The organism is Pantoea sp. WMus005 (assembly GCF_013415305.1).
Taxonomy (GTDB): Bacteria; Pseudomonadota; Gammaproteobacteria; order Enterobacterales; family Enterobacteriaceae; genus Pantoea; species Pantoea rara.
In genome coordinates this window covers 1-56,620 of the sequence record NZ_JACBXU010000001.1, presented here as the reverse complement: position 1 = coordinate 56,620, position 56,620 = coordinate 1, and the positions used below count along the sequence as shown (strand labels likewise).

Annotated in this window: 53 protein-coding genes, 1 rRNA gene, 1 other RNA gene and 1 pseudogene (1 of these 56 cut by a window edge); 38 read left to right on the top strand and 18 right to left on the bottom strand. The window is 53.9% G+C overall.

What is annotated here, in order from left to right; translation table 11 throughout:
• On the top strand, positions 1–693 hold the 3' portion of the coding sequence (gene srmB / locus HZZ01_RS00275) for an ATP-dependent RNA helicase SrmB (RefSeq protein WP_010257676.1). It extends 636 nt beyond the left edge of the window; only the last 693 of its 1,329 coding nucleotides appear in the window; the start codon falls outside the window, past its left edge; it ends in the stop codon at positions 691–693.
• 216 nt (positions 694–909) lie between these two features.
• On the opposite strand, the gene grcA is transcribed toward srmB, so the two are convergent.
• Positions 910–1,293 (bottom strand): autonomous glycyl radical cofactor GrcA, encoded by a 384-nt coding sequence (gene grcA / locus HZZ01_RS00270; protein ID WP_010672180.1) that lies wholly within the window; start codon positions 1,291–1,293, stop codon positions 910–912.
• 242 nt (positions 1,294–1,535) lie between these two features.
• Between grcA and ung the strand changes: the two genes are divergently transcribed.
• Complete coding sequence (gene ung / locus HZZ01_RS00265) at positions 1,536–2,216, top strand: uracil-DNA glycosylase (protein WP_179895011.1); 681 nt, start codon at positions 1,536–1,538, stop codon at positions 2,214–2,216.
• Between the two features lie 59 nt (positions 2,217–2,275).
• On the opposite strand, the gene grpE is transcribed toward ung, so the two are convergent.
• Positions 2,276–2,857 carry a nucleotide exchange factor GrpE gene (gene grpE, locus HZZ01_RS00260; protein WP_010257683.1) on the bottom strand — a complete coding sequence of 194 codons (582 nt, stop codon included), beginning with the start codon at positions 2,855–2,857 and terminating at the stop codon, positions 2,276–2,278.
• A gap of 122 nt (positions 2,858–2,979) precedes the next feature.
• Here grpE and nadK point away from each other — a divergent pair, with 122 nt between their 5' ends.
• From nadK to bamE, 3 genes are all read left to right on the top strand, one after another.
• On the top strand, positions 2,980–3,858 hold the full coding sequence (gene nadK / locus HZZ01_RS00255; RefSeq protein ID WP_179895010.1) for an NAD(+) kinase: 879 nt from the start codon (positions 2,980–2,982) through the stop codon (positions 3,856–3,858).
• Between the two features lie 84 nt (positions 3,859–3,942).
• Entirely contained in the window at positions 3,943–5,604 is a 1,662-nt protein-coding gene (gene recN, locus HZZ01_RS00250; RefSeq protein ID WP_179895009.1) for a DNA repair protein RecN, read from the top strand.
• A gap of 186 nt (positions 5,605–5,790) precedes the next feature.
• On the top strand, positions 5,791–6,138 hold the full coding sequence (gene bamE, locus HZZ01_RS00245) for an outer membrane protein assembly factor BamE (protein WP_179895008.1): 348 nt from the start codon (positions 5,791–5,793) through the stop codon (positions 6,136–6,138).
• 94 nt (positions 6,139–6,232) lie between these two features.
• Here the strand turns inward: bamE and HZZ01_RS00240 are convergent, their stop codons facing one another.
• Both HZZ01_RS00240 and HZZ01_RS00235 read right to left on the bottom strand, forming a co-directional pair.
• On the bottom strand, positions 6,233–6,526 hold the full coding sequence (locus tag HZZ01_RS00240) for an RnfH family protein (protein WP_179895007.1): 294 nt from the start codon (positions 6,524–6,526) through the stop codon (positions 6,233–6,235).
• On the bottom strand, positions 6,519–6,953 hold the full coding sequence (locus HZZ01_RS00235) for a type II toxin-antitoxin system RatA family toxin (protein ID WP_090958545.1): 435 nt from the start codon (positions 6,951–6,953) through the stop codon (positions 6,519–6,521). Before HZZ01_RS00235 ends, HZZ01_RS00240 begins: the two co-directional genes overlap by 8 nt.
• A 158-nt stretch (positions 6,954–7,111) precedes the next feature.
• On the opposite strand from HZZ01_RS00235, the gene smpB reads away from it, so the two are divergent.
• From smpB to HZZ01_RS00215, 4 genes are all read left to right on the top strand, one after another.
• Positions 7,112–7,594, top strand: a complete 483-nt coding sequence (smpB, locus tag HZZ01_RS00230) for an SsrA-binding protein SmpB (RefSeq protein ID WP_010257694.1) — start codon at positions 7,112–7,114, stop codon at positions 7,592–7,594.
• Positions 7,595–7,637: 43 nt separating this feature from the next.
• Positions 7,638–7,999: a transfer-messenger RNA gene (gene ssrA, locus HZZ01_RS00225) on the top strand.
• Between the two features lie 192 nt (positions 8,000–8,191).
• Positions 8,192–9,391, top strand: coding sequence for an integrase domain-containing protein (locus HZZ01_RS00220; protein ID WP_179895006.1), 1,200 nt, complete (start codon positions 8,192–8,194; stop codon positions 9,389–9,391).
• A gap of 31 nt (positions 9,392–9,422) precedes the next feature.
• Complete coding sequence (locus HZZ01_RS00215; RefSeq protein WP_179895005.1) at positions 9,423–10,766, top strand: hypothetical protein; 1,344 nt, start codon at positions 9,423–9,425, stop codon at positions 10,764–10,766.
• Positions 10,767–11,018: 252 nt separating this feature from the next.
• Here HZZ01_RS00215 and HZZ01_RS00210 read toward each other — a convergent pair whose 3' ends face one another.
• On the bottom strand, positions 11,019–11,270 hold the full coding sequence (locus HZZ01_RS00210) for an ogr/Delta-like zinc finger family protein (protein ID WP_179895004.1): 252 nt from the start codon (positions 11,268–11,270) through the stop codon (positions 11,019–11,021).
• Positions 11,267–11,983 (bottom strand): hypothetical protein, encoded by a 717-nt coding sequence (locus HZZ01_RS00205; RefSeq protein WP_179895003.1) that lies wholly within the window; start codon positions 11,981–11,983, stop codon positions 11,267–11,269. The genes HZZ01_RS00210 and HZZ01_RS00205 overlap by 4 nt, the downstream gene beginning before the upstream one ends.
• A 533-nt stretch (positions 11,984–12,516) precedes the next feature.
• Between HZZ01_RS00205 and HZZ01_RS00200 the strand changes: the two genes are divergently transcribed.
• The 6 genes and pseudogenes from HZZ01_RS00200 to HZZ01_RS00175 all read left to right on the top strand — a co-directional run bounded on the left by HZZ01_RS00200 (position 12,517) and on the right by HZZ01_RS00175 (position 16,492).
• Positions 12,517–12,774, top strand: coding sequence for an AlpA family transcriptional regulator (locus tag HZZ01_RS00200; protein WP_179895002.1), 258 nt, complete (start codon positions 12,517–12,519; stop codon positions 12,772–12,774).
• On the top strand, positions 12,771–13,019 hold the full coding sequence (locus HZZ01_RS00195; RefSeq protein WP_179895001.1) for a hypothetical protein: 249 nt from the start codon (positions 12,771–12,773) through the stop codon (positions 13,017–13,019). The genes HZZ01_RS00200 and HZZ01_RS00195 overlap by 4 nt, the downstream gene beginning before the upstream one ends.
• 13 nt (positions 13,020–13,032) lie before the next feature.
• Positions 13,033–13,560, top strand: coding sequence for a host cell division inhibitor Icd-like protein (locus tag HZZ01_RS00190; RefSeq protein WP_179895000.1), 528 nt, complete (start codon positions 13,033–13,035; stop codon positions 13,558–13,560).
• On the top strand, positions 13,557–13,823 hold the full coding sequence (locus tag HZZ01_RS00185) for a hypothetical protein (protein WP_019106103.1): 267 nt from the start codon (positions 13,557–13,559) through the stop codon (positions 13,821–13,823). Before HZZ01_RS00190 ends, HZZ01_RS00185 begins: the two co-directional genes overlap by 4 nt.
• Positions 13,810–14,151 carry a DUF5375 family protein gene (locus HZZ01_RS00180; RefSeq protein WP_179894999.1) on the top strand — a complete coding sequence of 114 codons (342 nt, stop codon included), beginning with the start codon at positions 13,810–13,812 and terminating at the stop codon, positions 14,149–14,151. Before HZZ01_RS00185 ends, HZZ01_RS00180 begins: the two co-directional genes overlap by 14 nt.
• A gap of 14 nt (positions 14,152–14,165) precedes the next feature.
• Positions 14,166–16,492: pseudogene (locus tag HZZ01_RS00175) on the top strand (primase-helicase zinc-binding domain-containing protein).
• Positions 16,493–16,649: 157 nt separating this feature from the next.
• Here the strand turns inward: HZZ01_RS00175 and HZZ01_RS00170 are convergent.
• Positions 16,650–17,609: a hypothetical protein gene (locus HZZ01_RS00170; protein WP_179894998.1), complete on the bottom strand. Its 960-nt coding sequence runs from the start codon at positions 17,607–17,609 to the stop codon at positions 16,650–16,652.
• A gap of 1,008 nt (positions 17,610–18,617) precedes the next feature.
• Here HZZ01_RS00170 and oxlT point away from each other — a divergent pair.
• Complete coding sequence (oxlT, locus tag HZZ01_RS00165) at positions 18,618–19,892, top strand: oxalate/formate MFS antiporter (protein ID WP_179894997.1); 1,275 nt, start codon at positions 18,618–18,620, stop codon at positions 19,890–19,892.
• Between the two features lie 63 nt (positions 19,893–19,955).
• Here the strand turns inward: oxlT and cirA are convergent, their stop codons facing one another.
• Positions 19,956–21,929: a catecholate siderophore receptor CirA gene (gene cirA, locus HZZ01_RS00160; protein ID WP_179894996.1), complete on the bottom strand. Its 1,974-nt coding sequence runs from the start codon at positions 21,927–21,929 to the stop codon at positions 19,956–19,958.
• Positions 21,930–21,979: 50 nt separating this feature from the next.
• On the bottom strand, positions 21,980–23,086 hold the full coding sequence (locus HZZ01_RS00155; RefSeq protein WP_255434168.1) for an ABC transporter substrate-binding protein: 1,107 nt from the start codon (positions 23,084–23,086) through the stop codon (positions 21,980–21,982).
• 539 nt (positions 23,087–23,625) lie between these two features.
• Here HZZ01_RS00155 and HZZ01_RS00150 point away from each other — a divergent pair.
• From HZZ01_RS00150 to HZZ01_RS00140, 3 genes are all read left to right on the top strand, one after another.
• A complete protein-coding gene (locus HZZ01_RS00150; RefSeq protein ID WP_179894994.1) occupies positions 23,626–23,871 on the top strand; it encodes a YmjA family protein in 246 nt (81 codons plus the stop codon).
• Positions 23,872–24,015: 144 nt separating this feature from the next.
• Positions 24,016–24,504: a cold-shock protein gene (locus tag HZZ01_RS00145; protein ID WP_179894993.1), complete on the top strand. Its 489-nt coding sequence runs from the start codon at positions 24,016–24,018 to the stop codon at positions 24,502–24,504.
• A 326-nt stretch (positions 24,505–24,830) separates the two neighbouring features.
• A complete protein-coding gene (locus HZZ01_RS00140) occupies positions 24,831–25,685 on the top strand; it encodes a PA4780 family RIO1-like protein kinase (RefSeq protein ID WP_179894992.1) in 855 nt (284 codons plus the stop codon).
• 57 nt (positions 25,686–25,742) lie between these two features.
• On the opposite strand, the gene mgtU is transcribed toward HZZ01_RS00140, so the two are convergent.
• The gene (gene mgtU, locus HZZ01_RS21135; RefSeq protein WP_370463438.1) at positions 25,743–25,829 is read right to left on the bottom strand and encodes a magnesium transporter protection protein MgtU; all 87 of its coding nucleotides are present in this window, start codon (positions 25,827–25,829) and stop codon (positions 25,743–25,745) included.
• Positions 25,830–25,839: 10 nt separating this feature from the next.
• Positions 25,840–28,542, bottom strand: coding sequence for a magnesium-translocating P-type ATPase (gene mgtA / locus HZZ01_RS00135; protein WP_179894991.1), 2,703 nt, complete (start codon positions 28,540–28,542; stop codon positions 25,840–25,842).
• Positions 28,543–29,200: 658 nt separating this feature from the next.
• On the opposite strand from mgtA, the gene HZZ01_RS00130 reads away from it, so the two are divergent.
• The 6 genes from HZZ01_RS00130 to speG all read left to right on the top strand — a co-directional run bounded on the left by HZZ01_RS00130 (position 29,201) and on the right by speG (position 34,921).
• Positions 29,201–30,769, top strand: coding sequence for an ABC transporter substrate-binding protein (locus tag HZZ01_RS00130; RefSeq protein ID WP_179894990.1), 1,569 nt, complete (start codon positions 29,201–29,203; stop codon positions 30,767–30,769).
• Entirely contained in the window at positions 30,769–31,821 is a 1,053-nt protein-coding gene (locus HZZ01_RS00125) for an ABC transporter permease (RefSeq protein ID WP_179894989.1), read from the top strand. The genes HZZ01_RS00130 and HZZ01_RS00125 overlap by 1 nt, the downstream gene beginning before the upstream one ends.
• A complete protein-coding gene (locus tag HZZ01_RS00120) occupies positions 31,818–32,675 on the top strand; it encodes an ABC transporter permease (protein ID WP_010257750.1) in 858 nt (285 codons plus the stop codon). The genes HZZ01_RS00125 and HZZ01_RS00120 overlap by 4 nt, the downstream gene beginning before the upstream one ends.
• Positions 32,665–33,495: an ABC transporter ATP-binding protein gene (locus HZZ01_RS00115; RefSeq protein ID WP_179894988.1), complete on the top strand. Its 831-nt coding sequence runs from the start codon at positions 32,665–32,667 to the stop codon at positions 33,493–33,495. The genes HZZ01_RS00120 and HZZ01_RS00115 overlap by 11 nt, the downstream gene beginning before the upstream one ends.
• The gene (locus tag HZZ01_RS00110; protein ID WP_179894987.1) at positions 33,488–34,165 is read left to right on the top strand and encodes an ABC transporter ATP-binding protein; all 678 of its coding nucleotides are present in this window, start codon (positions 33,488–33,490) and stop codon (positions 34,163–34,165) included. Before HZZ01_RS00115 ends, HZZ01_RS00110 begins: the two co-directional genes overlap by 8 nt.
• A 210-nt stretch (positions 34,166–34,375) precedes the next feature.
• A complete protein-coding gene (speG, locus tag HZZ01_RS00105) occupies positions 34,376–34,921 on the top strand; it encodes a spermidine N1-acetyltransferase (RefSeq protein WP_003850356.1) in 546 nt (181 codons plus the stop codon).
• On the opposite strand, the gene HZZ01_RS00100 is transcribed toward speG, so the two are convergent.
• From HZZ01_RS00100 to HZZ01_RS00085, 4 genes are all read right to left on the bottom strand, one after another.
• Positions 34,922–35,341 (bottom strand): hypothetical protein, encoded by a 420-nt coding sequence (locus tag HZZ01_RS00100; protein WP_003850357.1) that lies wholly within the window; start codon positions 35,339–35,341, stop codon positions 34,922–34,924.
• 85 nt (positions 35,342–35,426) lie between these two features.
• On the bottom strand, positions 35,427–36,362 hold the full coding sequence (mmuM, locus tag HZZ01_RS00095) for a homocysteine S-methyltransferase (protein WP_179896994.1): 936 nt from the start codon (positions 36,360–36,362) through the stop codon (positions 35,427–35,429).
• On the bottom strand, positions 36,352–37,761 hold the full coding sequence (gene mmuP, locus HZZ01_RS00090; protein ID WP_179894986.1) for an S-methylmethionine permease: 1,410 nt from the start codon (positions 37,759–37,761) through the stop codon (positions 36,352–36,354). Before mmuP ends, mmuM begins: the two co-directional genes overlap by 11 nt.
• Before the next feature lie 136 nt (positions 37,762–37,897).
• Positions 37,898–38,233: a DUF2002 family protein gene (locus HZZ01_RS00085; protein WP_003850360.1), complete on the bottom strand. Its 336-nt coding sequence runs from the start codon at positions 38,231–38,233 to the stop codon at positions 37,898–37,900.
• A gap of 153 nt (positions 38,234–38,386) precedes the next feature.
• Between HZZ01_RS00085 and HZZ01_RS00080 the strand changes: the two genes are divergently transcribed.
• The 9 genes from HZZ01_RS00080 to emrB all read left to right on the top strand — a co-directional run bounded on the left by HZZ01_RS00080 (position 38,387) and on the right by emrB (position 47,883).
• Positions 38,387–38,704: a DUF883 family protein gene (locus HZZ01_RS00080; protein ID WP_136197493.1), complete on the top strand. Its 318-nt coding sequence runs from the start codon at positions 38,387–38,389 to the stop codon at positions 38,702–38,704.
• Positions 38,705–39,003: 299 nt separating this feature from the next.
• Positions 39,004–39,246, top strand: coding sequence for a redoxin NrdH (locus HZZ01_RS00075; RefSeq protein ID WP_179894985.1), 243 nt, complete (start codon positions 39,004–39,006; stop codon positions 39,244–39,246).
• 4 nt (positions 39,247–39,250) lie between these two features.
• Positions 39,251–39,664: a class Ib ribonucleoside-diphosphate reductase assembly flavoprotein NrdI gene (gene nrdI / locus HZZ01_RS00070; protein ID WP_179894984.1), complete on the top strand. Its 414-nt coding sequence runs from the start codon at positions 39,251–39,253 to the stop codon at positions 39,662–39,664.
• Positions 39,634–41,772 carry a class 1b ribonucleoside-diphosphate reductase subunit alpha gene (nrdE, locus tag HZZ01_RS00065; RefSeq protein WP_179894983.1) on the top strand — a complete coding sequence of 713 codons (2,139 nt, stop codon included), beginning with the start codon at positions 39,634–39,636 and terminating at the stop codon, positions 41,770–41,772. The genes nrdI and nrdE overlap by 31 nt, the downstream gene beginning before the upstream one ends.
• A gap of 8 nt (positions 41,773–41,780) precedes the next feature.
• Complete coding sequence (nrdF, locus tag HZZ01_RS00060) at positions 41,781–42,740, top strand: class 1b ribonucleoside-diphosphate reductase subunit beta (RefSeq protein WP_179896992.1); 960 nt, start codon at positions 41,781–41,783, stop codon at positions 42,738–42,740.
• A gap of 248 nt (positions 42,741–42,988) precedes the next feature.
• Entirely contained in the window at positions 42,989–44,176 is a 1,188-nt protein-coding gene (locus HZZ01_RS00055) for an MFS transporter (protein WP_179894982.1), read from the top strand.
• Positions 44,177–44,478: 302 nt separating this feature from the next.
• Positions 44,479–45,009, top strand: a complete 531-nt coding sequence (gene mprA / locus HZZ01_RS00050; protein WP_061063194.1) for a transcriptional repressor MprA — start codon at positions 44,479–44,481, stop codon at positions 45,007–45,009.
• A 149-nt stretch (positions 45,010–45,158) separates the two neighbouring features.
• Entirely contained in the window at positions 45,159–46,331 is a 1,173-nt protein-coding gene (gene emrA, locus HZZ01_RS00045) for a multidrug efflux MFS transporter periplasmic adaptor subunit EmrA (RefSeq protein ID WP_179894981.1), read from the top strand.
• Positions 46,332–46,347: 16 nt separating this feature from the next.
• Positions 46,348–47,883, top strand: coding sequence for a multidrug efflux MFS transporter permease subunit EmrB (emrB, locus tag HZZ01_RS00040; protein WP_179894980.1), 1,536 nt, complete (start codon positions 46,348–46,350; stop codon positions 47,881–47,883).
• A gap of 90 nt (positions 47,884–47,973) precedes the next feature.
• On the opposite strand, the gene HZZ01_RS00035 is transcribed toward emrB, so the two are convergent.
• A complete protein-coding gene (locus HZZ01_RS00035; protein ID WP_179894979.1) occupies positions 47,974–49,158 on the bottom strand; it encodes a tRNA/rRNA methyltransferase in 1,185 nt (394 codons plus the stop codon).
• A 159-nt stretch (positions 49,159–49,317) separates the two neighbouring features.
• On the opposite strand from HZZ01_RS00035, the gene trxC reads away from it, so the two are divergent.
• The 4 genes from trxC to pssA all read left to right on the top strand — a co-directional run bounded on the left by trxC (position 49,318) and on the right by pssA (position 54,766).
• Positions 49,318–49,737, top strand: a complete 420-nt coding sequence (gene trxC / locus HZZ01_RS00030; protein WP_008926766.1) for a thioredoxin TrxC — start codon at positions 49,318–49,320, stop codon at positions 49,735–49,737.
• Positions 49,738–49,818: 81 nt separating this feature from the next.
• Positions 49,819–50,496, top strand: a complete 678-nt coding sequence (locus HZZ01_RS00025; RefSeq protein WP_179894978.1) for a tRNA-uridine aminocarboxypropyltransferase — start codon at positions 49,819–49,821, stop codon at positions 50,494–50,496.
• A 139-nt stretch (positions 50,497–50,635) separates the two neighbouring features.
• Entirely contained in the window at positions 50,636–53,293 is a 2,658-nt protein-coding gene (locus tag HZZ01_RS00020) for a bifunctional acetate--CoA ligase family protein/GNAT family N-acetyltransferase (RefSeq protein ID WP_179894977.1), read from the top strand.
• Positions 53,294–53,410: 117 nt separating this feature from the next.
• On the top strand, positions 53,411–54,766 hold the full coding sequence (gene pssA / locus HZZ01_RS00015) for a CDP-diacylglycerol--serine O-phosphatidyltransferase (RefSeq protein ID WP_179894976.1): 1,356 nt from the start codon (positions 53,411–53,413) through the stop codon (positions 54,764–54,766).
• Positions 54,767–54,933: 167 nt separating this feature from the next.
• Here the strand turns inward: pssA and HZZ01_RS00010 are convergent, their stop codons facing one another.
• Positions 54,934–56,220 (bottom strand): MFS family transporter, encoded by a 1,287-nt coding sequence (locus tag HZZ01_RS00010; RefSeq protein WP_179894975.1) that lies wholly within the window; start codon positions 56,218–56,220, stop codon positions 54,934–54,936.
• Between the two features lie 277 nt (positions 56,221–56,497).
• Positions 56,498–56,613 (bottom strand): 5S ribosomal RNA (gene rrf / locus HZZ01_RS00005).
• Positions 56,614–56,620 lie beyond the last annotated feature (7 nt).

Here is a 56,620-nt window from a genome sequence, read left to right as displayed (position 1 = left end):
GATCCTAGCCGTCGTGAGCGCAAAAAGATCCAGCAGTGGTACTACCGCGCTGATGATCTGCAGCATAAGACCAAATTACTGATTCATCTGTTGAAGCAGCCGGATGTGACACGCAGCATCGTTTTCGTGCGTAAGCGTGAACGTCTGCATGAGCTGGTGAGCTGGTTGCACGAAGCGGGGATTCGTAGCAGCTATCTTGAAGGCGAAATGGTGCAGGCGAAACGTAACGAAGCGATTAAACGTCTGAGTGAAGGTCGCGTTAACGTGCTGGTTGCGACGGATATCGCCGCGCGCGGCATCGATGTTGAGGATGTCAGTCACGTCTTTAATTATGATATGACGCGCACTGCTGATACCTATCTGCACCGCATCGGTCGTACCGGTCGTGCAGGTCGTAAAGGCATCGCCATCTCACTGGTTGAAGCGCACGATTTCGTCCTGTTGGGCAAAATCACCCGCTATGTGAACGAGCCGATCAAAGCCCGTGTGATTGATGAGCTGCGTCCTGAGACGCGAGCGCCAAGTGCCAAAACTACGGGGAAACCGTCGAAAAAAGTACTGGCGAAGCGTGCAGAGCAGAAAGCCAGTGAAACAGAAAAACCGCGTGTAAAAAAACGCCATCGTGACGCCAAAAATGTCGGCAAACGCCGTAAGGCAAGCGGCAGTACGCCAGCTAACGAGAATGCGGAATAAATCATCGCAGGGTTAAAAAAATCGCCTCACAGGAGGCGATTTTTTTTATCTGATAATCAGTAACAACCCTTTCACAATACTTTTACTACGAGAATGCTTTCTTTTTGAAAACAGACTATCGAAGCCGGGCTATTAACTTTTTATCTCTTTCATACCATTGATAAAATTGCTGTGTGCGCTTTGCACTTATTTTCATCACCTGTTAATTCAGGCTGATTAAAGACTTTCAGTAAAGGTACGGGTAATCACGTCACGCTGCTGTTCAGGCGTCAGTGAGTTAAAACGCACGGCATAGCCTGAAACGCGAATGGTCAGCTGCGGGTAGTTTTCTGGATGTTTAACCGCATCTTCCAGCGTTTCGCGACGCAGAACGTTGACGTTCAGATGCTGTCCGCCTTCAACACGCACCTGCGGTTTGATTTCAACCGGTACTTCACGGTAAGCGAACTCACCCAGTTCGCTGATAGCGACAACCTGATCTTCTTCGTAGCCCGCTTTTGCACACAGGCAACGCGCTTCGGCTTTCTCTTCGTCCAGCAGCCAGAAGGAGTTCAGTAGTTGTGAATTGTTTGATTGCGTGATCTGGATACCAGTGATCATGATTGCGTCTCCCGGATAATGCGTGAATAAATCAAATTTGAGGCCCCCGGTATAGCACTCTTCATTTTGGTCAGCCTTGACCTGTGTCAATATTAATCAGGCGTTATGGCGGCTTTTCCGCTAAGCCCTTGATCTCAAAAACCCTGCCAGTTCAACTTAATTTGTATTATTCAAATTATTTTGCCTTCAGGTCGGGGGCTGGAACCGCTAAGCTTACGGTACTAACGCTAAGGGAGTTAAACATGGCTGAAAAGCTGACCTGGCACGACGTGCTGGCTGAAGAGAAAGAGAAACCCTATTTTATTGAGACGCTGAAGCAGGTCGCCGATCGACGCACCGCCGGTGTTACGGTCTATCCGCCACAGAAAGATGTGTTCAACGCTTTTCGCCTGACGGAGCTGGGTGACGTCAACGTCGTCATCCTGGGTCAGGATCCTTATCACGGGCCGAATCAGGCGCATGGACTTGCCTTCTCGGTACTGCCCGGCGTTCAGGTGCCACCTTCATTGCAGAATATCTACAAAGAGCTGGTGCAGGATATTCCCGGCTTTCAGAAGCCTGACCACGGCTTTCTTGAGAGCTGGGCGAAACAGGGTGTAATGTTGCTGAACACGGTGTTGACGGTTGAAGCGGGCAAAGCCCATTCTCATGCGCGATTCGGCTGGGAGACTTTTACCGATAACGTGATTGCGGCGATTAACCAGCACTGTGAAGGGGTGATTTTTCTGCTGTGGGGCTCACACGCGCAGAAGAAAGGCAGCATTATTGATCGGAAGCGCCATCATGTGTTGCAGGCACCGCATCCTTCACCGCTCTCCGCGCACCGTGGCTTTTTCGGCAGCAAACACTTTTCGACGACCAATGAATTGCTGAACGCGGCCGGCAAAAAGCCGGTGGACTGGACCCCGGTGCTACCGGCATAACGCCAGAAAGCACACGGCCGCGTCAGTGCGCGGCCGTGTAACGGGATTCAGGCGTTGAATCAGCTTTTCGCTTTTGAAACCGCAACCATCGCCGGGCGCAGCAGGCGACCATTCAGTGTATAGCCACGCTGCATCACCAGCATGACATGGTTAGGTTCAAACTCTTCAGACTCCATCATCGACATCGCCTGATGCACTTCCGGGTTAAATGGCACGCCGGTTTCGCCGACCACTTCAACACCGAATTTACGCACGGCACCCAGCAGTCCTTTCAGGGTCAGTTCAATCCCTTCAATCATGGATGCCAGCTGTGGGTCTTCTTTGTTCGCCACTTCCAGCGCACGTTCCAGGCTATCGATCACCGGCAGCAATTCGTTGGCAAACTTCTCCAGCGCAAATTTATGCGCCTTCTCAACGTCCATCTCTGCACGACGACGAATGTTCTCAATTTCTGCCTGCGCACGCAGCTGGGCATCACGCACACCAGTCTGCGACTGCGCTAATTCAGCTTCGAGCTGAGCGATACGCTCATCACGCGGATCCACCTCTGCCGCTGTCTCCGCTTCCTGAGGTTGCTGCTGATCCTGCTGAATTTCGTCTGAGACTTGCTCGTTTGGGGTGTTCTGTTCTTTACTACTCATGAATTTCTCCGCGTTTTGCACATTCATTTCGCTGGTTGGCTTATTATGGGGATTGGTATGACGGATTCAAGGGAACCTATCACATTGCCTTACCGTTTTGGCTTATAAGGAACACCGACCAGATGAACAAACACTTTAACTGCATTGGCATTGTGGGTCATCCGCGCCATCCCACCGCGTTAACCACGCATGAGATGCTCTGGCGCTGGCTGACAGCCAAAGGTTATCAAGTGATCGTTGAGAAGCAAATTGCACAGGAGCTGTCGCTTCACGATGTGCAGACAGGTACGCTGGCGGAGATTGGCCAGCAGGCTGATTTAGCGGTCGTGGTGGGCGGTGACGGCAATATGCTGGGCGCAGCGCGAGTGCTGGCGCGTTACGACATCAAAGTGATTGGCATCAACCGTGGTAATCTCGGTTTTCTCACTGACCTGGACCCGGACAACGCGCAGCAACAACTGGATGAGGTGCTGCAGGGCAACTACTTCGTCGAAAGCCGCTTTCTGCTGGAAGCGCAGGTGTGCAAATCTGACTGTTCGCCGCGTATTGGCTCCGCCATCAACGAAGTAGTGCTGCATCCCGGCAAAGTCGCGCACATGATCGAATTTGAAGTCTACATCGATGAAGTGTTCGCCTTTTCCCAGCGATCAGACGGTCTGATTATCTCGACGCCCACCGGCTCTACCGCCTATTCACTCTCTGCGGGCGGACCGATTCTGACGCCGTCACTCGAAGCGATCGTGCTGGTGCCGATGTTCCCGCATACGCTATCGGCGCGGCCACTGGTGATCAACAGCAGCAGTACCATCCGTCTGCGCTTTTCTTCACGTCGCAGCGACCTGGAAATCAGCTGTGACAGCCAGATTGCGCTGCCCATCCAGGAAGGCGAGGATGTACTGATTAGACGCAGTTCCGGTCACCTCGATTTAATCCATCCTAAAAACTACAGCTATTTCAACACGCTGAGTTCAAAACTGGGCTGGTCAAAAAAATTGTTCTGAAAACCCGCCTCTCCCCTTTACTGGATAAAAAACCAGTTTATACTGTATGAAAAACCATATGTGTTTATTCATACAGGTGAACCTATGCTGGCCCAACTGACCATCAGTAATTTCGCTATCGTTCGTGAGCTCGACATTGATTTCCAACGCGGCATGACAGCAATCACTGGTGAGACCGGTGCCGGCAAGTCTATCGCAATTGATGCGCTGGGATTATGTCTGGGCGGTCGTGCTGATGCTGACATGGTGCGTCAGGGTGCCAGCCGGGCTGACCTCTGCGCCCGCTTCCAGCTGAAGTCCTCCCCTTCTGCCCAGCGCTGGCTGATGGATAATCATCTGGATGAGGGCAACGAATGTTTGCTGCGCCGGGTAATCAGCGCTGACGGACGTTCGCGCGGCTTTATCAATGGCACAGCGGTGCCGCTCTCTCAACTGCGCGATCTCGGCCAGTTGCTGATTCAGATCCACGGTCAGCATGCCCATCAGCTTCTGCTCAAACCCGACCACCAGAAACATCTGCTGGATGCCTATGCCGGTCATGACGATCTGTTGCAGCAAATGCGTACCAGCTATCAGACCTGGCATCAGAGCTGCCGCACCGTGGCGCTGCATCAGCAGCAGGCGCAGGAGCGTGAATCACGTCGCGAGCTGTTGCAGTATCAGCTGAAAGAGCTGAACGACTTCGCGCCACAACAGGGTGAATATGAGCAGATCGACGAAGAGTACAAGCGTCTGGCCAATAGCGGACAGCTGTTGTCGACCAGTCAGCAGGCGCTGCAACTGTTAGCCGACAGCGATGATACGAATCTCAACAGCCTGCTTTACAGCGCGCGTGAGATGATTTCAGAACTGACTTCTCTGGATGATAAGCTGAACGGCGTTCATAACCTGCTGGAAGAAGCGGCGATTCAGCTGACCGAAGCCAGCGACGAGCTGCGCCACTACTGCGACAGCCTGGATCTGGACCCTAACCGACTGTATGAGCTGGAACAGCGTATTTCACGCCAGATTGCTCTGGCGCGTAAGCATCACGTCACGCCAGAAGCACTGCCTGAACTGCATCAGCAACTGCTGGCGGAAGCAGAGCTGCTGTCACAGCATGAGAGCGATCAGGAAAGCCTGCAGTCACTGGTGGGTGAACACTATCAGGCCGCGCTGCACAGCGCAGAGCAGTTGCATGAGCAGCGCAGCCAGTACGCCGATGAGCTGCAGCAGCTGATTACCCAGAGTATGCATCTGCTTTCTATGCCGCATGGCCAGTTTAAAATCGCGCTGACCTTTAATCCGGATCATCTGACAGCAGACGGCGCGAGCCGCGTCGATTTCCAGGTCACCACTAACCCAGGCCAGCCACTGCAGCCACTCGGTAAAGTGGCTTCCGGTGGTGAACTGTCACGTATCGCGCTGGCGATTCAGGTGATTACCGCGAAGAAAATGGAAACACCGGCGATGATTTTCGATGAAGTGGATGTCGGAATCAGCGGCCCGACCGCCGCCGTCGTCGGTAAACTGCTGCGTCAGCTGGGTGAATCGACCCAGGTAATGTGCGTAACTCACCTGCCGCAGGTTGCCGGTTGCGGTCATCAGCATTTCTATGTCAGCAAAGAGACTGATGGCGCGATGACTGAAACCCATATGCAGCCGCTGGACAAGCGGGCGCGTCTGCAGGAACTGGCGCGACTGCTGGGCGGCAGCGAGGTCACCCGCAATACTCTGGCCAACGCAAAAGAACTTTTAGCCGCATAGCAGCGCACTTTTTTAACTCACCGTGGTCATAAGCTTGCTCTGTAGAGGTTTCCAACGGCGAAAAGGTTTATTATCATCGGCACTTATGTCGCCAGAGTAATAAAGCCTGCCGCAGGCAGAGTTCAGATTTTGATGGCAAGAAAGCCGCCTGTAAAAGGCGTTTGGCCCCGGAAAAGGAATGTATAGATGCGCTGTAAAACGCTGACTGCCGCGGCAGTGGTAATGTTGATGATGACCGCCGGATGTTCCACCTTAGAGCGCGTGGTCTATCGTCCTGATATCAACCAGGGTAACTATCTGGTTGCCAACGATGTGGCCAAGATCCATACCGGTATGACACAGCAGCAGGTGGCTTACACGCTCGGTACGCCGATGATGAAAGATCCGTTTGGCAGCAACGTCTGGTATTACGTTTTCCGTCAGGAGCCAGGTCATGAAAGCGTGAAACAGCAGACGCTGACGCTAAACTTCGATGGTAAAGGTGTGCTGACTAACATCGACAACAAACAGAATCTGTCACCGAACAACGACTGACTGAACGAGAGAACGTTTGAAAGTCAGACAGCAAAAAAGGCGCACTGAGCGCCTTTTTTATGCCTGTTATCCGCTGAGTATGGCGGGATACGGCTTATTTTTTGCTTTCTGCCGCTCGCTCTGCGCGCTGCCTGCGTAACTCTTTAGGATCGGCAATCAGCGGACGATAAACTTCGATACGATCGCCCTCATTCACCACATCATCCAGTTTCACAGGCCGACTATAGATACCGACCTTATTGCTGGCGAGATCAATCTCCCGACGCAATTCAAGCAAACCTGATTTCAGGATGGCATGCTCTACCGTGCTGCCCTGCTCCACTTTCACGTAAAGCTGATACTGCTTTTCAGGCAAGGCATAGACCACCTCGACGGAGATGTCAGGCACGGTAAACCTCTTTGGCGCGCTGGGTGAAAGCCTGCACCATGCTGTTGGCCAGCTCTTTGAAGATACGTCCAAAGGCCATCTCTACCAGCATATTGGTGAACTCGAACTCCAGGCTCAACTCAACCTTGCAGGCGTCATCACCCAGCGAGACAAACGTCCAGCCACCGGTCAGTTTACGGAATGGCCCATCAACCAGTTGCATATGGATGCTCTGGTTATCCGTGAGAGTATTGCGGGTGGTAAATGTCTTACTGATGCCCGCTTTCGACACATCCACGGACGCCGTCATCTGATTATCAGACGCATCCAGCACACGGCTTCCGGTGCAACCCGGCAGGAATTGCGGATAAGCATCTACATCATTTACAAGTTTGTACATCTGCCCGGCACTAAACGGGACCAGCGCCGAACGACTAATCTGAGCCATAATGGTTCCTGTTCATCACAAAACCGCTGAATAATAGCATTTTCAGCGATTAAACAAAAATGTCCCCTGGTGAGGGTGTGCTAGAATATCCCGTTTCCTGCCGCCCCGCTGGACTGGGGATGCGATAACCGACTAAGTGATGTAAAATACGCCGCACTATGACAAAGAAAAAAGCACACAAACCCGGTTCTGCCACTGTTGCCATGAACAAACGCGCCCGCCACGAGTACTTCATTGAAGAGGAGTATGAAGCGGGATTGTCGTTACAAGGATGGGAAGTTAAATCACTTCGTGCCGGTAAAGCCAACATCAGCGACAGCTATATTCTGCTGCGCGATGGCGAAGCCTTTCTGTTCGGTTCAACCTTTCAACCCTTAGCCGTTGCCTCCAGCCATGTGGTCTGTGATCCGACACGCAGTCGTAAGCTACTGTTGAAGCAACGTGAACTCGACTCCCTGTATGGCCGCGTGAACCGCGAAGGTTACACCATCGTGGCACTGTCGTTGTACTGGAAGAATGCCTGGTGCAAACTGAAGATTGGTGTTGCACGCGGTAAGAAAGAGCATGACAAGCGCGACGACATCAAAGACCGCGAATGGCAGTTAGACAAAGCACGTATCATGAAGAATTCAAAGCGTTAAGCACTGGATTTTAATTTGTTTTGTTGCTAGTATTTGAAGTTCTGGGGCTGATTCTGGACTCGACGGGATTGTGAAGCCTTAGGAGCATGCCGAGGGGCGGTTTGCCTCGTAAAAAGCCGCAAAAAAATAGTCGCAAACGACGAAAACTACGCACTAGCAGCTTAATAACCTGCTTAGAGCCTTCTCTCCCTAGCTTCCGCTCTTAAGACGGGGATCAAGAGAAGTCAAACCCAAAAGAGATCGCGTGGATGCCTTGCCTGGGGTTGAAGCGTTAAATCCAATCAGGCTAGTCTGTTAGTGGCGTGTCTGTTCGCAGCTAACCGGCGAATGTAAAAACTGACTAAGCATGTAGTGCCGACGGTGTAGTAATTTCGGACGCGGGTTCAACTCCCGCCAGCTCCACCAAAATTCTTCAAAGATGGTTCCAGTGCCATCCGCAGAAGTCCTGAAAGCCCGCACGGCACAAGCCCTGCGGGCTTTTTTGTGTCTGTAATCTTCCGAGACGATCCGCCTGAATCCAGAGATAATTGGTACACGAATTGGTACACGCTATAATGTGGGCTAAAAACGTGTACCAATTATGGACGGAAACCAGTCATGGCGCGGATGACACGCCCCCTCACCAATAACGAAATCCTCAAAGCTAAGCCTCAAGAGAAAGACTTCACGCTGCATGATGGCGATGGGCTTTTTCTGCTCATCAAAACGTCTGGTAAGAAGCTGTGGCGTTTTCGCTACCAGCGGCCAGAAAGCAGCAGTCGTACAAATCTCAGCCTGGGTTCTTACCCTGCCCTTACGCTCGCTGTCGCACGCCAAATGCGTGACCAGTATCTGACGCTGCTTGCACAAGGTGTCGACCCGCAAAAACAGCAAGAGGAAGTATCAGAGCAACGGCAAATTGAGCTGGATAGCATTTTTTCAGTTGTTGCCGGAAGGTGGTTCCTGATTAAAAGCAAAAGCGTCACTGAGGATTACGCGAAGGATATTTGGCGATCGCTGGAAAAGGATGTATTGCCCGCTATTGGTGAAATTCCTGTCCAACTACTTAAAGCCAGAACGATCGTTGAAGCGCTTGAGCCGATCAAAGCTCGTGGGGCGCTTGAGACAGTTCGCCGATTAGTGCAGCGCATTAACGAGATTATGATTTTTGCAGTCAACACAGGGTTGATTGATGCGAATCCTGCTTCGGGCGTTGGTATGGCTTTTGAAAAACCCAAAAAGCAAAACATGCCAACACTTCCACCGGAAGAATTGCCTATGCTGATGCGTTCTCTAGTCATGTCGAACCTATCTGTTCCGACCCGCTGTCTTATTGAGTGGCAGCTCCTGACCCTTGTGCGCCCTTCTGAGGCCTCTGGCGCTCGATGGGTAGAGATCGATCTCCATGCGAAACTCTGGACTATTCCAGCCGAACGGATGAAAGCTAAGCGGGAACACATTGTTCCTTTATCACCTCAAGCATTAGAGATTCTGGATGTAATGAAGCCAATTAGCGCTCATAGGGAACATGTTTTCCCTAGTAGGAATGATCCAAAAAAATCAATGAATAGCCAAACTGCAAACGCCGCTTTAAAACGCATCGGCTATGATGGTAAGTTAGTTGCTCATGGACTACGCTCAATCGCAAGTACTGCACTCAACGAGCAGGGATTCAATGCTGATATTATTGAGGCGGCTTTAGCTCATTCAGATAAAAATGAAGTACGCCGTGCTTACAATAGGTCTACATACTTAGCTGCGCGTTATGATTTAATGAACTGGTGGGGGTTATTCGTAAAGAAATCATTTTCGCATTAGTTCACCTTAGAAATTTAAAAGGATCGTAATTATGGATTTTATTTCAGAGCTGGATGAAATAATTATTCTCGGCACGCAAGGTAATATTGAATTTTCTATTCTAGACATGAATAATGAAGATTTCTATGAGTTTACTGAAACTATATATCTTGTTACTAGGCATTATTTTAATATAAACCCACATAAAAATGAAAACTTTTCATTTATAGCAAACGCATCATTGAGCGGCGGCCGTCATCCATGTTCCGCCGCAGAATGCCGAATCAATAAAATATTACAAGTAGCATCATTCTCTGCACTCTATAGCGATGAAGTTTATATTCAAAATCCATTTGAAAAAGTTACTATAGACGGAGTTGAGAACGTTAACAGCATGTCAAGACAAGATGTTATTGCTGGCATATATAACTATTTCTATCTAAAACCATTAATTAAAAGAGGCATAATAAAATACGCACTTAATAAAGTCGCCTTATGCCACGAACACGGACTATCATTAGCCGGCCCACTTTCTGAAGAATTAATTAAAAAAGAAAAAGATTTATACGAATTACTTTATGAAGAATTAATTCATAAATGCACGGTTAGTTTTGATATTACTGCCGACGGCACTCCTTTTTTGGAGATAAAAGGGCCAGATAGTTTTGTCGAGCACGGAGTTATGTATTTTCATCTCATGGAGCCTGTTGGTGATTATATTAAATCACTCTTCAACAAGTCTTTACCCTATAGATTTTCAATGAAAGAAGTAGTTCAAGAACAGATCCTTGCTTTAATCATATCACCAATAATTGAAGACTTATCAGAACAAGAGTGGCATACAAAATTTTATGGCACATCATATTTATGTGACAACCAGCAGCAAATTATGGTGGCAACAAATACTAACCCTACCATATATAAAGTGAACTCAAAAAGCTTCAACTCTTCCATTGAACACTACCTACCAACAATACAAAGTAAAAACTTAGAAAGCATACTGAAAATCAGGGAGAAAGAAGAAGAGTCATTCAAGGTTTACAGAGACAAAGTTAACAATCTAATTAGAAAGAGTAAATATTGGGAACAAAGAGAGATTGCTGAAATATTTAGAGACCAAATTCTCCCTGAGATCAACACCATTGAAAAAAAAGTAAGTGACTGGAAGAAAAAAACTAAGGCTGGGATAAGAGATAAAATTATTATTGGTTCTGGTGCTGTTTCATTCGGTTTATATGCAGGAATTTTACCAAATGATCTTAGCCACTTACTAGCAGCCATAGGAGGTGGAGCAGCAGTTATTAGCACTGCTGTTGACTATACTAAAACCATAAGAGGGAAAAGTGAGGCTAGATCAAATGATTTTTACTTCCTTTGGCAAATGAAAAATAAATGATGCACTTCGCGCGCAATGCTATCCCCGCCACGCCTGCCCGCTTTATGCATCGCTTTTCATGCAGATGCATGGTTCGTTCAGAGCCGCGCCATGCATGGCCTGAACGGTGAAGAGCGATGCATAATTTTTCATGCAGATCCATGCACGCTATGCATGCATCACTCTTTACAAAGCGGCTGGCCAGAAAAAGGGCTTCAGAAAGACAAACCACAGACACAAAAAAACCGCTGGTCGAGCAGCGGCTGTACGGGATTAATGAACCTGGCGTAATGCAGAACCATAACGGCCCAGCGTCTGCCGTTCTCTTGCTGGTTCAGGTGATGGTCCCGATATTTTTTCCGGCTGTGGCGGTGCGGTGATCACCTTTGTGATGCTCTCATTCGTCTTGAAAGTACAGGAGCAGTCGAGGTTAGTGCACTGGTGATAACGCTCTTTTACCTGCTCTGACATATAGCGACTCGATTTGGTATGTGCCGCGCTTTTGCAGTAAGGACAGTGCATCATTTCTGGCTTCCCTCCTGAAGTTTTGCACGCTGCGCCCGGATTGATTCAGTCAGCTTCTGGCGGCGCATAGGATGGCGGTAAAGCTCCATATCAATACCGGTAAGCGGCGGGCGATACAGACCAATATTCTCCAGCAGCGGAGCCTCATTTAGTTTGCTGTCAGGCAGAGCAGCCGCCGCCCGCGTCAGCGCTTCGCCGACCAGATAAGCCACGTCTTTAATACTATCCCTGTCGTCTCCGGCAAACGTCGGGGAAAGCTCTTCACGACGGAGACGCAGCTTAATGGCCCACAGCAGCGACGGACTTACGTTACGCAGGGCTGACTGCCAGTGCGCATCCGAAAATCCGGTAAAAGCCTCCCGGTGCGATTCAACATACTCTTTACCACTGCCGCAGCATTTCAGCATCGCCTCCTGCTTATCCAGCGCCAGCTCTTTCAGCAGCCCGCCAAACTCATCGGCCAGTTCCCGACTGGCGATGCGCTGGGAATGTTCGGCGCGCAGATCGTCAGTGAGATTGCCTCGCAGTTTGCGAAAGCTCGTGCGCCAGTTGCTCTCGGCTTCTCTCCCTGCTTCGATGGCTGCCTGCTGCTCTTTTTCACAGCGGACGATATCGGCGCAGATGCCGTTATAGGCTTTCATCCTTTCGGTATGTTCAGCGCGGGCTTTCTCGAAGCGTTCCAGTGATGCAGGTTTCTGTTCAGGCATAGTCATGGTTGTCTCTCATCGTCTCTAAAGGATGAGGCCATTCTGTCGTGTACCACAGGACAGCGCATTTCATTGCTTTCCGCCTGTCGATGAACAAACAAGGGCATAACCTGTATGGCATAGCCCTTTAACTAATTATATTTCATATATAACTGTTCACTGGTATTCACTGAGATAAAAAAGATAATAAATACAGTAGTTAAGGCAGTGAAGACTTTAAAAATAAGTATTCACGGAGTATTCACCAGTGTTCACATTCTCTCAGTAATAAGTTTTTTTTTGGCGAGCGTTATTCAACGTTATTTCCTTTTAATGATGCAATTTTGATAGTTGTGCACCTCTTTAACTTTTACTGACTGCACTTCACTGCATCACACTGCACCAAATTAAACAAACTGCTTATTTTTCAGGCTAACTTAAGTGGTCACAAGCCAAAATAGGGTTGTTTACACAGCAAAAAATATTCTCAAAATAGGGGGTTACCTGAAGACACTACCGGAACCGGACAGCGCCGGCCGGACTCATAATGAGGTAACACCATGCACGCAGCTTCATCCGTACCACCCCCTGCCATTCCCGTAATCCGCGATGCCGTTTACCCGCGCGACCGCTTTATGCGCCTGCCTGAAGTCATCAGTACCTGCGGTCTGTCACGTTCGACCATTTACGATTTAATCAGCCGGAGGCAGTTCCCCTCTCAGATTTCCCTCGGCGGTAAAAACGTCGCCTGGCTGGCGTCAGAGATTGACGGCTGGATGCAGGCCCGCATTGCACAGCGTGCCGGAGGTGCAGCGTGATTTCGCTGAATTTGGGCACGAAAACCTATCCGCTCACCCGCAAAGAAGCCGCCTTTATCGCTGAAAGCCTGACGGCAGCCGTTAGCGGCAAACCAGCAACCGCACTGCCCTTTACCAGAGGAATGCACGGCCACATCTCCGTTATGAGTAAAAAAGCGAAGCCTGTCATGCATCGGGCTAAGAAACAGAGCAGGATATTCCGATCAAATCCGCCGCAATCCGATCACGTCCTGACCGGTTGTTGAGGAAAACGCCCCGATGTGTGAAAAAAGGCTTTTCTCTGGCGAGCGGCCGTTATACAGTTTTTGTGCTGCCGCAAAATCGGCAGCCGGGCGTAGGAACCCGTGTTACTCAATGGCGACACCAGACGCGCCATGCGTCTTTTTTTGTGTCTATGCCTCAGTGCACCCATTATCCGGGCAACGGTTCTTTCGCCGTTGCGCCGTCTGCGTAATGGTGGCCCGGGCGGGGCAGCCTTCGGGCTGGCCGGTATCCATTGAGGCCGGTATTCCTACCCCCGTCCGGGCTACCACCCATGAGCGTAGGAACTCCGGTGGTAGCAGTAACCGCTACTCGATGGAGATTGTCCTTATGACAACGGTCCTTACTGCCGCTCACTCTCAATTAACCTTTATTTTTGCCGCCGCGCGCCGCACTGATGCCGCCGCCCGTCCCTGCATGCTGCGTACTGTAGCTGGCGATAAGCGCAGCGCCCGCGCCAGCCTCGTCCGCGATTACGTGCTGTCATTTGCCGGTCGCCTGCCGGTTAAAGTGGTGGCGGCATGAACACCCTTTCTCAGCACCTGAATAACCATGACACCTACCCCATTCCCCACGCTGACTATCTGCGTTTGCTGCACGCGCACACGGTCGGCGTGACCGTGCTCGATATGTTCGACTCGGTGAACTGCCTGAGTGCGCGCGGATGCGTGCCGGACGGCGCGGCGCTGGCCTCGGTCGTCGCCCTGCTCACCGACCAGCTCGGTAAAGTCGTTGAAACCTGTGAATCCCGCATGTTAGCCACGGAGGCTCGCCATGATGACCGTTAATCACTCCTGCCTCCCCGTTGAGGTACGCACCGCCGTTTACCGTCGCGCACTGGCGCAGGGCTACCTGAACACCTGCAAAAGCCTCGGCATCACCGTGTCAGCGACGCTCGATGAGCTTCAGATGACCATTGCCCTTGAGCTGGAAGGCTTCTATGTGCGACGTCACGGCCCCGATACAGGCATGGAGATGGCCTGCACGATGCTGGGCGATATGGTCGAGCCTGATTTGCTAACCGCGCCGCCGCGCCTGACGCAGCTAGGTGTCACCATGATGGATGAACTTTTCCGTACCCAGCTTGCGGCCGCCAGCCGCATCACGCTGCACTGAGGGAGAACATACAGATGAAACATATCGTCTCTGACACCGTAAAGGCGGCCACCGGATTCTGGCCACAGCTTCTGCCTGCCCTCGGTATCAGCGTGCTCGACGGAGGGAGGCACGGAGCCTGCCCGGTGTGCGGCGGCAAAGACCGCTTCCGTTTTGACAATCAGGACGGGCGCGGAACGTGGCTCTGTAACCAGTGCGGGGCCGGTGACGGCCTTAACCTGGTGGAAAAGGCGCTCAGTATCAGTGCTAAAGAGGCCGCCATGAAGGTGGCCGGAATGCTCGGCACGCTGCCGGAGTCAGCCCCGGTTATGCATGATGAAGCCGCAGACAAAAGTCGCGCGCAGGCAGACGCGGCCGCACGGGCGCACGGGCGCAGGCACTTATCGCCGCCGCCATCAGCCGCACGGACAACGCCTACCTTTCATCGAAAGGGCTGCACGGTACGCAGGCGCTCACACTTGCTGATGCGCTGCGCTGTGGTGGCACCAGCTTTGCCACCGGGGATGTGCTCATCCCGCTGACCGGTGAAGACGGCACGGCCGTTAACGTGCAGCTCATCAGCGCCGCAGGCGACAAGCGCACCCTGCCCGGCGGGCAGGTAAAAGGCACATACTGGCAGGCAGGCGAGCCGGATGGCAAAACACTGTGGCTAACCGAGGGATACGCTACCGGCCTGACCGTGCACCGGCTGACCGGCCAGGCGGTTTACGTGGCGCTGAGCGCCAATAACCTGCCCTCACTGGCAAAGCAGCTGCGTGAGTCACACCCTGATGCGATGATGCTGATTGCCGCCGACCGCGACGACAACGGCACCGGCCAGTTAAAGGCAGAGGAAGCAGCGAAAGCCTGTGGCGGTAAAGCCGCCCTGCCGCCGGTTGCGGGTGACTGGAACGATGTTTGGCAGGCGCAGGGTGATATCGCCACGCAGGCGCAGCTCACCGACTTCACGCAGCCGCAGCCGCTCAGCCCGTTTGAATCCGTCAGCGAGGCCGACCTGAAGGCCATGAGCGCCAGCCAGAAAGCCGAGTTGCTGGTCGCCCATTACGGAGAGGCGCTGGCCGTACCGTCGGTCGGGGAGGAAATCTGTCGCTATGAGAACGGCGCATGGCAGGTGATGGAGGCGAAGACGCTGCGCCGGGAAATCGCCGCGCTGTTTCAGAAAGTGCGCGCCCCGTTCTCCGCTGCCGGTATCGGCAGCGTGCTGGACACGCTCAAGCTGATGGTGCCGCAAATGGGCGAACCGTCCCGCCGCCTGATTGGCTTCCGTAACGGCGTGTTTGATACCGCTACCGGCACGTTCAGCCCGCACCGCCGCGAGCACTGGCTGCGCACCGTCAACAGCGTGGACTACACCGCCCCGCGTCCGGGTGAAAACCTCGCAGACCACGCCCCGGCTTTCTGGCGCTGGTTAACGCGGGCTGCCGAACATAATCACGACAAGCAGGAGCGCATTCTCGCGGCGTTATTTATGGTGCTGGCAAACCGCTACGACTGGCAGATGTTTCTTGAGGTCACCGGCCCAGGCGGCAGCGGTAAAAGCGTTATGGCCTCGATTGCCACTCTGCTGGCCGGAAAAGACAATACCACGTCAGCCTCCATCGACACGCTGGAATCCTCACGCGAGCGCGCCAGCGTGGTGGGTTTCTCGCTCATTATTCTGCCTGACCAGGAGAAATGGAGCGGCGATGGCGCGGGTATCAAGGCGATCACTGGCGGCGATGCGGTGGCAATCGACCCGAAATACCGTGACGCCTATTCAACGCACATCCCGGCGGTCATTCTGGCGGTGAACAACAATCCGATGCGCTTCAGCGACCGCAGCGGCGGCGTGTCACGCCGCCGGGTTATCCTGACGTTCCCCGAAGTGATACCGGCAAAAGAGCGCGATCCGCAGCTACTGGACAAAATCAGTACCGAGCTGGCCGTGATTGTCCGTCATCTGATGCAGCGATTCACGTCACCCGATGAAGCGCGCGAGCTGTTGCAGGCACAGCAGTCATCTGGCGAAGCGCTGGAAGTTAAACGCCAGGCTGATCCGCTGGTCGATTTCTGTGGCTATCTGATGCCGCTGAGCACGCCGAACGGGATGTTCATCGGCAATGCCAATATTCGCCCGATAAACCCAAAGCGCTATCTCTATCATGCGTATCTGTCGTTTATGGAATCGCGCGGCCATCAGCATCCGCTGAGCCTGACCGCATTTGGCCAGGCGGTGCCGCAGACGCTGAAAGAGTATGAGCGAATCCTTTTAAAACGCAGGACAAATAACGGCGTCCAGACCAATCTCACGCTGCATGAGGACAGTGAGGCTGATTGGCTTCCAGCATGCAGCGCCAAATGATCACAGTTCATAAAAAACCGGCTTATGCCGGTTTTTTTATAAATCATGCATGAAAAGGTAAGAGCATTCATTGTTGAAAAAGCGGGGTCATATCGATAAGCGGAGTTAAATTTTAGAAGCCAGAATCTCATTAATCGATGCTGAGTAATATTTAAGGCTAAGTTAACCGCTTAGAATTTTCCAAAGCATTATTAGCAATAATAATAACCTCCCGAACAAGTTCATCTAGGTTTTGCAATGAACAAACAATTATTTGCGAGAAATACTCATTAAAGGGCATGTGTGGCTGGCTTGATAAATTTCGCAATATCTCTTTTGGGAGTTTAAAGGGATATTCATCATTCTTTCTTCTAATTTCGTTAACTACTTCAATCTGATGGGATTTCTGAAGGTAACTAAATGCTGAGAACCTTTCTGCTCGATGAACGCCGAACCCAGGCGTATGTTGATATTCCATGATTAAATAAGGAACTTTTTCTGCTATATCTGCAACCTCTTGTGCCTCTCTAATACTATCCATAGAAAAATCATCATGAGTTACAAACAATTCAGATGTTGTTAATAATATTGGAACAAAAAAGAAAGGAATATTATCTTCGGGGTGAGAATTTAAGTGATGTGCTATTTGGCTGATCATCACATCAGGCAATGAATAAGCTAATTGAGATACCCCATGCTTTATTTCATTATCATATACATTGCCATTACTAGTATCAATTTCGACACCCTTCACAGCGTAAGCCATTCTTTCATCAAGTTCAATTGTAGCGTTAGGTGGTAAGTCTATTTGTGAGAATTCGTCAATCGCTCTTAAAGTATATCCCAATGTATGTGCGCTAAATTCAGGAGTGTTAGGGTCGTTCATAAAAAGCCACTTATTCTTCTCATGCCTTTGCTTACATTCAATTAGAAAACTCAATGAGTAAGTACATTCTTCATTCCAATAACTACCATTTAAATCTATTGAAAAATCCTTTGAAATTCCGGCGTCCTCTCTTGAATATGAAAACTCATTTTCCACTGCGACATCTAACGCAGCCAACTTTTTAGAGACTAAGTATTCAAGAGGAAAGCTGGATGATATCAACTTCTCTTTCCACTTTTTATTCTCATTCATAAAAACCTTACTATCCTTTATTGTTAAATAGAAAGTAATTTCATAACACTCATTAAGTCTAATCGTTATGAAAACATACAAAAAACAGAGTTGCAATCGCTTCAAAAAGAAGGCTTAGCTATTAAAAATGGATACTTGACTATACTTACTGCTTAAGTGCCATACTAATAATTGAGCAATACTTAATGAATTGTCAAACTTTAATAACAAGCCACCAACCCAACATGAATTAATTAAATCCACCCATATCAACTGGCTAGTACAAACCCTTTGATAGTCTTGTGTTTGATGATCACTCTTAGTGTATACTCATGAACACTTCATCTCAAATTCGCCCTACTAAGCTTATGAATTTATTAGGTAAAAATCATAAGTGAACAGCGTGAACACTTTATTCTAAAATCATTTAGGTTTGGATTTAGCACAACGCATTTGTCTTTATTGCCAAGCTATTGCGGGATGTGATTTCCAATAATTGGTACACGTTTAGGTACACCTCACAAAGTTGAATTAGATAAAATCCAAATTTTACATGGCGTTGCTAACTATATTCAGATTCCGCCAGCCCAAAATTCTTGGTTGATGGTTACCAGAACCATCATCGAAGTCCTGAGAGCCCGCAAGGTGAAAACCTTGCGGGCTTTTTTGTGTCCTCACTTCGAACATTTTAAACATCTGGTCCTCTTTTTCCGATAACGTCTTTCTAAGCATCACATTGAATATCAGAATGTACCGGATGGCCTTTCTGATTCGCTATCAACCGTCTCCCACGCACCATCCCGGCGCACTCATTTTTTGCACTCCATCAAATTTATTCTGCCTGTAATTCTATTACTAATTGAATTTAATGTTTTTTTTAAACTGGCACACATCCTGCTTCGTCGCTTTATGTACATCAGGGATTTGGCATCAGCAGATATTGATGTGAATCGTGCAATGCCAGAACTGTGTGTAAACAGAGCAGACTGATTTCAGCTGTGTAGCAGAGCGTAATGTGGAGACATAATAATGACCTCGATAAGCGAACCGGTGGTAATAGCGAAACACAGTAAGTGGGTGCAGCTTCTGCTTGGACTCATTTGCATGGCGGCTATTTCCAGCCCGCAGTACGTCTGGACGCTGTTGACCAAACCGATGATTGCCAGACTTGGCGTCGGGCTGGCGGAACTTCAGGTCACCTTTTCGCTGCTGATTATTCTGCAGACCTTTTTTTCACCCTTCCAGGGTCGGCTGGTTGAGCGTTTTGGTCCACGTCTGCTGATTTCTATCGGTACGCTGATGGCCGGCTTCAGCTGGGTAATCGCGGCCCGGGTCGACAGCCTGACTGCACTGTATCTGGTCTATGGCTGCCTGGGCGGACTGGGGACGGGTATTGTTTATATCGGCGTGGTGGGACTGGTGATGAAGTGGTTTCCACAGCAGCGCGGTTTTGCCGCCGGAACCGTGGCGGCGGGCTACGGCATGGGCGCAATTTTTACCACCTTCCCGATTTCCATTTCTCTGAATAGCTACGGGCTGGAACAGACGATGACGACATTTGGCCTCATCTTCGCTGCCGTAGGTCTTCTCGCCAGCCAGAACCTGAGGCTGCCTGAAAGCAGCGCGATGATGCCGGTCAGCAACACATCGTCGCCCGTGCGGGGCCAGCGCCAGTTTAAATCCAGGGAAATGCTGCGCCAGCCGCTGTTCTGGCTGATGTTCATGATGATGACCATGATGTCGACCTCCGGGCTGATGGTCACCTCGCAGATGGCGATTTTTGCCGAAGACTTCGGCATCAGTAAGGCAGTCGTTTTCGGAATGGCCGCCCTGCCCCTGGCGCTGACCATAGACCGTTTCACTAACGGTTTAACGCGCCCGCTGTTTGGTTTTATTTCCGACCGCTACGGCCGCGAAAATACCATGTTTATTGCCTTCGCACTGGAAGGTGTTGCGATGACGCTGTGGCTTGCCTGCCGCGAAGATCCCGTACTGTTCGTTCTGCTTTCAGGCGTCGTGTTCTTCGGCTGGGGTGAAATCTTCTCGCTGTTCCCCTCCACACTGACCGACACCTTTGGCAGTGAAAATGCCTCAACGAACTATGGCTGGCTCTATATGTCGCAGGGTATAGGTTCGATCTTTGGTGGCCCGCTGGCAGCCCTGATGTATCAACACACCCATAACTGGCACCTGGTATTTGGCTGCGCGATTACCTTCGACTTCATCACCGCCGGTCTGGCGTTGTGGGTGCTCAAGCCCTGGCGTGCGCGATTCATGCACGCGCAAAATAATCTTTCACACTGATTATCGGTAGCGAACAAAACGCTTAAACAGCCGGGACGTTAACCGTCCCGGCCACGGTTAACGCTAGAAACTATAATCCACAGCCGCAAAGTATCTGCGCCCATCTTCGTTATAGCTGTAGTCGTCGCGGTTGAGATCTTTATCTGTCAGGTTCAGAACCCCTGCCCGGATCTTCACCGCTTTGTTCACCTTATACGACCCGCCGGTATTCCAGACGGTATATCCACCCGGTGTAGCGCTGCCGTCGGTCACGGTGCGGCTCTTGCCTTTATAATTCGCGGAAAGATAGAAGCTCCAGTCCTCCAGCGGTTTCCAGTCGAGAGTCGCATTACTCGTATGGAACGGCAGTTCGGACAACGGTTTGTTGCCGCCGTTACTTCGGTCGCGGGCGTCGTTATAGGTGTAATTCAGTTTGAGGTTCAGCGTATCGGAGACCGGCAGACCGAGTTCAGTTTCCAGCCCGCGGATACGTGCTTTATTCACGTTGTAATACCGGAAGATCGGATTGCCACTGGCATCAAATCCGGCAAAGTTCTGATAGGTCTGTGCCAGATTGCGGTTAGCGGTGCGGATAACCGTAATCATGTCGTCGATGTCGTTCTGGAACACCGTCGCGCTGGCGGTCACATCTTCGAGCAGACCTTCCTGACCGGCATAATACAGGCCGAACTCCACGCTTTCGCTGGTTTCCGCTTTCAGATCCTTGCTGCCCACCACATTGCAACTGCCGCGACAGGAAGCACTTTGCCAGTCCGGGCTCAGCTGAAGCAGAGAAGGCGCTTTGAACGCGGATGCCCAGCCGCCTTTCATCGTGATCGTATCGGTGGCGTTGTAAACCAGATAAGCGCGCGGACTCCAGTTGACGCCGTAGTTTTGGTGGTCATCCATACGCACGCCGCCGGTCAGCGCCAGGTTTTCAAAGATGTGCCACTCATCTTCCAGGAACAGCGCGTACTGATTCGCCTGCGTGCTGCCGCCGTTTTTCATGTTTACCGCGTCTTCGAGTTTATCGTTGCGGTATTCGCCGCCGAACGTCAGGAACTGGGTGTAATCGCCTAACGGGATCACAACTTTGCCATCGAGAGCGTTATTTTTAGAGGTGATGGTTTGGGCGTTTTTATTTTCGATTTTTTCACCGTAGAACCGCAGTTCGGTGTTCGCCCCTCCCCAGCGGCCATTGTGGCCGAGCGAGTAGTTTTCGCGCTCAATACGGTTTTTATCCAGCGATTCGGAATCACGATCCTGACGATCCCTTCCGTATCCAAACGTGATGTCCTGATCTTTATCCGGGGTCAGGGAAAATTCGACGTTAGCGTTACGCGATGTGTAGCCTTCGATACGTGGCTGACCGGTGCTGCCGCTGGCAGAACTGGCCTGATCTTTCTCGCGCTTACCCAGCGCACCGTAAACTTTCACACCCAGTAAATCGTCAACCAGCGGACCACTGGCAAAGACATTACCGTTGCCACTATCGCCACGATCGCGGTGTTCCTGAACGGTGGTATCGGCGCTCAACGTGCCGTGCCATTGCGTGCCAACTTTACGGGTAATGATGTTAACCACGCCGCCCAGCGCATCGGAACCATATAAAGACGACATCGGCCCGCGCACCACTTCTATACGTTCGATCGATTCCGCCGGGATCCAGCTCAGATCGAAATCGTTATGGCGGAATACGGCGTTGCGGGAATTTACGCGTTTGCCGTCAACCAGGATCAGCGTATAGCCGCTGCCCAGTCCGCGGATGCTGACGCCCTGACGGTTGTCACTTTCATTGGTGATCTGTACGCCCGGAACGTCTTTCAGCACGTCTTTGAGGTTTTGTACCGGCTTCTTCTGCAGATCGTCGCGGGTTATTACGCTGATACTGGCTGGTGCATCTTTAAGATTCTGTTCAATCGAGGAGGCGGTGACCACCATCTGATCTTCATTCTCTTTCACTTCGCTGGCGTCTTCCGCCATCACCGGCATCGCGGCAGCAATCAGTTGTGCGAGCAGCCCGGCTTTAACGGCCGGTGTAAATTTAACCTTAACCATCTTTTCTCTCCGTGATGTTTAAAGCCCCGGCAGCCGGGGCAAAGTCCCTTTTACTCGGTCCAGTAAGTGCCGGTCGATTCGACGGCGAGGAACTGTTTATAGAGTTGCGTTTGCGTTTGCTGCGGATCGAGATCGGCAAACTTCTGCGGATAAAACGCTTTGGCAAAGAGCTGCACGGCCAGCACGTTATAGGGGGAGTTGTAATAGTTGTGCCAGATGCCAAAACTTCGGCCCTCTTCCACCGCTTTCAGCGTGCTGATGCCTTTACGCGCCAGCAGTGGCTTCAGGCTGGCGCTCGCCTGTTGCGGTGTGGTCTGCGCGCCCAGCACTAAACCGGCGGGTAGCGTATCGCCCGCTTTTGGCGGGTTGGCGCCACCGCTGACCAGGTACACATCCGGTTGCGCAGCGATAACTTTTTCCAGATTCACCTGGCCGAGCACGCCAGGGAGCAGCGGTCTGGCGATATTCACGCCACCCGCCAGATCGATAAAGTCACCCATGTTGCCGTTACCGGCTGAGCGGCAACATTCATCCGCCGTGGAGGCGCGCAGTTCGATAAAGACTTTCGGTTTATCCTGCTGAGGAATCTCTTTAGTTACGTCGGTGACACGCCTGATATTGTCCTGATAGAAGCGGATATAGTCCTGCGCCTGCTTCTCGCGGTTCAGGACTTTGCCCAGCAGTTCCATACTCGGCAGGGTATTTTTGAGCGGAGAAGTACGGAAATCGACAAACACCACCGGCACACCGGCGTTTTGCAGCTGTTTCACCAGCTCACTGCTTTTGCCCGGCCCATGGCCTGACAAACCGAAAATCGCCAGCTGCGGATTCAGCGTCAGCACTTTTTCCGGGCTGATGGTGTCGGCGCTGGTAGTACCAATCAGCGGGATGTTGTCGATTTGCGGGAATTTCGCCCGATAAGTGGCGTAGGTTTGCGGGTCAAGCTTACGGAAATCGCCCTGCCAGCCGACGATACGGTCAAACGGTTTCTGGCCTTCGAGTAGCGAAAGAGCGAAGAACAACCGGCCCTCTCCGAGCACTACGCGCTGGACATCATCCGATACAGTAACCGTGCGCCCCGCAACGTCTGTAACGGTGACTGCGTGTGCCGTTACACTGAGCAAGCCGAATGTGAGGCCTGCGAATCCGGCAGCCATCTGCTTGCCAGAAAGCACTTTTAATAGTGTCTGAGGATAATTCATCTTCTTCCGATTCCTTTTCGTTTCCCTGAAAAGGAACGAACAATAATGCAAACGATAACTACTATCAATTACATTTACATTTGGAGGGATCTTTAAATCTGAAGGGGGGCGCGCACGAAAATGAGGATGACTGAAAACCTCAACGAAGCCCTGGAAGCGTATACGGGACGTGTTACGACGTCATAGCGTGAGGCATGCTTCAGGACTTCATACACTCCTCACAATTTACCCTGACTCTCGTTTGCCTGAATATTCTGTTTAATGCGATGGGAATAGGTCGGGTTAAGTCAATAACCTCTCTATCAGTCGATTCCCTGGCGAGAGGTAACGCTCAGGCTCTTTGCAGTCGAAAATAGCGGCCTTTCTCACTCCTTACTCAGCAAGCTTCCTCACTCCCCTTTACAGCCCCAACCCAAACACGAAATAATCTCCCTTCGAGCCAGACCACGTATGACGGTAAGGCCTTAACTTAACTTCAACGCTGCGGACACCCTATGAATAACGAAATTTCCCTTAAATACTATGATGTCGCAGATGAGTATGCGACGGAGTCTGCTAAGCCCGTGAGCGAAGCAGAACGTACCCCGCTGGCGCATTACTTCCAGCTGCTGATCACCCGTTTGATGAACAACGAAGAGATCAGTGAAGCATCGCAGCAGGATATGGCGCGTGAAGCCGGCATTGATGAGCAGCGTATTGATGAAATCGCAGAGTTTTTGAACCGCTGGGGCAACGAGTAACTGTCACTCACCGCCAGACGAGTGAGCGCCATCCCCTCGCCATCTGGCGCAGCTGAAAATTATCATCCAGACTTATATAGTCTGTGCAGGCATTGTGTTTTACACTGCGCGCTGTAAAAAACTGAGTAGATTAAGCAGGCAAAAATGGCGATGAACGGAACGATCACAACCTGGTTTGAAGATAAAGGTTTTGGCTTTATCAAAGATGAAAACGGCGATAACCGCTATTTTCATGTGATTAAGGTCGCCAACCCTGACCTGATCAAAAAAGATGCGGCGGTGACCTTTGAACCCACCACCAACAACAAAGGCTTGTCCGCCTATGCGGTGAAAGTGGCACCGACAAGCAAATACATCTATATCGCAGGTGAGCGTCTGAAGATCACCTCGATTAAGTCTTATCTGGTCTACAACGAAGAAGTCCCGGTCGATGCCGGTGTCGACAAAGAGAACGCCGTGCTGTCAGTCGGTCTGTTGCTGAATAATATCCGGCCGAAATCTGACCCTGACGCCAGTGAGATGCGTTCGCTGAAAAAGCTGGCAGTGACCACCTTCCAGGGAACGACACTGATCTTCTCCGAAGATGAGATCGACATTGAAAGCACGGTTAAGGTGCTTAAAGGCCTGAAATAATCCCGCAGTCAGAGCCGAAATTCTGTTTCAGGATTTCGGCTCTGACGTCCCACCAGCCGGCTTTTCAGGCACATTTCTCTTACACAACATCCCCGGCCGCCGGGTTGATCCGCGACAAAGCACTCCTCTTGCAGATAAAACTGCCCTGTACTCCCCCCTAATCTATATGTTTATGATAAAACACAGGTCAAAAGCGCAGGTCATCAAGGTTCATCCCCACAAGGCGACTTTCCAGGGTAGAATCGGAGACTTTGTTCAGTCATTGCCAATGTTTTCCATCATCGCAAAGTGATACGAAAAGCGGGTGAAATAAGGTATAAAGCCGCATGAAAATCCCAAACAGAATCCAGCCACTGGTCGATGACGGCCTGATTGACGATGTCCTGCAGCGGCTGAAAAGCGGCAAAGAAGCAGACGTCTATACCGTGCTATGCGGCGGCAAAGTGCAGTGCGCCAAAGTCTACAAAGAGGCGACCCAGCGTAGCTTCAAGCAGGCGGTGCAGTATCAGGAAGGACGTAAAACCCGTAACAGCCGTAACGCCCGCGCGATGCAGAAAGGCACGAAGTTCGGCCGCAAGCAGCAGGAAGAGTCCTGGCAGACCGCCGAAGTCGATGCCCTGTTCCGCCTGGCTAACGCCGGTGTTCGCGTGCCCCAGCCTTATCTCTGCATAGACGGTGTATTGCTGATGGAGCTGGTGACCGACGCCAATGGCTCAGTTGCGCCACGTCTCAGCGATGTCTCTTTGTCTGAAGAGGAGGCGGTCACCGATTTCCACACCATGATTCGCAACATCGTGCGCATGCTCTGTGCCGGTATCGTGCATGGCGACTTATCAGAGTTCAACGTGCTGCTGGATGATCAGGGACCCGTGATCATCGACCTGCCACAGGCGGTTGATGCCGCAGCCAATAACCATGCCGAGTCGATGTTTGAGCGCGACGTAGACAACATTACCTCCTACTACGGCCAGTTCGCTCCGCAGCTGCTGAAAACGCGCTATGCCAAAGAGATCTGGCTTCTGTATGAAGATGGCAAGCTGACCCCGGAAACGCCGCTTACCGGCGAGTTCGTGGAAGAAGAGCGCGTGGTGGATATGGATTCTCTGATGGATGAGATCATCACCGCAGAAGATGAATATTACGAGCGTCAGCGCGCCAGCCGTGAGCGCGACGAAGAGTAAATAAGAAGGCAGCGAGTAGACTCGCTGCCTTTTCACTATCGCACTATCACAACGCCCTCACCGCACGATGACCGTCAGCGCAATCAGAGTTAAGCCGATGATCATCACGCCGACAAATACCTTATCGAGCCTGTTTTTTTTCATCTTCGCCTCTCTAGAACCACTGACCAAAACGGCGGATGTAGAAACGTTTCATGCCCTGCGCGACCAGGCAGTAGCTGAACAGCGTCAGCACCAGCCACGGGAAGTATTGCCATGGCAGTGGCACCAGACCGACCATCGCGCCCAGCGGTGAGAACGGAATCAGAATGCCCAGCACCATCACGGCTAGCGTGGTCAGCATCACCGGTAAGGTGGCGCGACTCTGGATAAACGGAATCTTCCGGGTACGCAGCATATGTACCACCAGCGTCTGAGACAGCAGCCCCTCAATAAACCAGCCGGACTGGAACAGCGACTGCACGCCAGCATGATTAGCACCGAATACGAACCACATCAGCGCAAACGTTGTGATGTCAAAAATTGACGACGTCGGCCCCATCCACAGCATGAAGCGTTTGATGTTGCCAGCATCCCATTTACGCGGCTTATTCAGAAACTCACGGTCAACCTTGTCCCACGGCAGCGCCAGCTGTGAGACGTCATACATCAGGTTCTGAATCAGCAGATGAATCGACAGCATCGGCAGAAACGGAATAAAGGCACTGGCCACCAGCAGCGAAAAAACGTTGCCGAAGTTCGAGCTGGCGGTCATGTTGAGATACTTGATGATGTTGCCAAAGGTCTCACGTCCTTTGAGTACACCCTCATTCAGCACCTGCAGATCTTTCTCCAGCAGGATAATGTCCGATGAGGCTTTCGCCACATCTGCCGCGCTGTCCACGGAAATCCCGGTGTCGGCCGCCCGCAGTGCGGGCGCGTCATTGATGCCATCGCCAAGGAACCCGACGGTGTGACCGTTCTGCTGCATCAACCGTACCAGACGTGATTTCTGCAGCGGTGTCAGCTGAGCAAACAGGGTGCAACGCTCCGCTTCCAGCGCCAGTTCATCGTCATTCATCGCCTCAATCTGATCGCCGGTCAGCATGGCCGGATCGGTCAGCCCGACATCGGCACAGACCCGCAGCGTGACCAGCGGATTGTCGCCGGTCAGCACTTTCACCGTGACGCCGCTGTCGCGCAGAGCTTTAATCGCCTTACCTGCACTGGCTTTCGGCGGATCGCGGAAGGTCAGCATGCCCTGGATAACCAGATCGCGCTCATCACTGTCGCTGAGCGGCGCGCGCAGCTCGCCATCCCGTGTCGCCACCAGCAGCACACGATAGCCCTGCTGATGATAGTGTTCGGTCTGCGCCAGCAGCGCCGCACGCTGCGCCGCATCCAGTGCAACTACCGCATCGCCCTTCCGCACGGCAGTGCTCACCGCCAGCATCTCTTCCACTGCGCCTTTGCAGATCAGCTGTGAACGATGCTGAGCCAGATTCTCCACCAGCACCGACACCCGGCGGCGGGTAAAATCGAACGGCAGCTCATCGACCAGCTGAAACTGGCTGCGCTGAGACTGGGAAATGATTTTATCGCCCACGCTGAGCACAGCGCGGTCCATCAGGTTTTTCACGCCACTCTGGCTGCCACTGTTAAGCCATGCCAGCAGCAGCACCTCTGCATCGTCATTGCCCTGCGCGTCCAGATAATGGGACAGCAGTATGGTGTCCTGGGTCAGCGTGCCGGTTTTATCCGTGCAGAGCACATCCATCGCGCCGAGGTTCTGAATGGCGTTGAGCTTTTTGACGATCACTTTGCGACGAGACATCGCAATCGCGCCTTTGGCCAGGTTGGCGCTGACAATCATCGGCAACATTTCTGGCGTCAGCCCGACCGCAACTGCCAGGGCAAACAGCGTGGCATCCATCCAGTCGCCTTTGGTGAAGCCGTTAATCAGCAGCACCACTGGCACCATCACCAGCATGAAGCGGATCAGCAGCTTACTGACGCTGTTGACACCGCGATCAAACGCGGTCTGCGGACGGCTGCCGGTCAGTGATGAAGCCAGCGAGCCAAACCAGGTTTCGCCGCCAGTCGCCACCACCACTGCACTGGCTGTGCCGCTGGTCACGCTGGTGCCCATCAGGCAGAGATTCGGTGACGCCAGCAGCTCTTGAGCGGTCTGGCCTTCGCCATCGATACCCACATCACTGCTGTGTTTCTCAACGGGCAGCGACTCGCCGGTCAGCACGGCTTCACTGATAAACAGGTTACGTGAACTCAGCAGGCGAACATCGGCTGGCACCTGGTCGCCGGTGCTGAGCAGAATGATATCGCCCGGCACCAGTTCACGCATATCCACATCCTGGCGCTGCGCGGTTTCGCTGTCTGCCTCACGCCGCAGCACGGTGACCTGGCTGCGAACCAGTGACTTCAGCGCCTGCGCCGCCCGGTTGGTACGAAACTCCTGCCAGAAGCGCAACAGCCCGCTCAGCATCACCATGGTGCAGATGATGATCACCCCGGAAAGATCGGTTTCCTGACCGGCGCGCAGCGGCAGCCAGAAGTCAGTCACAAAACTCACCAGCGCCAGGACCAGTAGTACGTAAATAAACGGGTTATTAAATGCCATCAGCAGCTGAATCAGCGCTGGTGGTGCTTTCTCATGAGCCACTTCATTGCGGCCATATAAAGCCAGTCGTTTCGCCGCTTCCGCCTGAGTCAGCCCCTGACGATGGCTGCGCAGGTTGTTCAGCGTGATCTCAATGTGCTGGCCTGCCTGCTGTGCCACAGCAAACATTTTTTTACTTTTTTTATCAACGCGGTTGCCACTTGAATTGATCGCAACCTGTTCCAGTTTCATGTCGCTCATTTCGACATCTCCCTGATTTAAAGCAATAGTCGTTCTGCACGCAAAATAAGGTGCATAGATAAAACCTGGCGTGACCGGGTTATTTAATTCAGTGACCTTCAGGAATAATCACGTTATTCCGCCTGCGCATAAAATAACGACGCACACAGGGTTAGCCGACGTCGGTTAAACGCAGCGTGTTGAAAGTCTGATATCGGCAATCGGGCGTAGACTGAGCTACGCCAGTCGGGGCGGAGGAAAAAGAGCGAATACAAACAGCAGCATAACGCGCACTCCTGTGGATGGCAGGATTAAAAATAAGGAGCGCGATCATTAATTAAAGCGGGGATCGCTGCTCGCCGGATGGCAAGCAGCATAGGAAATTCAGCTTGCCAGAATTAACGCTAATCTCGTATCACTGTCCAACTGAATTCTCCTGAAGTTATCTGCCGCCATTATAAAGAGAGGCGGGCTTCGGTAAAGCAATAACGCCCTGAATAATGCTTTCGTTGAGGATTTGTTTCTGCTCAGATTGCCGTTTCGTTAACACTGTAACGATCTTCTTATAACCACCAGCTAACCCTTATAACCTTTTGACATATGATTAGCCCATATTCGACTATTCTTCGCATCGGCCCTTTCGTAAACTCGCGTAACTTTTTAGAGGCAAGGAAATTTCATGAAAACTATAATTCCATCACTGCTGGCGCTGACGCTGGCTGCCGCCTTCACAGCACAGGCCGCAACACCGAAAGATACCCTGGTGATTGCACAATCTACTGACGATGCCGACAGCTTCGACCCGGCCAAAGGGTTTGAACTGACCAGCGTTCAGGCTTTTACAAACATCTATCAGCGTCTGGTGCAGTCCGATCCGCAGAATCCGGTGGATCTGAAACCTACTCTGGCGACCTCATGGCAGCCCGGCAGCGACAACCGCAGCCTGACCTTTGAACTGCGCAAAGATGCGAAATTCTCCACCGGCAACCCGCTGCGTCCGGAAGATGTGATCTTCTCGCTGGGCCGCGTGGTGAAGCTGAACCTCGATCCCTCTTTCATCCTGACGCAGCTTGGCTGGACCAAAGATAACGTCGATGGCTTCCTGAAGAAAGTCGACGACAATCACGTGCAGATCAGCTGGACCGCTAACGTCAGTCCGACCTATGTGCTGAGCCTGCTCTCTGCCCCGGTTTCTTCCATCATCGATGAAAAAACCGCGATGGCGAACGAGAAGAACGGCGATTTTGGTAACGCCTGGCTGGCAACCCACTCTGCGGGCAGCGGTCCGTATCAGATCCGTAAAGTGGTGATGCATCAGGTCGTGCTGCTCAGCGCTAACCCGACCTCACCGGCGGGCGCGCCGAAGATGAAGAATATCCTGATCAAAAACGTACCGGAACCGGCTGCGCGTCGTCTGCTGCTGGAACAGGGCGATGCCGATATCGCCCGTAATCTGGGTGCCGATCAGATCGCCGCGCTCAACGGCAAGAAAGGCGTGAAAACGGAAGCGATTCCCATGGCGTCCCTCTACTACATCCAGTTCAACATCGGCGCGAACGAGACGATGAAGAATCCAGCCTTCTGGGAAGCGGCACGCTATCTGTGGGATTACAAAGGCATCGCTAACGAGCTGCTGAAAGGTCAGTTCGACGTGCATCAGAGCTTCCTGCCGAAGGGCTTCCTGGGCGCGATCAACGACACGCCATACAGCTACGATCCGGAAAAAGCCAAAGCGATTCTGAAGAAAGCGGGCCTGAGCAACGTGACGTTCAAGCTCTCCACCAGCAACCAGCCGCCTTATCTGGATATCGCGCAGGCGCTGCAGGGCAGCTTCGCCAAAGCGGGTGTGAAAGTGGAAGTGGTGCCGGGCCTGAGCTCCGAGGTGTCCACCAACGTGAAAGCACATAAATATGAAGCGACACTGAACGCCTGGGGCTCTGACTATTTCGATCCGAACACGAATGCCGCCTCGTTTGCTTATAACCCGGAAGATGGCAGCAAAACCATCGCTTACCGTTCAGACTGGCACACTCCGGAGCTGAACAAGCAGGTAATTGCGGCGACGGCGGAAAGTGATCCGAAGAAACGCATCGCGCTGTATGAAGCGATGCAGCGTGAAGTCATGAAGAACTCACCTTACGTGATTGGGATGCAGGCGAAGAACCTGATCGCCCTGCGCGACAACCTGAAAGGCTATGTGCAGGGTATCAACCCTGACATGGTGTATTACTCGCAGGTCACTAAGTAATGGCACAGTCTGTACCTTCAGCCGGGTTCGCCCGGCTTTTTTGGCAGCGTGGCGGACGGCTGATCGGTAGTGTGTTGTCGCTGCTGGTCACGCTGCTTGGCCTGCTCGCCTTCACCTTTATGCTGTCGCATCTCTCGCCGATCGATCCGGTACAGCAGATCGCCGGCGATCACGCCAGTGAAGCAACGTATGCGCAGGTGCGTCATGATTTGGGTCTTGATGAGCCGGTGCTGATGCAGTTCTGGCGCTACGTCGAACATCTGGCGCACGGCGATTTGGGTGTCTCCCGCCTGACTAATCAGTCGGTGAGCGGCGACCTGATGACCACCTTCCCCGCCACCATTGAACTGGCAACCTGCGCGATGATCTTCGCGGTGGTGTTCGGCGTTTCGCTGGCGCTGCTTGCGGCGTGGAAACCGGGCAGCTGGATCGATAACCTCGCCCGCTTTATCTCGCTGCTGGGCTACTCGGTGCCGGTGTTCTGGCTCGGCCTGCTGGGCCTGCTGCTGTTTTATGCGGTGCTGCACTGGTCCGCCGGACCGGGACGGCTTGATGATATCTGGGTCTATACCCTGGAGCCGAAGACCGGTTTTGTGCTGATTGACAGCTGGCTGTCGGGCGAACCGGAGATGTTCCGCAACGCGATTGCACACCTCTGGCTGCCGGTAGTGATCCTCGGCCTGCTGGCGATGGCGGGCATTACCCGCCTGCTGCGTGCTGCGCTGCTGGAAGAGAGTAGCAAAGAGTATGTGGTGCTGGCGCGTGCCAAAGGCGCGGGTCGGGTACGCATCCTGCTGCGCCATATTTTCCCCAACGTGCTGGGCACGCTGGTCACGGTGATTGCCCTCTCCTACGCAACCCTACTGGAAGGCTCGGTGCTGACCGAAACCGTCTTCGCCTGGCCGGGTGTGGGTCGCTATATGACCAATGCGCTGTTCTCCGGCGATGTGCCGGCGATTCTGGGCTCAACCCTGTTGATCGGCGGCTGCTTTATTCTGATTAATACCCTGGCGGATGTCTTAACCTGGTTAACCGATCCGAGAACCCGATGACGCAACAACTCTCTGAACTCGAAACGCTGCGACCACGCCGTCGCCGTCAACGCGTTACCTCGTTAACCGTTGGCCTGACGCTGGTCGCGATTCTTATCCTGATGGCGTTACTGGCGCCGCTGATTGCGCCGTTCGACCCAAATGTGCAGACCATGTCGAGTCGCCTGCTGGCACCGTCAGCACAGCACTGGTTCGGCACCGATGGCTTTGGCCGCGATCTGCTGTCACGCGTCATTTACGGTGCGCGCCCGACTCTTCTGCTGGTGTCGCTGATCCTGGTGCTGACCATTCCGGCCGGACTGCTGATTGGCATCACCGCCGGTTATGTCGGCGGCTGGACCGAACGCCTGCTGATGCGCATTACCGATATCTTCCTGTCGCTGCCGAACCTGGTGATCGCGCTGGCGCTGGTGGCGATTCTCGGCCCTGGCCTGATGAACGGTGCGCTGGCACTGGCACTGACCAGCTGGCCGCCGTTTGCCCGCCAGGCCCGCGCTGAAACCCTGGCACTGCGCCGCAGCGACTACCTTGCCGCCGCGCGGATGCAGGGGATTACCGGTTTTCGCCTGATGTTCGGTCATATTCTGCCGCTCTGCATGCCGACTGCGGTTGTACGCGCTGCGCTAAGCCTGGGCGGGATTATCCTGGCTGCGGCCGGACTCGGTTTCCTCGGCATGGGCGTTCAGCCGCCAACGGCAGAATGGGGCTCAATGGTCGCCGAAGGCAGTAAAGTCATCTTCGATCAGTGGTGGGTTGCTGCTGCACCGGGCGCGGCTATTCTGTTTGCCAGCCTGGCCTTTAACCTGACAGGCGATGGCCTGCGCGACCGACTGGATACCCGTCATGCAAAATAATCTGCTCCTTGCCGAAGGGCTGACCATTCGCAGTGATGAAGCGCTGCTGGTCGATAACATTAGCTTTTCCGTGGGCCGCGAGCGTGTGGCGCTGGTCGGTGAATCCGGATCCGGCAAGTCACTGACCGCCCGCAGCCTGATGGGACTGCTCTCGCCCGCGCTGCATCTGCAGGCCAGCCAGCTTCAGGTGGCCGGTGAGAATGCACTGACGCTGAGTGAGCGTCACTGGAACCAGCTGCGCGGTAACCGCGTGGCGATGGTGATGCAGGACCCGAAATATGCCCTTAACCCGACGCGCACCATAGGCTGGCAGGTGAAAGAGCCGCTGATCCTGCATCGCCGTCTGAGCCGTGCCGAACGTAAAGAGAAAGTGTGTGACATGCTGGATGCGGTCGGCCTGCCCGATCCGCGTCGTCTGATGCAACAGTATCCGCATCAGCTCTCTGGCGGCATGGGCCAGCGTGTGATGCTGGCGATCGCGCTAATCACGGATCCTGACTTCCTGATCGCCGATGAACCGACCTCCGCGCTGGATCATGCCATGCGCGATCAGGTGCTGGCACTGATCCGCGGTCTGGTGGAAGCGCGCAATATGGGGTTGCTGCTGATCAGCCACGATTTGCAGCAGGTCTCAGAACATTGCGAGCGGGTGATGGTGATGTACAAAGGCCGGTTGCTGGATACGCTGCCCGCAGCCGAACTGCCCCACGCGACCCATCCTTACACCCGCACGCTGTGGTCCTGCCGTCCGGGCAAAGCGACTCACGGACAGACATTACCGGTACTGGATCGCGCTGCGCTGGAGGCAAATTATGATTGAGTTACACAATCTCAGCGTCGCCCACAAACAGGGTTATGACCTGCGCACGGTGGTGCATGAGGTCAACCTGGACGTTAACGCTGGCGAGTGTTTTGGTCTGGTGGGTCCGTCGGGCTGCGGCAAGTCGTCTCTGTTGTGGGTGCTGGCGGGTCTGAACCCACACTGGCAGGGCCAGATGCAGCTTGCCGGTCATGAGGTTCAGCCGGGCAAAGCCTTCACCGGCGCGCTGCGTCAGGAAGTGCAGATGGTGTTCCAGGATCCCTATGCCTCGCTGCATCCGCGTCACCGGTTGCGTCGTACGCTGTCGGAGCCGCTGAAGCTGCTGAAACGCGACAACATCAACGATCGTATCGATCAGGGCTTCCGTCACGTCGGACTCGATCCCGCACTGGCGGATCGCTATCCGCATCAGCTTTCTGGCGGTCAGCGTCAGCGCGTCGCTATCGTGCGCGCCCTGCTGCTGCAGCCGAAAATCCTGCTGCTGGATGAGCCGACGTCAGCGCTGGATATGTCCGTGCAGGCGGAGATCCTGAATCTGCTTAACGATCTGAAACAGCAGGATGGGCTGACGATGGTGCTGGTCAGCCACGATCCCGATGTTATCGATCACATGTGTGATCGTGCCGTGCGCATGGCGCAGGGTCGCATCATCGAACAGCTCTCTGCCTGAAGCCAGTCCGGGCGGCGTTAATCTGCCGTCCGGCACTGCAGTTTTCTCTCGCCTGTCTTAACGCTCCTCTATGCCCGCTGTTAACCTCTCCCCTCTCCTGCCACAACGGCACCCTATTCACTTAAGCCAGCAAAGTATCCAGCGGCGCAAAACGCAGCGGCAGGCTGATGCGGTATAATCGCGGCCACTATTTCATGAGAGGAAAAGGCTATGACGGTAAAACTGCGTCCGCTGGAGCGGGAAGATCTGCACTTTGTCCATCAGCTGGATAACAACGCCAGCGTGATGCGTTACTGGTTTGAGGAGCCGTATGAGGCCTTTGTCGAGCTGTCTGATCTCTACAACAAGCACATTCACGATCAGACCGAACGCCGCTTTGTGGTGGAGCACAGCGGGCAGAAAGCAGGATTAGTGGAACTGGTCGAGATTAACCATGTGCACCGCCGCGCCGAGTTTCAGATCATTATCGATCCGGCGCATCAGGGCAAAGGGCTGGCGACGCAGGCGGCTAAGCTGGCGATGGATTACGGCTTTTCGGTGCTGAATCTCTATAAGCTCTACCTGATTGTCGATCAGGAGAACGAAAAAGCGATCCACATCTACACCAAGCTCGGCTTCGAGATTGAAGGCGTGCTTAAACATGAGTTTTTCATTAACGGGGAGTACCGCAACACCATCCGCATGTGCATTTTCCAGCATCAGTATCTGGAACGCCATAAAACGCCAGGCGGAATGGTGAAGCCAACCGCGCAGTAATCAGCCGCGCGCGCCAACCGGGTTCATGAAGGGACGTGGATGTTCCGGCTTGAGGTCGTACATGCCGCCATAGAAAGGATCGACCAGCAGCCAGCCAGGGAATCCACCCAGCGGAATGTTGCCCAGCAGATACCAGAGGTTAGCGCGTGCCTCGATTGGCACTGTGACCGGCACATAGCCCGGACTTTCCAGCATCAGCAGATAGTGCTTTTTGCCGAAGTAGCGGCCGGTAGATTTTGCCAGCTCAACAGTCTGCGGCGTGAAACCCTGCGCAACCGCGTAGCCACGCTCATCCTGCACGGTGAAGCGCGCTCCCTGCGGCAGAGAGTCGATACGCACCATTTGGGTTTCAGTGCCGACAATGGTGGCGCAGCCGCTAAGCAGCAGCGCGGCGGCCAGAGCCAGAATTCGCTGTTTCATGAAGGGGTCCACAGAGTGATCAATGATCAGAGTGTAGACCGCCCTCTCAGACTCAATCGGGCTATCATCGCCCGATTCAGCCAGCTTATTGCGGTTGACAAGCGCGGGCGATAGCCGCGATGTCGTTGGGTGAGGTGCGACAGCAGCCGCCAATGAGCTTCGCGCCCGCCTGCTGCCACTCATCCAGCTTGTCATGCAGCGTGCAGCCCGACGGCGCGGAATGCCAGGTTTTGCTGCCAGCATCGTACTGCTCGCCGGAGTTGGGATAGGCCACCAGCGGCTTGTCGGTCAGCTTCTGCAACTGCTGCAGCGCAGGCGTCACGCTCTCCAGCGCTACGCAGTTGATTCCCAGCGCTACCACCTGCGGCTGCTGATTCAGCCAGCTCACCACCTCTGACAGCGGCGTGCCGTCGCTGATGTGTTCAGCGTCGCGCAGGGTAAACGTAAACCAGGCGCGGCCTTCAGGGAATTCTGCCAGCAGTTTCACCAGCGCCTGCGCTTCCGCAAAGGAAGGCAGGGTTTCGCAGGCCAGCAGATCGGCTCCCGCCGCCAGCAGCGCCTGCACGCGCGGGCGGTGAAACGCCATCATCTCCGCTTCCGGTAACGCATAGTCGCCGCGATATTCCGAACCATCCGCCAGGAAAGCGCCGTAAGGACCCACCGAACCCGCCACCAGCAGCGTTTTCGCGTCGGGCCGCACCGCCAGATAGTCGTGACGGGCGCGTCGCGCCAGCTCCACGCTCTGGGCGATCAACGCCAGTGACTGTGCCTCATCGAGACCACGCGTGGCAAAGCCCTGCGGCGTCGCCTGGTAGCTGGCGGTAATGGCACAACGTGCGCCAGCGACAAAATAGTCATAATGAACCTGATAGATCAGCTCAGGATTTTCCATCAGCACCTTTGCTGACCAGAGCGCATCGGCCAGATGGCAGCCGCGCGCTTCCAGTTCGGTGGCCAGCGCGCCATCCAGAATCAGCAATGGTGACTCTGTTAAAGCCTGCGCGACAGGGTTATGCGACATCATTGGCCTCCTCAGGCTTCGGGGATGATTTGTGGGTCAGATGGTAAGCGGCGTAGCAGAACAGCACAAACGGGATGCCACACCACAGCGCGATACGCTGGGTCGGATCAAACGCCAGACCGACACAGGCCAGCAGGCAGAGCAGAAAACCCAGAATCGGCGTCAGCGGATAGAGTGGCGCACGGTAGCCCAGCTCGGCCAGCGATTTGCCCTGCTGAAGATGTCGGCGACGGAAAACGAAATGCGAGGCGCAGATACTGAGCCAGACCGCGACTACTGCAAAACCGGAGATAGCCGACAGCGCCACAAACACTGTGTCTGGCGCGACCACGCTGGAGACCAGCGCCAGCAAGCCGCCCGCCATGCTGACGGTGATCGCCAGCAGCGGTATGCCGCGCTTATTTACCCGGGCAAAGGCGCGCGGCAGCGTATTTTCATTGGCCAGCGACCAGAGCATACGTCCTGACGCATAAAGGCCGGAGTTGGCTGCTGACAGGATAGCGGTCAGGATTACAAAATTAATAATGTCAGCGGCATAGGGGATGCCAATCTTTTCAAATACCAGCACAAATGGGCTTTTCACGATGCCCGCCTGATCCATGGGAATCAGCGCTGCCAGTACAAATACCGTGCCGATGAAGAAGATGATCAGCCGGGCCACAGTGGTGCGGATCGCCAGGGGCAGTACTTTCTCCGGCTGCTGGGTTTCACCGGCCGCAATTCCGATCAGCTCGGTGCCGGAAAAGGCGAAATTCACCGCCACCATCGTCATCAGAATCGGCAGTACGCCATTGGGCAGCCAGCCGTGCGCGGTCAGATTGCTCAGGCCCGGCGCGGGCGTGCCATCTTTCATCGGGATAAAGCCAAACATCGCTGCGCCGCCCAGCACGATAAAGGCGACGATTGTGACCACCTTAATCAGCGAGAACCAGAATTCCCCTTCAGCGAAGAAGCGGGTTGAGATGACGTTCAGCAGATAGATGGCGCAGCAGAAGACCAGGCACCAGATCCACACCGGAATCTGCGGGAACCAGTACTGCATGCAGAAGCCCGCCGCCGTCAGGCTGGAACCCAGGGCCACTGTCCAGGTGAGCCAGTAGAGCCAGGCCACGGTGTAACCGGTTGCCGGGCTGAGATAACGCGCGGCGTAAACATGAAACGCGCCGGTTTCCGGCATCGCCACGGAGAGTTCACCCAGACAGACCATTACCAGCCAGACCACCAGCGCGCCAATCAGATAGGCAAGCAGCGTTCCTGCCGCCCCGGTAGTTGAAATGATATAGCCAGTGTTAAAAAACAGGCCGGTGCCGATTACGCCGCCCAGCGATAACATCACCAGATGGCGCACTTTCATGGTGCGTTTAAATTGTTCCTGCGAGGGAGTTGGCTGTTCGCTCATCACTTTTATCCGTATGGACGTCTAAACATCTATAGTGGACAATTTTATACGCGTCACAGCCAGTAATTGCAATGGCAGGGGAAACAGGGAGGACGGTCAGGCGGTTCAGTGCCCCGTCGCGGCGGGGCCTGATGCGTTAGCCGAAAACGCTTTGAATATAGCGTTCCAGCGCCATGCGGGAACTGAATCCGTGCGGGATGCCGTAGTGTTCCTGTGAATCACCCGCCAGGTAGAGAGGGAATTGGGTGTAGTGATCGCAGGTCTTCATTTCTGAAGCAGGTTCAGCGAACGGCTGGCTCTTCTCTTTCAGTGTCGGGTGAATGACTAAAGCCATGCGCCCCATGCGCGCTTCACGATTCACATAAACGTAGTTCTCTCCACGGCGATAGCCATAGGCCCGTGGGGTAATTTCATCGACTTCGAAACCCGCTTTTTCCAGTACGCGCGCTACCTCATCCGGTCGTAAATACATGCTCGATCCTCTCCTCTTTCAAAAGCTTCGCAACCTTACATCAGCATGACAGAGTGGGCATTCGGAATTTTCCCTAAAGAACACTCCCGCGTCTCGTTTATCAAAAGGTCGTCTACACTAGTATTACGTTTTTAATTCAAAGGGAGCTAAAAAATGTTTAATCGCACTGTAAAAAACGATGACATTGATATCAATCAGGACGTTAACGAACTGGCCGATTCACTGGAAGCGCTGTTGAAATCTTACGGCAGTGACGCCAAAGACGAAGTAGACTCCGCCCGCAGTCAGGCAGAAAAGCTGCTGAAACAGACCCGTTCAAGACTGAATGGCGGCAGCAACCGTGTGTCACAGGTTGCGCGTGATGCCACTGCGCAGGTTGATACCTATGTCCATGATAAGCCATGGCACGGTGTAGGTATCGGTGCCGCATTCGGTATCGTCGTGGGCGTGCTGCTGGCTTCACGCCGCTAAGCCCCAAAAATAATCCCCTGAGCCCTGCCCCGTGCGGGGCTTTTTTTTGCCCTTTTTCTGATCGCAATATTTTCAAAATTTTTTTTCAGGCTGCAGAGCGCATTGCTACTGGCTTTGCCTGTGTTGCGCAAATACAAATCTTAAAGCCCTATATATGGTGGGCTTGACCTGAAAAACCACTACATCTAGTATTTACCTCATCATCACGACACCCGATGTTCGCCACAATGAAGCCCGCAACCTGCCGCGTCTGCTTTGTTTCCGGGCATCAGAACCGCACGCAGAGGGAAATACGAATCATGCGCATTATTATTTACACTAAAAATAACTGTGTCCAGTGCACGGCGACCAAAAATGCGATGGACCGTCAGGGTCTCGCTTATGAGTTGATCAATCTCGACAGCCAGCCGGACGCGATCGACAGCCTGAAATCACTGGGTTACCGCCAGGTGCCGGTAGTAATGGCAGATAACGATCACTGGAGCGGCTTCCGCCCGGACAGGATCGCCACTCTGCGCTCCCTTTCTGCCGTCGGAGGCTAAGCGTATGTTCCCGCTGGTCTATTTTTCCAGCCAGTCGGAAAACACCCACCGGTTTGTGACGCGCCTCGGCCTGCCCGCCCGGCGCATCCCGCTTGATGCCCGACAGCAACTCCATATCGACCAGCCCTATATTCTGGTGGTGCCCAGTTATGGCGGTGGCAGCAGTCGCGGTGCCGTGCCCGGTCAGGTGATTCAGTTTCTTAATGATGAGGCGAACCGGTGCGGTATTCGTGGCGTGATCGCGGCGGGCAACCGTAACTTCGGTGCCGGTTACTGCCTGGCGGGCAGCATCATTGCAAAAAAATGTCAGGTTCCTTGTCTATACCGCTTCGAGCTGATGGGAACGCCTGACGATATTGCGAAAGTTAAAGCGGGAGTAACCCAATTTTGGCAACAACAGATACCCTCAACGGCGTGACACTCGATTATCACGCCCTTAATGCCATGCTGAACCTCTATGACGCCGAGGGCCGCATCCAGTTCGACAAGGATCGCGAAGCGACACGTCAGTTTTATCTGCAGCATGTGCAACCCAATACCGTCTCCTTCTCCAGCAGTGCCGAGCGTTTACGCTATCTGGTCGCAGAGAGCTATTACGAAGCAGACATACTGAATCAGTACGACTTTGATTTTCTGCTTGAGCTGCATGAGGAAGCGGAGAACCGGGGATTTGAGTTCAAAACCTTTCTGGGTGCCTGGAAGTACTACACCAGCTACACCCTGAAGACCTTTGACGGCAAACGCTATCTGGAAACCTTCGAACAGCGCGCCTGCATGGTAGCACTGACGCTGGCTCAGGGCGATGAAACGCTGGCGCGAGCGCTGCTGGAGGAGATCCTCAGCGGCCGTTTCCAGCCCGCTACGCCGACCTTTCTGAACTGCGGCAAACAGCAGCGCGGTGAGCTGGTCTCCTGCTTCCTGCTGCGCATCGAAGACAATATGGAGTCGATTGGTCGCGCAGTGAACTCGGCATTGCAGCTGTCAAAGCGCGGCGGCGGCGTCGCCTTTTTACTGTCGAACCTCCGGGAGTCTGGCGCGCCGATTAAGCGTATTGAAAATCAGTCGTCGGGCGTTATCCCCGTAATGAAAATGCTGGAAGATGCTTTCTCCTATGCGAATCAGCTTGGTGCGCGTCAGGGCGCCGGCGCAGTCTGGCTTAATGCGCATCATCCCGATATTTTCCGCTTTCTGGATACCAAACGCGAAAATGCCGACGAGAAGATCCGCATCAAAACGCTGTCGCTGGGCGTGGTTATTCCTGATATCACTTTTCAGCTGGCAAAAGAGAACAGACCCATGGCGCTGTTCTCGCCCTATGATGTTGAGCGGATTTACGGTCAGGCCTTTGGCGATATCAGTATCAGCGAGAAGTATGACGAGATGCTGGCGGATGATCGCATCCGTAAAACGTATATTCAGCCACGCGACTTCTTCCAGACGCTGGCCGAGATTCAGTTTGAGTCGGGCTATCCCTATATCATGTATGAGGACAGCGTGAACCGCAGCAACCCGATTGCCGGTCGCATCAATATGAGTAACCTCTGCTCTGAGATTCTGCAGGTGAACAGCGCCAGTGAGTTCCATGATGACCTGAGCTATCGCCGGGTCGGCAAAGATATCTCCTGTAATCTCGGCTCACTGAATATTGCGCACGCCATGGATTCACGCGATCTGGCCCGCACCGTGGAGGTAGCGGTGCGCGCGCTGACGGCGGTATCGATGATGAGCGAGATTGGCTCCGTGCCTTCCGTCGCCGAAGGCAATCGCCGTTCGCATGCCATTGGTCTGGGTCAGATGAATCTGCATGGCTATCTGGCGCGTGAAGGCATCGCCTACGGTTCGCCGGAAGCGCTGGATTTCACCAATCTCTACTTCTATTGCATTACTTACTATGCGCTGCGCACCTCAAATCAGCTGGCGCAGGAGCATCAGCAGACCTTCGACGGCTTTGCGGATTCGCAGTACGCCAGCGGCGTCTACTTCGATAAATATCTGCAGCGGGAATGGCTGCCGCGCACTGAACGCGTTGCGACGCTGTTTGCCGATGCCGGACTGACGCTGCCGACGCAGTCGGACTGGCGGTCGCTGCGTGATGCGGTGATGCAGCACGGGCTGTTTAATCAGAATCTGCAGGCGATCCCGCCGACCGGTTCGATCTCCTATATTAACCATGCGACCTCCAGTATTCATCCGATTGTCTCCCCTATCGAGATCCGCAAAGAGGGCAAAACCGGCCGCGTCTACTATCCCGCGCCGTTTATGACCAATGAGAATCTCCCTCTCTATCAGGATGCGTATCAGATTGGGCCGGAAGCGATTATTGATACCTACGCAGAAGCAACTCAGCACGTCGATCAGGGCCTGTCGCTGACGCTGTTCTTCCGCGATGACGTCACAACCCGTGACATCAATAAAGCGCAGATTTACGCGTGGAAAAAAGGCATCAAAACGCTCTATTACATTCGACTGCGTCAGATGGCGCTTCAGGGCACGGAGGTTCAGGGCTGCGTCTCTTGCTCCCTGTGATAAAAATGATGAAACTTAAACAAATTCAGGCTATTAACTGGAACCGCATTCAGGATGATAAAGATCTTGAGGTGTGGAACCGTCTCACCAGCAACTTCTGGCTGCCGGAGAAGGTGCCGCTTTCTAACGATCTGCCCGGCTGGCAGACGCTGGATAAACAGCAGCAGCAGCTGACTATCCGGGTCTTCACCGGCCTGACGCTGCTCGATACCATCCAGAACGTGATCGGCGCGCCGGGGCTGATGGACGATGCCATTACTCCGCACGAAGAGGCGGTGCTGTCGAATATCAGCTTTATGGAAGCGGTGCATGCCCGTTCTTACAGTTCGATCTTCTCTACACTGTGTAACACGCAGGATGTGGATGCCGCCTATCAGTGGAGCGAAGAGAATGCGCCGCTGCAGAACAAGGCCCGCATTATCCTGGAACATTACCGCGCCGACGATCCGCTGAAGAAGAAGATCGCCAGCGTCTTCCTGGAGTCGTTTCTGTTCTATTCCGGCTTCTGGCTGCCAATGTACTGGTCGAGCCGGGGCAAACTGACCAACACCGCGGACCTGATTCGCCTGATTATTCGCGATGAAGCGGTGCACGGTTACTACATCGGCTACAAATACCAGCAGGCGCTGGCGACCACTGACGATCTGCGTCGCGAAGAGCTGCAGCAGTTTGCCTATGAACTGCTGCTGGCGCTGTATGAGAACGAAGTGGCTTACACCGAGGCGCTCTATGCCGATGTCGGCTGGGTGGAAGAGGTGAAAACCTTCCTGCACTACAACGCCAATAAAGCGCTGATGAATCTGGGCTACGAGGCGCTGTTCCCGGCGGAGTTGACGGCGGTGAATCCGGCCATTCTGTCGGCGCTGTCGCCCAACGCCGACGAAAACCACGACTTCTTCTCCGGTTCAGGCTCCTCCTATGTGATGGGAAAAGCGGTCGAAACCGAAGACGAAGACTGGAATTTCTGATGGTCGGGCAGGTCATTCTGATTGTCAGGATGACCTGCCAAAGCTGCTCCCGTCGCTTTAAACCTCTGCGTTGTCTGTGGGACGTTAAGCCCCTGACCGTTAGTTGCCACAATCCTCTTAGGGCACACCTCCTCTACCGTTGTTTAAACTATTGTTATAACTGGTATGGCCTGTTAATAAACATACGTGTGAAATAGTTTTTTGAGTTATTATTAACCTCAAATGATTATTAGCGACCGATGCTGTTTATGAATGCGACTCGCCAGGGTCTGACGCCTGCTTTAGTGGTCCTGATGTCGGTAGCAACCGGCCTCTGCGTAGCCAGTAACTACTACGTTCAGCCACTGCTCAATACCATCGCCCAACAGTTTGATCTCTCTGTGAGCCTCGCCGGGTTTATTGTCACCACGGCACAACTCGGCTACGCCTGCGGTCTGTTGTTGCTGGTGCCGCTGGGTGATCGCTTTGAACGACGCAGCCTGATTGTGACGATGATCCTGCTGGCTGCTGCGGGCATGGTGATTATCGCCCTTTCGCACTCCTTTGCTTTTTTACTGCTGGGCACGGTGATGACCGGTTTGTTCTCGGTCGCCGCACAAATCCTGGTGCCGCTGGCCGCCACGCTGGCTGAGCCGGAGCGGCGCGGTAAAATCGTCGGTACGGTCATGAGCGGTTTGCTGTTGGGGATTCTGCTGGCACGCACCGTGGCAGGCGGTCTGGCGCAGCTTGGCGGCTGGCGCACGGTGTACTGGACCGCCAGCCTGCTGATGATGGTTATGGCACTGGCGCTGTGGCGATCGCTGCCACGCGTGAAACAGTCCCTGCCTATGAGCTATCCGCAACTGCTGGCCTCTATCTTTCGTCTTTATGCAGGCAATCGGGTGATCCGTACCCGTGCCTTGACTGGCTGCCTCTCATTTGCCAATTTCAGTCTGCTGTGGACCTCAATGGCGTTTCTGCTCTCTGGCGCGCCCTATCACTTCTCAGAAGGCGAGATTGGCTTGCTGGGGCTGGTCGGTGCCGCAGGTGCACTGGCTGCACGTCAGGCGGGTTCGCTGGCTGACATGGGTAAAGCGAAGCTGACGACCCGATTGGGCCTGCTGCTCATGCTGCTGTCGTGGGCCGCTATTGCGTGGGGTGCTGAGCAGCTGGTACCGCTGATCGTCGGCATTCTGCTACTGGATCTGGCGGTGCAGGCCGTCCATATCACGAATCAAAGCGTGATCTATGCGCAGATGCCGGAGGCACGTAATCGTCTTAATGCCGGTTACATGACCAGCTACTTTATGGGCGGTGCGGCTGGCTCGTTACTCTCCGCTACCGCTTACCATCTGTGGGGCTGGTATGGCGTGTGTGGTGCTGGCGCGCTGCTGACGCTGATTAATCTGCTGATCTGGGCAAACGGATCGCGCTTTGAGCCGGAAAAAATCAACTGAACTCTGGCCGGACAGTGCAATGGTCTGGTCACAAATGGTTAGGTTTGTTATGGTTAGTAACAAAGCTATTCACTTCGGTTATTTTTCCTCGCGATATTATTAAATTTGCCCCCCTTTTGAAAACGTCCCGGCTCAGCGCTACTGCCGGACGTAAGGGTTTTTGACCCAGGGCCAGGGAATGGCCTGGAATACCTTTGATGGTACAGAGTGCGAGTCTGTGAGCGATCACCTGCCAAAAAGTGACTACGCTTACCCTGTCACCATAGTTATTATACAAGTTGCAATTAGTGAGGTTTTTTTTAATGGAAAGTTCGTTTACTCCCATTGAGCAGATGCTAAACATCCGTGCCAATCGCCATAAGGATTTTCCGTTACAGGAAATTATTCTGACGCGTCTCTGTATGCATATGCAGGGTAAACTGCTGGACAACCGTAATAAGATGCTGAAAGCACAGGGGATTAATGAAACCCTGTTTATGGCGTTGATTACGCTGGATGCGCAGGAAAATCACAGCATTCAGCCTTCTGAGCTCAGTTCTGCTCTTGGCTCCTCACGCACTAATGCGACGCGCATTGCGGATGAGCTGGAGAAGCGCGGCTGGATCGAGCGTCGCGAAAGCGATCACGACCGTCGTTGCCTGCACCTGCACCTGACTGAAAAAGGGATGGAGTTCCTGCGTCAGTTGCTGCCACCTCAGCATCAGAGCCTGCAGTACCTCTGGTCGTCGCTGTCGGTCGATGAGAAATCCCAGCTGGAAGGCATCACCCGTAAGCTGCTTAATCGTCTTGATAAAATGGATGAAGATCAGCTGATCGCCTCGCTGTCCCGCTAATAGCAATAAGTGCGACACAATCACCTGTCGAAATCGTTATTTTAATTTCCTTTTTATCTGGCCAGCGCTCAGTCGCTGGCTTTTTCGACTCGGGCGCTGGCGGAAATGGATTTCTGCCGCCCGACTAAATGGAAAATGTGGAGAAAGTCATGAGTGCAACGGCAGAAGCACAAAGCCCGCAACCATCAGCCAGCAAAAAGAAGAAGCGCAAAAGTGTGCTCATTGTGCTGGCGCTGATCTTTGTGCTGATTGGTATTGCCTGGGGTGTTTACTGGTTCCTGGTCCTGCGCCATTTTCAGGAAACGGATGACGCCTACGTTGCGGGTAATCAGGTACAGGTGATGGCACAGGTTTCCGGTAGCGTGAATAAAGTCTGGTTTGAAGATACCGATTTCGTCAAAAAAGGCGATGTGCTGGTTTCACTCGATAAGACCGATGCGGAACAGGCGTTTGAAAAAGCGCAAACGGCTCTGGCCACCAGCGTGCGTCAGACGCATCAACTGATGATCAATGGCAAACAGTATCAGGCCAGCATTACGCTGCAGCAGACCGCACTGGCGCAGGCAGAAGCCGACCTGAAACGTCGTGAGCCGCTGGGTGCAGCTAACCTGATTGGTCGTGAAGAGTTGCAGCACGCCCGCGACGCGGTGGCCACCGCCAAAGCGCAGCTGGACGTAGCGATTCAGCAATACAATGCCAATCAGGCAATGATCCTCAACACCTCGCTGGAAAATCAGCCTGCCGTTCAACAGAGCGCGGCTGAGCTGCGTGACGCCTGGCTGGCGCTGCAGCGCACTGAAATCCGCAGCCCGATGGATGGTTTTATTTCCCGTCGCAGCGTGCAGGTCGGTTCGCAAATTTCCACCAGCACCCCGCTGCTGGCGGTCGTCCCTGCCACCAACTTGTGGGTCGATGCCAACTTCAAAGAGACTCAGCTGGCTGGCGTGCGCATTGGTCAGCCTGTCACCGTGGTTGCCGACATCTACGGTGACGACATCGTTTATCATGGCAAAGTGGCAGGACTGGATATGGGCACCGGCAGCGCCTTCTCGCTGCTGCCAGCACAGAATGCCACCGGTAACTGGATCAAAGTGGTTCAGCGCCTGCCCGTTCGTATTGAACTGAATCAGGAAGATATCGCCAGACATCCGTTGCGTATTGGTCTCTCCACGCTGGTAAAAATCGATACCACCAGCAACGAGGGCAGCGCGCTGGCCACCAGCGCCCGTCAGCAGGCCGCTTACAGCAGCAACGCCCTGGCGATTGATCTTGCGCCGGTCAATCAGCTGATCACCGATATCGTCCGCGCCAACGCCGGATGATGACGCGGAGTCTGTAATGGCACAAAAACCGCTTGAAGGAATGCCGCTGGTCCTGATGACCATTGCGCTGTCGCTGGCGACGTTCATGCAGGTTCTGGACTCGACCATCGCCAACGTGGCTATCCCCACGATTGCCGGTAACCTGGGCGCGTCGAACTCGCAGGGCACCTGGGTAATTACCTCGTTTGGCGTCGCCAACGCGATCTCAATTCCCCTGACCGGCTGGCTGGCAAAACGCATCGGTGAAGTAAAGCTGTTCACCTGGTCGACCATTCTGTTTGCTGTCGCCTCCTGGGCGTGCGGCATGTCAGATAGCCTGGAGATGTTGATCTTCTTCCGCGTCATTCAGGGGATCGTCGCGGGTCCTTTGATCCCGCTGTCGCAAAGCCTCCTGCTCAACAACTATCCGCCCGCTAAGCGCAGTGTTGCGCTGTCACTGTGGGCGATGACGGTGATTGTCGCACCAATCTGCGGCCCGATACTGGGTGGCTGGATCAGCGATAACTATCACTGGGGCTGGATCTTCTTTATCAACGTGCCCATTGGTGTGGCCGTGGTGATACTGACGCTGCAAACCCTGCGTGGGCGTGAAACCAAAACCGAAATCCGGCCGATCGATATGGTCGGGCTGGTGCTGCTGGTGGTGGGGATCGGCTGTCTGCAGGTGATGCTGGATCGCGGCAAGGAGCTCGACTGGTTCAACTCGTCCGAGATTATCGTGCTTGGGGTGGTGGCCGTGATTGCGCTATCCGTGCTGCTGGTGTGGGAGCTGACCGACGATCATCCGATCATCGACCTGTCGCTGTTTAAGTCGCGAAACTTCACCATTGGCTGTCTGTCGATCAGTCTGGCTTACATGCTCTACTTCGGCTCGATAGTCCTGTTGCCGCAACTGCTACAGGAGGTTTACGGTTATACCGCAACCTGGGCCGGTCTGGCGTCTGCGCCAGTGGGGATTTTGCCGGTGATTCTGTCGCCCATCATCGGTCGCTTTGCCCATAAGTTAGACATGCGACGGCTGGTCACCTTCAGCTTTATTATGTATGCCGTCTGCTTCTACTGGCGTGCGTATACCTTTGAACCGGGGATGGATTTTGGTGCCTCAGCGTGGCCGCAGTTTATCCAGGGCTTTGCCGTGGCCTGCTTCTTTATGCCGCTGACCACCATTACACTGTCGGGACTGCCGCCAGAGCGTATGGCCGCCGCATCCAGCCTGTCGAACTTTATGCGTACTTTTGCCGGTTCGGTGGGAACGTCGATTACTACCACGATGTGGACTAACCGCGAGTCGATGCATCATAGCTACCTGACGGAGTCGATTACCCCGTACAACGTCAATTCGCAGCAGATGTATAGCCAGCTGGAGAACCTGGGGATGACGCAGCAGCAGGCGTCAGCCTATATCGCACAGCAGATTACCAATCAGGGACTGATTATTTCAGCGAATGAAATCTTCTGGGCGTCGGCAGGCGTGTTCCTTATCCTGCTGGTGCTGATCTGGTTTGCCCGTCCGCCGTTTAGCCCAGGCGGTGGTGGGGGTGGCGCGCACTGATATCACGCAGTTGGATAAACCCGGCAGCAACGGATTAGCTTAACACTGACCCGTACCTGCCAAAAAAAACGGGCCTTTCGGCCCGTTTTTTTATGCGTTCTGACGCCACCATTCGGCGAGCAGTACGCCAGTTGCGACTGAGACGTTGAGACTTTCTACGTTACCAGTGCCGCCAATCGACAGGCTCATGTCACCCTGTTTGAACGCAGTGTCAGAAAGACCTTCACGCTCCTGACCTAACACCAGCACCATTTTCTCCGGCAGCTGAGCCTGCGCCAGCGGCGTGCCCTGATGGCTGGAGGTGGTCACGATGGTGTAACCCGCTTTACGGAACGCTTCCAGACCTTCGCTGAAGGTTGCACCGCTGATAGCCTGCACATGCTCAGCACCGCCTTCTGCAGTGCGCACGGCTGCGCCGGACTCCAGTAGTGAAGCATCGTTTACCAGCAAACCTTTTACGCCAAAGTGCGCGCAGCTGCGCATAATCGCGCCAAGGTTGTGCGGGTTGCTGACATCTTCCAGTGCCAGTACGCAATCTTTGGCCGGTGCCTGGCTCAGCCATTCTGAAACCGCCATACCCATGCGCTTTTTAATCAGGAAACAGACGCCGCCGTGATGCTCAGTGCCTGACGCTTTGGTGATCTCTGCATCTTCTACCACATGATAGGCTTTGCGATTAGCCGCCAGCCAGCGCAGCGATTCACGGAAACGCGGAGTCACTTCCTGAATGAACCAGGCGCGAACAATCGCTTCCGGACGGCTCTGGAACAGTGCCTGACAGGCGTTCTCACCATAGACGCGGGTTTCTTCGTTGCGCTGACGACGAATCTGCTCAGGATCGACAAAGCTCTTGCCGCTGATGCCGCCATGATCGGGCTTATCACTCTCAGGCGATGCTGCACGATCGGCTGATGGCGCACGTGACACAGTGCGCCACGGGGAATCGCTGCTGCCATAGGCACCCCGGCTATCATCGCCACGATCGTTGCGGCGACCTGCGCCATCGTCTGAACGGCGTGGTGCGCCACGTCCGCCTTCGTCACGGCGTGGTGAACTGCTGCGACCGGTGTCGTCGCTGCGACGGCCAGCAGAGCGACCGCCTTCCTGACTGCGTTCAGTTCGGGGGCCAGACGAACGACGATTATCATCCGGGCGGGCAGCAGAGTGACCACCTTTGCCTGTACGAGGATTCGGCGCACGCGCGCTTTTATCGTCCTCGCCACGCACGTACATCACCTTAACCTTGCCGCTCTTGCCTTTAAATTCGTCGTTCATGTCTTCCTCCTGCATTTAGAGCGCGCAGATTACCTGATGTGCTGGCGCTTAGCTATCAACTATTGAACCTATAGATCAATCCAGATTGAGCAAAAATCCGCCCCCTTTCATAATGGACAACTATTACCAGACTGACACTTTTCAACCCCAGAGGTTCCTATGAATACGGTATGCGCTTCCTGTCAGGCAACCAATCGCGTTCCTGAAGAACGCCTTGCCGACGCGGCGAAATGTGGCCGCTGCGGAAATGCGTTGTTTGATGGCGAAGTGGTGAATGCCACCAGCGCTAACTTTGACAAATATCTGCAGGACGATCTGCCGGTGGTGATCGATTTCTGGGCACCCTGGTGCGGTCCCTGCGTCAATTTTGCGCCGGTGTTCAAAGATGTCGCCAGTGAGCGCAGCGGGAAAGTTCGCTTTATTAAAGTAAACACCGAAGCGGAACCGGCCCTGAGCGCCCGTTTCAACATTCGCAGTATTCCGACCATCATGCTGTTTAAGAACGGCGAACGGGTCGACATGCTGAACGGTGCCATGCCCAAAGCGCCGTTTAACGAATGGCTGGATGAATCACTGTAATCTTCAGAGGCCAGCCAGTCTGGCCTTTTCCTTTTCACCTGCGCTTCGATTACACTGACGTTTTTCCTGCCCTGAATACTCATGTCTGATAATGCTGTTTTGCGCTTGCGCACCCAACGCCTGGCCCGTGCCACTCGTCCTTTCCTCGCACGCGGAAATCGGGTCATTCGCTGCCAGGGCTGTCTGCTCCCAGAGGCCAACTGTCTCTGCAGTCAGATCGTGCCGCAGACTGCACATAGCCGCTTCTGCCTGGTAATGTTTGATACCGAACCGATGAAGCCGAGCAATACCGGGCGTCTGATTGCCGATATTCTGCCGGATACCCAGGCTTTTGGCTGGTCACGCACCGAGCCGGATCCGCTGCTGCTGGCGGCCGTGCGCAATCCCGATTTTCAGCCACTGGTCGTCTTTCCGGCCGCCTATGCCGATCCCGGTCGCGAGGTGCTGACAACGCCACCCACCAGCGGCAAACCGCCGCTGTTTATTATGCTGGATGGCACCTGGACTGAAGCACGCAAAATGTTCCGCAAAAGCCCCTGGCTCGATGCCCTGCCGGTGATGTCGCTGGATGTCACCACGCCTTCGCGCTATACGCTGCGCGAAGCGCACGGCGAAGGTCAGCACTGCACCGCTGAAGTCGCTGCGGCGCTGCTGGCACAGGCGGGCGATCGGCGGGCAGCAGAAGCGCTATCTCACCATTTTGATCAGTTCCGTGCGGCCTACCTGGCTGGGAAACCGCATCACGCCGGACAGGCTTAGCCTCAACCCTCTTCTTCTGGCAGGCGAAAGCCTGCTCTGACCGATCCCGGGTTGCGGATGTTCAGCCTGCGATCTGCCCGGAAGCACTGACCGCAAAAAGCGTTTACAATCACGCAAATCCCGATCTCTGGAGGGCGAGATGAGCCAACGCGGACTGGAAGCGCTGTTACGACCTAAATCAATTGCGGTAATTGGTGCCTCGGTAACGCCAGGGCGTGCCGGATACTTTATGATGCGTAACCTGCTGGCGGGCGGTTTTAGCGGGCCAGTATTGCCGGTGACACCAAAATATAAAGCGGTCAGCGGTGTACTGGCCTGGCCCACCATCGGCAGCTTACCTTTTGCACCAGACCTTGCGGTGATCTGCACCCACTCGAAACGTAACCTTGAGTTGCTGCAACAGCTCGGCGAAAAAGGCTGCAAGGCCTGCATTATCCTCTCCGCACCCGCCAGCCAGTCAGCCGAACTCAAAGCCTGCGCCAGCCGGTGGCAGATACGTCTGCTGGGACCGAACAGTCTGGGGCTGCTGGCACCCTGGCAGGGATTGAATGCCAGCTTCTCGCCGGTGCCGATAGAGAAAGGCCGCATTGCGTTTATCTCTCAGTCCGCCGCCGTGTCTAATACCATTCTCGACTGGGCGCAGCAGCGTAACCTCGGTTTCTCCTGGTTTATCGCGCTGGGTGACAGCCTGGATACCGATGTTGATGACCTGCTCGACTTCCTGGCTCGCGACGGGAAAACCAGCGCCATCCTGCTCTATCTTGAACACCTCAGTGACGCACGTCGTTTTGTTTCCGCCTCACGCAGCGCCTCACGTAATAAACCGATACTGGTCATCAAGAGTGGCCGCAGCCGTGAAGCGCAGGCGCTGCTTGGCACCCACAGTGGTCTGGACGCGGCCTGGGATGCGGCCATTCAGCGTGCGGGGTTACTGCGGGTACAGGATACCCATGAGCTGTTCTCCGCCGTGGAGTCACTGAGTCATATGCGGCCGCTGCGGGGCGAGAGGCTGATGATCATCAGCAATGGTGCCGCACCCGCCGCGCTGGCGCTGGATGAGCTCTATGCCCGCAACGGGAAACTGGCGCAACTCAGCGATGAGACGTATCAGCAGCTGGAGGCGTTGTTGCCCGCAGGTGCGGGGCGTGGGAATCCGTTGGATTTAAAAGATGATGCCACCGCCGGGCGCTATGCTGCCTGTGTGGAGATCCTGCTCAACAGCCATGAGCTTGATGCATTAATGATTATTCATGCGCCAAGCGCGGTTGCGCCTGCGACTGAAACGGCCTCGCATCTGATCGACACCATTGCCCGTCACCCGCGCGGTAAGCTGGTGACGTTGCTGACCAACTGGAGTGGCGAGTTCTCTTCCCAGGCTGCGCGTCGTGCCTTTACGCAGGCGGGTATACCGACCTGGCGCACACCCGAAGGTACCGTCACCGCCTTTATGCATCAGGTTGAGTACCGGCGTAACCAGAAGCAGCTGCGTGAAACCCCTGCCCTGCCCGTCACGCTGAATCAGGACAGCGCCCATGCGCACCAGTTGCTGTCACAGGCGCTGGCGCGCGGTATTACCGCGCTGGATACGCACGAAGTGCAGCCGGTGCTGCAAGCTTACGGGCTGGCGACGCTGCCGACCTGGATCGCCAGCGACAGCGCGGCGGCTGTGGCAATTGCCGATCAGATTGGCTATCCGGTTGCGCTGAAATTGCGTTCGCCCGATATCGTCCATAAGTCGGAGGTACAGGGTGTGATGCTCTACCTGCGCAATGCCAGCGAAGTGGAGCATGCCGCAGAGGCCATTTTTGATCGAGTCAGACAGACACTACCGCAGGCACGTATCGAAGGGCTGCTGGTTCAGAGCATGGCCAGCCGTGCGGGCGCGCAGGAACTGCGGGTCGTGGTCGAACAGGATGCCCTTTTTGGCCCGATCATTATGCTGGGCGAAGGTGGCCTTGAATGGCAGGCCGATAAGCAGGCTGCCGTTGCCCTGCCTCCGCTGAACATGACGCTGGCGCGCTATCTGGTAATCCAGGCGATCAAGAGCGGTAAAATCCGCAGCCGCAGCGCCCTGAATCCGCTTGATATCCCCGGTCTGAGTCAGTTGCTGGTGCAGGTATCAAACCTGGTAGTGGATTGCCCGGAAATCCAGCAACTGGATATTCATCCGTTGCTGGCGGCGGGCAATGATTTTACTCTGCTGGATGTGACTCTGACGCTGGCTCCGTTCCATGGCGATAACGAAGCACGACTGGCAATACGTCCCTACCCGCAGCATCTGGAAGAAGAAGTGGAATTAAAAGATGGGCAGTTTTGCCTGTTCCGGCCCATCCTGCCTGAAGATGAACCCTTGCTGCGCGATTTCATCGGTCAGGTGACTAAAGAGGATCTTTACTACCGCTACTTCAGTGAAATCAATGAGTTTACGCATGATGATCTCGCCAATATGACCCAGATCGATTATGACCGTGAGATGGCGATTGTGGCAGTACGTCAGCAGCAGGGACGCCCAGAGATCATCGGCGTCACCCGCGCTATTTCTGATGCGGATAACATTGATGCGGAGTTTTCAGTACTGGTTCGTTCCGACCTGAAAGGGCTAGGCATGGGTCGTCGTCTGCTTGAAAAGATGATTCGTTACACCCGACATCACGGCTTGCAACAATTGAACGGTATCACGATGCCCCATAATCGCGGCATGATTACGCTGGCCCGGAAACTGAATTTTAATGTTGATATTCAACTGGATGACGGTATTGTCAGCCTGAAATTGTCTTTACAGAATGATATCAACTAACCTTGTAGAGAAAGGTAAAAAACGTTCGAATCGACGGAGTTGATGTTATTATTTGTGGTTATAACCCTGATTTGATGGCAAAAGGCCATGCAATGAACAGAGAAGAAGTGCACTGTGATGTTGTCTAAATTTAAACGTAACAAACACCAACAACACCTCGCACAGCTGCCGAAACTGTCACAATCCGTTGCGGATGTGTCGACACTTTATTCGCCTGCCGAATTTCGCCAGACGTTGCTGGAGAAGATTGCGGCCGCGCAGACACGCATCTGTATTGTTGCGCTCTATCTGGAAAATGATGACGCCGGACGTGCCGTTATGGATGCGCTTTATAGTGCGAAGCAGGTGCGGCCGGAGCTGGATATTTCGATTCTGGTTGACTGGCACCGTGCGCAGCGTGGCCGAATTGGCGCAGCACGAGGTGTAACCAATGCCGACTGGTACTGCGAAATGGCAACCCGCTATCCGGATATCGCCATCCCGGTTTATGGTATCCCGGTTAATACCCGTGAAGCGCTGGGGGTACTGCATCTCAAAGGGTTTATCATTGATGATATGCTGCTCTATAGCGGAGCCAGCATCAATGATGTCTACCTGCATCAGCATGATAAGTATCGTTATGACCGCTACCAGGTTATCCGTAATCCCCAACTGACCGATACGATGTATGACTGGATCACACTCAATCTGAAGCCAGCGGAAGCGGTCAACCGGCTCGATTTTGCTGAGCGCCCTTCAAGCCCTGAAATTAAAAATGAGACGCGCCAGTTTCGTCAGGATCTGCGAGGTTTTAATTATCAGTTTGAAGGCAATGCGGGCAACGATGAACTGACGGTTACGCCGCTGGTTGGTCTGGGTAAGCATAGTCTGCTCAATAAAACCATTTTCCACCTGATGCCCTGTGCGGAACAGAAGCTGATTATCTGTACCCCCTATTTCAACATGCCCGCTCTACTGGTGCGTAATATCATTCATCTGCTGCGTCAGGGGAAACAGGTTGAGATCATCGTTGGTGATAAAACAGCTAATGATTTCTATATTGCGCCCGATCAGCCGTTCAAAATCATCGGCGCGCTGCCTTACCTGTATGAAATCAATCTGCGTCGTTTCATGAGTCGTCTGCACTACTACGTTACGACCGATCAGCTGGTCGTGAGACTGTGGAAAGATGGTGAAAACAGTTATCACCTAAAAGGAATGTGGGTTGATGACGAGTGGCAGCTGATTACCGGTAATAACCTCAATCCCCGAGCATGGCGGCTCGATCTGGAAAATGCGGTGCTGATCCACGATCCTCATCAGGAGTTAGCCGCTCAGCGTGAAAAGGAGCTGATGTTGATCCGCCAGAACACGACGATAGTGACGCACTTCCGTGAGCTTGAGAGTATTGCCGATTATCCGGCTAAAGTGCGGAAACTGATTCGCCGTCTGCGCCGGATACGTATCGATCGCCTTATCAGCCGTATTCTTTAATCACTGCCGCTCTATGAGGGTGTCCCTTATACGAATTGTGTTGCCTGCTCTGCTGCTGTGTTGTGGATGTGCCCAAAGGGCAGCGGCTGGCGCTGGAAAGATGTCGCGTGGGGTGCCGCCGGTACTGCCAGCGGCATTGCCCTGTTGAATCGGAGTCAGTCGCCCTGTTAAAGCTTAATACCCTTCCCTCGCTTATGCAGCAACAGCGACACCAGAAATGCCACCGCGCCCATTGCTGAGACATACCAGAAGAAGGAGGTCTCAATCCCCTGCTGCTTCATCAGCAACGCCACATACTCTGCCGACCCACCGAACAGCGCATTCGCTACCGCATACGAGAGCCCTACACCCAGTGCGCGCACCTGTGGTGGAAACATTTCGGCTTTAAGAATGCCGCTGATAGCGGTGTAGAAACTGGTAATCAGCAGTGCCAGCATAATCAACAGGAAAGCGACGCCAGGGCTTTGCACGTTTTGCAGCAGAGTCAGAATCGGTACCGTACAGATCGCTGCGCCTGCGCCAAAGATCATCATCGAAGTGCGACGACCGATTTTATCTGACAGGGCTCCGATAATTGGCTGAATCAGCATAAAGACCAGCAGCACACCGGTCATCAGCCCGCTGGCTGTTTTAGGATCCATACCCGACGTGTTAACCAGATACTTTTGCATGTAGGTGGTGAAAGTGTAAAAACTCAGGGAGCCGCCCGCGGTGAAACCCAGCACCATCAGGAAGGGACGAGTGTGATTGCGCAGTAACCCGATTACGCTTCCTGCGTCGCGGTGTTCACGGCTGGCCTTATCTGACGTTTCTTCCAGAGAGCGTCGCAGCCATAACGCGACAACCGCGAGCAGTGCGCCGAGGAAGAACGGAATGCGCCAGCCCCAGCTGCGCAGCTCTGCATCAGTGAGCAGAAATTGCAGGACCACCACAGTCAGTACCGCCGCTAACTGGCCACCAATCAGTGTGACATACTGGAATGAGGCGTAGAACCCTTTACGTCCTTCCAGAGCTACTTCGCTCATATAGGTTGCGCTGGTCCCATATTCCCCGCCCACCGATAATCCCTGAAACATACGTGCCAGCAGCAGAATAATGGGAGCCGCCACACCGATGGTTGCATAACCGGGCAGGCAGGCGATCACCAGCGAACCAAAGCACATCATACAGACCGAAACCAGCATCGAATTTTTTCGGCCATGTTTGTCGCCGATATAGCCGAACAGCCAGCCGCCAATCGGACGCATCAGAAATCCTGCCGCAAATACACCTGCCGTCTGTAACAACTGCGTGGTGGTGTCGCCCTGCGGGAAGAAAATGTGTGCAAAGTAGAGCGAGAAAAATGAATAGACGTAGAAGTCAAACCACTCAACCAGGTTGCCCGAGGACGCGCCGACGATAGCCCAGATGCGTTTCTTTGTATCATCTGTTTGAGTTTTATTATTGGGTGTCATGCCTTACCTCTGCCCCTTGCCGATAAAGAGCGTTTAAAAGAGTGAGTAAAGCATTTAAGTCTACCAGAGGTAAAGGTGGGGTATTCCGGAATGATTATTGTGAACCATGTCGCTAATTATCGATAAATCAGCGGGTTGCTGGTGATTATCAGAGAAAACATGAGGTAACAGGGGCTACCTGAAACGGGCTTAAAGATCCCTATTCCAGCTTAAACTGACAGATTTCAGACGTAAAAAAGCCCCGCACTTCCGTGCGGGGCTTCTTCACTTATATAATGCCTGGCAGTTCCCTACTCTCGCATGGGGAGACCCCACACTACCATCGGCGCTACGGCGTTTCACTTCTGAGTTCGGCATGGGGTCAGGTGGGACCACCGCGCTAAAGCCGCCAGGCAAATTC

Bases quoted from the DNA above. Each gene is read 5' to 3' on its own strand.
- nrdI (WP_179894984.1), top strand. From the start codon at position 39,251: ATGTTCCCGCTGGTCTATTTTTCCAGCCAGTCGGAAAACACCCACCGG.
- HZZ01_RS00150 (WP_179894994.1), top strand. From the start codon at position 23,626: ATGAATAACGAAATTTCCCTTAAATACTATGATGTCGCAGATGAGTAT.
- HZZ01_RS00180 (WP_179894999.1), top strand. From the start codon at position 13,810: ATGATGACCGTTAATCACTCCTGCCTCCCCGTTGAGGTACGCACCGCC.
- HZZ01_RS00205 (WP_179895003.1), bottom strand. From the start codon at position 11,983: ATGACTATGCCTGAACAGAAACCTGCATCACTGGAACGCTTCGAGAAA.
- bamE (WP_179895008.1), top strand. From the start codon at position 5,791: ATGCGCTGTAAAACGCTGACTGCCGCGGCAGTGGTAATGTTGATGATG.
- HZZ01_RS00085 (WP_003850360.1), bottom strand. From the start codon at position 38,233: ATGTATTTACGACCGGATGAGGTAGCGCGCGTACTGGAAAAAGCGGGT.
- HZZ01_RS00055 (WP_179894982.1), top strand. From the start codon at position 42,989: ATGAATGCGACTCGCCAGGGTCTGACGCCTGCTTTAGTGGTCCTGATG.
- grcA (WP_010672180.1), bottom strand. From the start codon at position 1,293: ATGATCACTGGTATCCAGATCACGCAATCAAACAATTCACAACTACTG.
- HZZ01_RS00215 (WP_179895005.1), top strand. From the start codon at position 9,423: ATGGATTTTATTTCAGAGCTGGATGAAATAATTATTCTCGGCACGCAA.
- emrA (WP_179894981.1), top strand. From the start codon at position 45,159: ATGAGTGCAACGGCAGAAGCACAAAGCCCGCAACCATCAGCCAGCAAA.
- HZZ01_RS00020 (WP_179894977.1), top strand. From the start codon at position 50,636: ATGAGCCAACGCGGACTGGAAGCGCTGTTACGACCTAAATCAATTGCG.
- cirA (WP_179894996.1), bottom strand. From the start codon at position 21,929: ATGGTTAAGGTTAAATTTACACCGGCCGTTAAAGCCGGGCTGCTCGCA.
- emrB (WP_179894980.1), top strand. From the start codon at position 46,348: ATGGCACAAAAACCGCTTGAAGGAATGCCGCTGGTCCTGATGACCATT.
- mprA (WP_061063194.1), top strand. From the start codon at position 44,479: ATGGAAAGTTCGTTTACTCCCATTGAGCAGATGCTAAACATCCGTGCC.
- HZZ01_RS00155 (WP_255434168.1), bottom strand. From the start codon at position 23,086: ATGGCTGCCGGATTCGCAGGCCTCACATTCGGCTTGCTCAGTGTAACG.
- HZZ01_RS00130 (WP_179894990.1), top strand. From the start codon at position 29,201: ATGAAAACTATAATTCCATCACTGCTGGCGCTGACGCTGGCTGCCGCC.
- HZZ01_RS00100 (WP_003850357.1), bottom strand. From the start codon at position 35,341: ATGAAACAGCGAATTCTGGCTCTGGCCGCCGCGCTGCTGCTTAGCGGC.
- nrdF (WP_179896992.1), top strand. From the start codon at position 41,781: ATGAAACTTAAACAAATTCAGGCTATTAACTGGAACCGCATTCAGGAT.
- HZZ01_RS00140 (WP_179894992.1), top strand. From the start codon at position 24,831: ATGAAAATCCCAAACAGAATCCAGCCACTGGTCGATGACGGCCTGATT.
- HZZ01_RS00035 (WP_179894979.1), bottom strand. From the start codon at position 49,158: ATGAACGACGAATTTAAAGGCAAGAGCGGCAAGGTTAAGGTGATGTAC.
- pssA (WP_179894976.1), top strand. From the start codon at position 53,411: ATGTTGTCTAAATTTAAACGTAACAAACACCAACAACACCTCGCACAG.
- HZZ01_RS00075 (WP_179894985.1), top strand. From the start codon at position 39,004: ATGCGCATTATTATTTACACTAAAAATAACTGTGTCCAGTGCACGGCG.
- smpB (WP_010257694.1), top strand. From the start codon at position 7,112: ATGACAAAGAAAAAAGCACACAAACCCGGTTCTGCCACTGTTGCCATG.
- oxlT (WP_179894997.1), top strand. From the start codon at position 18,618: ATGACCTCGATAAGCGAACCGGTGGTAATAGCGAAACACAGTAAGTGG.
- HZZ01_RS00010 (WP_179894975.1), bottom strand. From the start codon at position 56,220: ATGACACCCAATAATAAAACTCAAACAGATGATACAAAGAAACGCATC.
- HZZ01_RS00200 (WP_179895002.1), top strand. From the start codon at position 12,517: ATGCACGCAGCTTCATCCGTACCACCCCCTGCCATTCCCGTAATCCGC.
- mgtA (WP_179894991.1), bottom strand. From the start codon at position 28,542: ATGAGCGACATGAAACTGGAACAGGTTGCGATCAATTCAAGTGGCAAC.
- HZZ01_RS00190 (WP_179895000.1), top strand. From the start codon at position 13,033: ATGTGTGAAAAAAGGCTTTTCTCTGGCGAGCGGCCGTTATACAGTTTT.
- HZZ01_RS00120 (WP_010257750.1), top strand. From the start codon at position 31,818: ATGACGCAACAACTCTCTGAACTCGAAACGCTGCGACCACGCCGTCGC.
- mmuP (WP_179894986.1), bottom strand. From the start codon at position 37,761: ATGAGCGAACAGCCAACTCCCTCGCAGGAACAATTTAAACGCACCATG.
- HZZ01_RS00185 (WP_019106103.1), top strand. From the start codon at position 13,557: ATGAACACCCTTTCTCAGCACCTGAATAACCATGACACCTACCCCATT.
- nadK (WP_179895010.1), top strand. From the start codon at position 2,980: ATGAACAAACACTTTAACTGCATTGGCATTGTGGGTCATCCGCGCCAT.
- speG (WP_003850356.1), top strand. From the start codon at position 34,376: ATGACGGTAAAACTGCGTCCGCTGGAGCGGGAAGATCTGCACTTTGTC.
- HZZ01_RS00025 (WP_179894978.1), top strand. From the start codon at position 49,819: ATGTCTGATAATGCTGTTTTGCGCTTGCGCACCCAACGCCTGGCCCGT.
- HZZ01_RS00220 (WP_179895006.1), top strand. From the start codon at position 8,192: ATGGCGCGGATGACACGCCCCCTCACCAATAACGAAATCCTCAAAGCT.
- HZZ01_RS00235 (WP_090958545.1), bottom strand. From the start codon at position 6,953: ATGGCTCAGATTAGTCGTTCGGCGCTGGTCCCGTTTAGTGCCGGGCAG.
- mgtU (WP_370463438.1), bottom strand. From the start codon at position 25,829: ATGAAAAAAAACAGGCTCGATAAGGTATTTGTCGGCGTGATGATCATC.
- HZZ01_RS00210 (WP_179895004.1), bottom strand. From the start codon at position 11,270: ATGATGCACTGTCCTTACTGCAAAAGCGCGGCACATACCAAATCGAGT.
- HZZ01_RS00115 (WP_179894988.1), top strand. From the start codon at position 32,665: ATGCAAAATAATCTGCTCCTTGCCGAAGGGCTGACCATTCGCAGTGAT.
- recN (WP_179895009.1), top strand. From the start codon at position 3,943: ATGCTGGCCCAACTGACCATCAGTAATTTCGCTATCGTTCGTGAGCTC.
- HZZ01_RS00125 (WP_179894989.1), top strand. From the start codon at position 30,769: ATGGCACAGTCTGTACCTTCAGCCGGGTTCGCCCGGCTTTTTTGGCAG.
- HZZ01_RS00170 (WP_179894998.1), bottom strand. From the start codon at position 17,609: ATGAATGAGAATAAAAAGTGGAAAGAGAAGTTGATATCATCCAGCTTT.
- mmuM (WP_179896994.1), bottom strand. From the start codon at position 36,362: ATGTCGCATAACCCTGTCGCGCAGGCTTTAACAGAGTCACCATTGCTG.
- ung (WP_179895011.1), top strand. From the start codon at position 1,536: ATGGCTGAAAAGCTGACCTGGCACGACGTGCTGGCTGAAGAGAAAGAG.
- trxC (WP_008926766.1), top strand. From the start codon at position 49,318: ATGAATACGGTATGCGCTTCCTGTCAGGCAACCAATCGCGTTCCTGAA.
- grpE (WP_010257683.1), bottom strand. From the start codon at position 2,857: ATGAGTAGTAAAGAACAGAACACCCCAAACGAGCAAGTCTCAGACGAA.
- HZZ01_RS00110 (WP_179894987.1), top strand. From the start codon at position 33,488: ATGATTGAGTTACACAATCTCAGCGTCGCCCACAAACAGGGTTATGAC.
- HZZ01_RS00145 (WP_179894993.1), top strand. From the start codon at position 24,016: ATGGCGATGAACGGAACGATCACAACCTGGTTTGAAGATAAAGGTTTT.
- HZZ01_RS00080 (WP_136197493.1), top strand. From the start codon at position 38,387: ATGTTTAATCGCACTGTAAAAAACGATGACATTGATATCAATCAGGAC.